Source organism: Nocardia sp., from assembly GCF_025465275.1.
Lineage (GTDB): Bacteria > Actinomycetota > Actinomycetes > Mycobacteriales > Mycobacteriaceae > Nocardia.
Map to the genome: position 1 here is coordinate 1 of NZ_JAODNK010000236.1, position 48,795 is coordinate 48,795.

Genomic DNA, 48,795 nt, shown 5'->3' on the forward strand with positions numbered 1-48,795 from the left:
GCTGAAAGTGACCTGGTGCGAGTAACTTGGGAACCGATGACCGCACTATTGGCCGAACGCGCCGCCGAAGTCGTGTACGCGGCACAACAGTTGCTCACAAAGCGAATGGGTGCTGCGGTAAAGCTGAGCGATCCAATTGAACTCAGCGGCAGTGGTAGAACGACGGTGCTACGCGTGCGTGTAGCGGAGAACGCTTTCTCACTTCCGCGCACTCTCATAGTGAAGCAGGTACGCGGCAGCGCGCAGGAACGACGCACCGGGGGTATGGCGCCCGGTGTGGCCAGCATCGACTCCGCATTCTTGCGTGAGGCGGTTTCCTACCAATTCACCACGGCGCTCGGGCGCGACCACAGACCCGGGGCCTACCTACTCGGCTACAGCCTGCCCGATCGGTTGCTCATCCTCAGCGACCTCGGGGAGAACACCTCGCTCACGGCCGTATTGCAGGCCGGGGCCGAGCCGGCCGGGCGTAATTCGCTCATGGCATTCGCGCAGGCACTGGGTCGCATGCACGCTGCCACCGTCGGTCGCGAGGCCGATTTTGTCGCCCTGCTACGCCGCGTCGACGTGGTGCATCGGGTGGACGGCATTGCCCAGCAGGCCGAATCCTCGGTCTCCGATGTCCCCGTCATGCTGCAGCACGAGCTCGGCATAGAGGTTCCCGGCGAGATCGCCGAACGCATCGTTCGTGGTAACCGCTTGTTCTCCGCCGGGCGTTATCGGGCCTTCAGCCCGTCCGATCTGTGCCCGGACAATGTCATCCTCAATGACGAGGGCGCTCGTTTCCTGGACTACGAGTGGGGTGGCTTCCGTGATGCCACTCTCGACATCGCCTACGCGCTGGTCTCTTTCCCCGGCTGTCTCTGCGACTTCGAGCTCTCCCGGGAACGTGCCCGGCAGATGGTCGAGGCGTGGCGCTCGGAAGTGGTCGCGGTCTGGCCCGCGCTCGCCGATGACAATGTGCTCAACGAGCGCATTCTCGAGGCGCGGCTGATCTGGGTCTGGCTCTCCACCTACTGGTTCCTGCCCGCGGACCACACCCGCATTGCGGCGGCTCGCGAGCACGGACTGTCGATTCCGCGGTCGGCGGCGCTGATCAACCGCTGGGCCGCTCTCGCCGAGGACGCCCGCTGCACGGGTGACGATTCGCTCGGCGACTTCGCCGAGCACGTCTCGGCGACTCTCGAAGAGCACTGGGAAGAATAGATTCGATTCGACGAGCAAGGCCGGGATCCGCGCGGATCCCGGCCTTGCTCGTTCCTGTCGTGGGCGGGCGGTACGGTCGCGTGGTGAGTGACGGGTTGTTCGAAGCGCCAGGGATGGAGGACGTGTCCGACGAGTTCGAGGCGCTGCCGCCGGCGGGCCGCGAGGGATTCGCGCCGCTGGCCGTGCGTATGCGCCCGAGAAATCTGGACGAGGTGGTGGGCCAAGAGCATCTGCTCGGTCCCGGCTCGCCACTGCGCCGGCTCATCGAGGGTTCCGGTGCGGCTTCCGTGCTGCTCTACGGGCCGCCGGGAACCGGTAAGACGACCCTCGCCTCGCTCATCTCGCAGTCCACCGGTCGCCGCTTCGAAGCGCTCTCGGCGTTGTCCGCCGGAGTGAAGGAGGTGCGCGGGGTCATCGATCTTGCCCGCCGCCGGCTCACCGTGGGTGAGCAGACCGTGCTCTTCATCGATGAGGTGCACCGCTTTTCGAAGACCCAGCAGGACGCACTGCTGGCCGCGGTCGAGAACCGCATTGTGCTGCTGGTCGGCGCGACCACCGAGAACCCGTCCTTCTCGGTGGTATCCCCGCTGCTGTCCCGCTCGCTCGTACTGCAGCTGACGTCCTTGTCCGAGGACGATATTCGCACCGTGCTCACCCGCGCCATCGAAGATCCGCGCGGTCTCGCGGGCGAATACGAGGTGACCGGTGCCGCGCTCGACCACATCGTGCGCATTGCGGGCGGCGATGCCCGGCGCGCGCTCACGGCCTTGGAGGCGTCCGCCGAATCCTCGCTCGACGGCACCGTGGGCGTGGAGCTCGTCGAGGCCAGTGTCGACAAGGCGGCGGTCCGCTACGACCGCGCCGGTGACCAGCACTACGACGTCATCAGCGCTTTCATCAAATCCCTGCGCGGTTCCGATGTGGACGCCGCCCTGCACTACCTCGCCCGCATGATCAGCGCGGGCGAGGATCCGCGATTCATCGCCCGCCGCTTGATGATTCAGGCCAGCGAAGAGGTCGGCATGGCCGACCCCACCGCCCTGCAAACCGCCGTGGCGGCAGCCCAGGTCGTGCAACTTGTGGGTATGCCCGAGGCCCAGCTGGCCCTCGCCCACGCCACCATCCACATCGCCACCGCCCCCAAATCCGGTGCGGTCGTGAAGGGGATCGGCGCAGCCATGGCCGATATCCGCGCAGGCAAAGCCGGTGCGGTGCCGCCGCATCTGCGTGACGGCCACTACCCGGGCGCCGCCGCCCTGGGCAGCGCCCAGGGCTACAAGTACCCGCATGATCACCCGGATGGTGTTCTCGCACAACAGTATCCACCCGACGAACTCGTCGGCACGGACTACTACAACCCCACCGACCACGGCTATGAACGTGAAATAGGCCCCCGCGTCACCAAACTCCGCCGCATAATCCGCAGTCAGTAGCAGAGTTCCTGCGTGTCGCGGTGCGAGTCGATCTGAAACGATGGCTACACGCCACACTGGGGAAATAGGGTAGTCCGTGTCGGTGAATCCACGGCCCCCAGTAGAACGGAGGGATTCGGTGACAGCTATGGCGGATCGACCACAGATGCTTGTCGAGGATTTCGAAGAACTCGCGCGTCTAGCGCGTCGCGCCGGCGAGGGGATCAAGCTCGAATTCATCTACGGCAAGTTGGGGGCGAAGCCGGTGCCGGACGGCGATCACGTCGAGATCATCCAGTGGTTGATCAGGCACTTCATTCTGAGCAGACCGGATCTGTCCATGTACCCGGGCACCGAGCTGAAGGTGGAGGCATATCGAGGTGGTCGTGCGATTCCCGACGGGATTCTCGCGCCCATCCGCTCCTTCACCGGTCAGCCGGTGTGGAAGAACCCCGACCCGGTACTGATGGTGGTCGAGGTGACATCCTTCGATTCCGATACGGATCGACGCGATCGGGTGGAGAAGCCTCGTGCGTACGCCGAAACCGGCATCCCTGTCTATCTTTTGATCGACAGGGATGCCTGCGAGGTCTTCGTCTACAGCCGCCCAGTGCACGGTGTGTACTCCTCGATCAGCCGGCTGCCGTTCGGTGAGCAGGTCGTTTTGCCGGCTCCCGTCGATTTCACGTTGGATACCGAGCCGTTGAAGGAGTGGGTTCGCTGACTGCGAGTGCTCAGCCGGCGAGGCGGATGATGGCGAAGCGGGCGCCTTGCGGATCGCTGAGGATGGCGAAGCGGCCGATGGTCATATCGGTCGGAGGTACGGCGACGGTGCCACCGAGTTCGGCGGTCTTCGCCGCGATGGCGTCGGCGTCGCTCACCGCGAAGTAGTTCATCCAGTGGGCGGGTACGTCGGCCGGCCAGTTGTCGTCCATCTGCATCATGCCCGCGATGGAGTTTCCGCCGACCTTGAACTCGGTGTAGGTGGTGCTGCCGAACTCGGCGGTCGAGCTCTCCCAGCCGAAGACCTCGGCGTAGAAAGCCTTGGCGGGGTCGATATTCCGGCAGTTGAGTTCACTCCAGCACCAGCTGTTCGGCTCATTGGCGACTCCCGCGCCCTTGAAGCCGTACGGTTGCCACCCGGCGATGACCGCGCCCTGCGTATCGGCGAAGACGACCATCCGGCCCTGCTCGGGCACATCCATGGGTTCCATGAACAGCGTGCCGCCCGCGGCTTGTACGGCCTTGGCGGTGGCATCGGCGTCGAGCACATTGACGTAGGTGGTCCAGGCGGGCGGCTGGCCCGGATTCATGATCGTCATGGCGGCGGCCACCTCGCCACCGGCATCACCGGGAAGGCTGAACATGGTGTACCCGCCGTACTGCGGATCGGGGGAGACGTCGGCGTGCCAGCCGAAGATATCGGTGTAAAAGTTCTTGGCGGCGTCGATATCGGGGGTGGCGAGGTCCACCCAATTGGGTACTCCCGGTTCGTACGAGCTCATGTGCGGCATGGCCGACTCCTCTCGGGGCGGAAGGTGCCGGCTCGCGGCCCACTGAGCCGACACCGCGAGCCTAGAACTCGCCACCGACCTTGTCCGGTTATCGACCGAACTCGTCGTGTGACCGGGCGGTCTCGATTCAGTCTGTGAGGAGGCCGTTTTCGCGGGCGATCTGTCCGATCTCCTTCGGGGTGCCCGCCATGATGACGCGGACGTGTTCGGTGACGAGTTCGATGGGCCAGTTCCACCAGGCCGCGCGCAACAGCAGGTCCACCTCGGTATCGCTGAAGCGCTGCTTGACCGGCTTGGCCGGATTGCCGCCGAAGATCGTGTACGGCGGGACATCGGCGGTGACAACCGAGCCGGTGGCGATGATCGCGCCGTCGCCGATGCGCACGCCGGGCATGATCAGCGAGTTGTAGCCGAACCACACGTCATTGCCGACCACGGTGTCGCCCTTGCTCGGGATCGACGTGATGATGTCCATGGTCTGCTCGGCCCAGGTGCCGCCGAAGATGGTGAAGGGGAAGGTGGAAACGCCCGCGGTGGCGTGATTGGCGCCGGCCATGATGAAGCGGGTGCCGGTGGCGAGGGCGCAGAACTTGCCGATGATCAGCTTTTCGGGGCCGAAGGCGTAGAGGACGTTATTGGCCTCGAATTCCGTCGCCGCGACGGGATCGTCGAAATAGCTGTAGTCGCCGACCTCGATGCCGGCCGAGGTGATGTGCGGTTTCAGATAGACGGTCCGGTCTGTGTGCGGCAGCGGGAACGGGGTCGATGGGTCCGGGATCACTATCACCATCGTGATGGTATCTATCGCCCGGTGGTCGGCGGAAACCCGCTGGACCGGGACCGGTAGGCTTGATATCTGTGCAGACCCACGAGATTCGCCGACGCTTCCTGGAGCATTTCGTCCGTGCCGGACACACCGAGGTTCCCAGTGCCTCGCTGATCCTGGCCGACCCCAACCTGCTGTTCGTCAACGCAGGCATGGTCCAGTTCGTCCCGTATTTCCTCGGTCAGCAGACTCCGCCCTGGGCGCGAGCTACCAGCGTGCAGAAGTGCGTGCGCACCGGCGATATCGAGAATGTCGGCGTCACCACTCGCCACAACACCTTCTTCCAGATGGCCGGCAATTTCAGCTTCGGCGACTACTTCAAGCGGGAGGCCATCGCCTTCGCCTGGTCGCTGCTGACCGATAGCGTCGAGGACGGCGGCTACGGCTTCGACCCCGAAAAGCTGTGGGCCACCGTCTACCTCGATGACGACGAGGCCGAGCAGATCTGGCTCGAGCTCGGTATGCCGTCCGAGCGCATCCAGCGGCGCGGCATGGCCGACAACTACTGGTCCATGGGCATCCCCGGCCCGTGTGGCCCGTGCTCGGAGATCTACTTCGACCGTGGCCCCGAGTTCGGTATCGAGGGCGGCCCGGAGGCCGACGAGGATCGCTACCTCGAAATCTGGAACCTCGTGTTCATGCAGAACGAGCGTGGCGAGGGCCGGAGCAAGGACGACTTCGAGATCCTGGGCCCGCTGCCCAAGCAGAACATCGACACCGGCATGGGCATTGAGCGTGTCGCGTTCCTGCTGCAGGGTGTCGACAATGTCTACGAGACCGATCTGCTGCGCCCGATCATCACCAAGGCCGAGGAACTGACCGGCCGCAACTACGGTGTCGAGCACGCCGACGATGTGCGCTTCCGGGTCATCGCCGATCACGCCCGCACCGGCGCCATGCTGATTGCCGACGGCGTGAACCCGGGCAATGACGGCCGCGGCTACGTGCTGCGCCGGCTGCTGCGGCGCATCGTCCGCTCGGCCCGCCTGCTCGGCGCGGACCAGCCGGTCATGGGCGAGTTCATGAAGGTCGTCAGCGAGCTCATGGCTCCGTCGTATCCGGAGCTGGCCACCGACTTCAAGCGCATCGAAACCGTGGCCGTCGGCGAGGAGAGCGCGTTCCTCCGCACGCTCACCACCGGCTCCAAGCTGTTCGACGATGCCGTCACCGAGGTACAGGCCCAGGGCGGCAAGACGATCAGCGGCACCGAGGCGTTCCTGCTGCACGACACCTTCGGCTTCCCGATCGACCTGACCCTGGAAATGGCTTCCGAGGCCGGGCTTTCGGTGGACGAAGAGGGTTTCCGCTCGCTCATGGCCGAGCAGCGCAAGCTCGCCAAGGAGGACGCGCAGTCCCGTAAGCACGCGCACGCGGATCTGACGATCTACAAGGAGTTCGTCGATCGCGGCGCCACCGAGTTCACCGGTTTCGATGAACTGTCCACCGAGGCAACGGTTCTCGCGATCATCTCCGGTGGTGTGCGGGTACCGGTCGCCGAGATCGGGCAGGACGTCGAGGTCATTCTGAACCGCTCGCCGCTCTACGCCGAATCCGGTGGCCAGATCGCTGATCGCGGCAGCCTCACCTCCTCGCATGCGATGAAGGCGCGTATCAACGATGTGCAGAAGATCGCCAAGAAGGTGTGGGTGCACAAGACCACGATCGAGGCCGGTCAGCTCGCCGAGGGCGATACCGTGCTCGCCGCCGTCGATCCGTCGTGGCGGCGCGGCGCGACCCAGGGGCACTCCGGCACGCATATGGTGCATGCCGCGTTGCGACAGGTGCTGGGCCCCAACGCCGTTCAGGCCGGTTCGCTCAACAAGCCGGGCTACCTGCGTTTCGATTTCAATTGGCAGGGCGCGCTTTCGGAGGGGCAGAAGGCCGATATCGAGGCCATCTCCAATGATGCTGTGGCGGACGACTTCACGGTGAACACCTTCGTCACCGATCTGCCGTCGGCGAAGAAGATGGGCGCCATGGCGCTGTTCGGTGAGAACTACGGCGACGAGGTGCGCGTGGTGGAGATCGGCGGACCGTTCTCCATGGAGCTCTGCGGTGGTACGCATGTGCAGCATTCCTCGCAGATCGGCCCGATCACCCTGCTGGGTGAATCGTCGGTCGGCTCGGGTGTGCGCCGCGTGGAAGCCTTTGTGGGCCTGGACTCCTACAAGTACCTGGCGAAGGAGCGCGCGCTGCTCGCCGGTGTGGCGTCCTCGCTGAAGGTGCCGTCGGAAGAGGTGCCGGGGCGGGTCGAGCAGCTGGTGGAGCGCCTCAAGGTTGCCGAGAAGGAACTCGAGCGCACCAAGGTCGCGGCCGTGCTGTCTCAGGCGGGCACGTTCGTGGACCAGGCGCAGCGCCTGGGCAAGGTGCTGCTGGTCGCGGCTGCCGCGCCGAAGGGCGTCGGTGCGGGCGATCTGCGCACCCTGGTCGTGGATATCAAGGGCCGCTTCGGTTCCGAGCCCGCCATTGTGGTGCTGCTCGGCAATGACGAGGGCAAGGTGCCGTTTGTGGTCGCGGTGACCAGGGCCGCGCAGGATCTCGGCGTCAAGGCCGGTGACCTGGTCGCCGCCTTCGGGCCCAGCATCAATGGCCGTGGTGGCGGTAAGGCGGAGATGGCGCAGGGCGCGGGCTCGGATCCGTCCGGTATCGAGGCCGGACTGGCGGCCGTGCGGGCGCAGGTGGCCGAGCTCGCCGGCTGATGTCCCATTCCGAACACTCGGACAGCCCGGGCGTCGGCGGCGACGCCCGGACCCCTGCCGAAAACGCGGGGTATCCCGTGGACCGGCCCACCCCCGCGGGCGATCCGGGTCGTGGCCGGCGGATCAGCCTCGATGTCGGCACCGTCCGCATCGGTGTCGCCTCCAGTGACCCGGACGGTATTCTCGCCACCCCGGTGGAGACGGTGCCCAAGGCGAAAAAGGTCGCGCCCGGCACCCTCTCACCCGATCTCGCGCGAATTGCCGAGATTGTGCGGGAGTACGAGGCCGTCGAGGTGATCGTCGGCCTGCCGCGCACCTTGCGCGGCGAGAGCGGCTCTTCGGCTAAGCTGGCGGCCACCTTCGCGGGGCGTTTGCGGACCCTGGTCGCTCCGATCCCGGTGCGACTTTCCGACGAACGTTTGACTACGGTGTCTGCTGCACGGGCGTTGCGGGACAGTGGAGTTCGCGCGCGCGGGCAGCGGCAGGTCATCGATCAGGCGGCCGCCGTGTCGATCCTGCAAGGTTGGTTGGACGAACGGAGTGCAGCATTGAAGCCGCGCGGTGATGGTGATCTTGCATGACCGACCGCTGGACGCGCGCCGAGGAACGCTATCGGCAGAGCGCTGAACACCGCTACCGTCGTGACGATCTGGAATGGTCGGAAGCCGACGATTACGAGGACGACACCACCGTCATCCCGCGCTACGAGGATGAGGACGAGGAGCCCCTGCTCGAGCCCGAGCCGCCGCGCCGCCCGGCGCCGCAGCGGGCCGATCGTGGCCGCCCCGCGAAACCACGCGGCTCCCGCGCATCGGGCGGGCGCGGCGGTGGCCAGCGCCAGCGCCCCAAGCGCTCTCGTGTCGCCTCCCGCAAGGCCGCCGAACGCAAGCGCCGCCGTCGCAATATGTGGGTCATCGGCGCGGTGCTCGCCGTATTGTTCGTCGGCGCAGCCGGTTTCGCGTCGTGGAAATTCATGAACCGCTTCAGCCCGGCCGAGGACTACGCCTCCGGCGCACCGGGGCCGCTGGCGGTGGTGCAGGTGAAGCCCGGCGATACCGCCACCCAGATCGCCGAAACCATGCACACCAAGGGTGTTGTCGCCAGTAGTGCGGCCTTCTACGAGGCCGCCGTGCGCAATGACAATATGAATGCGGTGCAGCCCGGCTACTACGCCATCCCCAGCCACAGCAAGGGCTCCGACGCCGTGGTCGCCCTGGTGACCAAGAGCTCGCGGGTCGGCAATGTGGTGATCTCCGAGGGTCGTCAGCTGCACGACTCCACCGATGTGACCACCAATGCGCGCAAGGACGGCATCTACCGCAAGATCGCCGATGCCAGCTGTGTCGGCGACGGCACCACCGCCAAATGCGTGACCTACGACCAGCTCGAGGCCGCGGGCACCAATACCGATCCGGCCGCGCTGGGTGTTCCGGCGTGGGCGCTGGACCGGGTGCGCGCGGTGCCCGACCGTGCGCGCCAGCTGGAGGGCTTGATCGCCGCGGGCACCTGGGATTTCGATCCGAGCGCCGCGCCCGACCAGATTCTCAAGCAGCTGGTGAGCGCGAGTGCCGCCAGCTATGAATCGACCGGTCTGCTGCAGTCCAATGCCTCCAACGGTCTCTCGCCCTACGACACGCTGATCGGCGCGTCGCTGGTGGAGCGGGAAGCCTTGCCGCAGGACATGTCCAAGGTCGCGCGTGTCATCGTGAACCGGCTCAAGGTGGATCAGCCGCTGCAGTTCGACTCCACCGTCAACTACACGCTGCCCAGCACCGAGGTCGCCACCACCGACGCCGACCGCAACCGCAAGACGCCGTGGAACACGTACGCCATGTCGGGCCTGCCGGTCAGCCCCATCTCCGCGCCGTCGCTGGATGCGCTGCGCGCCATGGAGAATCCGGCCCCGGGCACCTGGCTGTACTTCGTGACCGTCGACAAGCAGGGCACCACCCTGTTCACCGACAACTACAACGAGCATCTGCGCAATATCGAAAAGGCCAGGCAGAGTGGAATTCTCGACAGTGGACGGTAACCGCCGGGCCGCCGTGCTGGGCAGCCCGATCTCGCATTCGCGCTCGCCGCAGCTGCATCTGGCGGCCTATCGCGCGCTGGGCCTGGACTGGACCTATGAGCGGGTCGAGTGCACCGCCGAGCAGCTGCCCGGCTTCGTCGACGGCCTCGGCCCGGAATGGGTCGGGCTATCGGTGACCATGCCCGGCAAGGTCGCCGCCCTGGCCTACGCCGATGAGCGCACCGATCGGGCCGAACTGGTCGGGTCGGCGAATACGCTTGTGCGCACCGATACCGGCTGGCGTGCCGACTGCACCGATGTGGACGGGGTGCGCGGTGCGCTGGAAGGTGCCGGCGTCGAAGAGATTTCGAAGGCCGTGGTGCTCGGTGCGGGCGGCACCGCGCGTCCGGCGCTGCTGGCCCTGGCCGAACTCGGCGCGCACACCGTCACCATCGTCGCCCGTGCTGCGGGTCGCGCCGCCGATACCCTGGAACTCGCTGAGCGACTGGGCATGTCGGCCGAAGTGATCGGATTCGACCCTGACAGCCTGGGTTTCGTGTGCTCGGATGTCGATGTCGTGGTGAGCACCGTCCCGGCGTCCGCTGCCGCCGACGTCGCGGACGCGGTGGCCCAGGCCCCGGTTGTCCTCGACGCCATCTACAACCCGTGGCCCACCCCGCTGGCGGAGGCGGTCATCCGTGCGGGGCACACCGTGATCAGCGGCCTCGACATGCTGCTGAATCAGGCTTACAACCAGGTCGAACAGTTCACGGGCAAACCCGCCCCGCGCGCCGAAATGGCTGCGGCACTGCAGGACTGACCACCCCCGTCATCTCGGCATGTTTTGGCCGGGATCCACACCGAAAGCTAGCCGGCCGGCTGCGGCTCGAACGCATTGCGAAACGTGAAGGCGTGTGGCGTGGGCCCGTTCGCCTCGAGGTGCTCGAGGCGTGCCATGGACTCTTCGACGGTCGGGGTGTGGCCGATCGGAATCCACCACAGCACGGTGACGGTCTTGCGAAGCGGAACGAACCATTCGCGGCGGCGGCGCAGGAATTCCATGTGCGCACTGCGGTACACGTAGTTGAAGAGCGCCTCACGCGACTCCCACGTACTGATATTGATGAGCATGTCCGGGTCGGTCTCGTAGGGGCGCAGCGAGGTCGCATTGTTCGACTCGCCGTCCACCAGGCGCCAGACGAAGCCGGGGGAGGCGTCGGCGACGGCATTGATCCGGTCGAGTTCGGCGTAGAACTCCGCGACCTGCGGGTCGCCTTCGGGTGCGACGAGGCGCCCGGTATTGAGCTGTGCGAGATGCATATCTGGACTATAACTAATCAGTGTTTGTTTTAGAAAGGCTTACGCAACATCTGCCGGGCGCCGGATCCATACGGGCCGTCCATCCGGCCTCGGCGGCCGGGCCCTCGAGTAGCGCGAGGTTCATTCCGCAGACCAGTGGCGGGAAGTCGACGGCCAGTCGGTGAAAAGGGCAGTTGCGCAGGCGAATTACCGCACCGTCGAGGTACGGCTCGTAGCCGCGCTCGCGCAGCGCGTCCATCACATCGCGCCCCGCCACCGACGGACCGTGCTGGGCAGCAGCCGCCGCAACGGCATCCTCGAGCCCGGCATGTTCGGTCACCTCGGCGAGAACCGTTGCGAGGGTCCGGTAGTCGCGCGCCGGCAGGCTGATCGCGAACTCGGCCTCCGCGCGGCGGTAGAACTTCGCCGGACGTCCCGAACCTGGGCCGGTCTTGCCCTCGGGCCGCCGGAACACCGTGTCGAGCAAGCCGGCCTCGGCGAGCTTGTCGAGGTGGAAAGCGGCGAGTGGCCGCTTGATCTCGGCCGCCTCCGCGGCCTCGTCCCGGCTCACATCGTGGTCCGCGGCGGCGACATGCTCGTAGAGCCGCCTGCGGATGGGATCCTGCAGCAGGGCGACGGCCTCGATACTCGCGGAGCTTTCTTCAGTGCTCACAGTGCATTTGTAGCAGCGTGTCGGAAGGTGTCGCGGGGGGCGCGGGTGCCCGTCCGGGCCGTGTCGGTGCGAACGGGATACAGTTCTAGAACGAGTTTCAGTTCGGACGAGCCGGTTCGCAGGTTAAGGTGATCATCATGAATGCGTGGGTGTTGCGCGCCGTTGCATTGGGAGCGCTGACCGTTGTGCTGCGTACCCTGCTCGGCTTCGCGATGGTGTACTGGCCGACCAATGGTGCATGGATGCGAATGTTGTGCCTGGTGGTCATGGTAGTCGCGGTGGTCGCCTGGGGCGTTCTCGACGGTCGCGCCGACCGGCGGAAGAATGTCGAACCGGAGGACGGCGCGGATCTCACCATGCGCTGGCTGAAGGCGGGCCTGGCCGGTGGGCTCGGCGCCGGTCTTGTCGCCTGGATCCTGGGCTTCGTGCCCAAGTTCGATCTCGGCTCCAACGGTCTGCTCTTCGAGATGACCTCGGGTGCGTCCTTCATCATCCTGCTGATCTTCATCCCGGCCATGATCGGTGTGGCCGTCGGCCGCTACCTGGTCAGCCGTGGGCACCGGAAGAACTCGGGCACCCCGGCGGACGATTCCGTCTCCTTGAACAAGGAGCACGCGAGCGTCTGACACGCCCGGACCCGGACACAATGCGCGCTGCTGCGGAATTCCGCAGCAGCGCGTCGTCATTCGGGCCCCGTCATTCCGGCATGCTTTTGGCCGGAATCCACCGAAACCCGTTGGGGCGTCGTCAGTGTGGATCCCGGCCAAAGCATGCCGGGATGACGGTTGCGACTACAGCAGGATCGCGCCGCCGGTGTTGCCCTCGCGGGCGACCGCCGAGTAGGCCGCGGCCAGCAGCGACGGGTCCGGGCCTTCGAGACGGCCCGGCTTGGCCAGACCGTCCAGGACCACGAAGCGCAGCACGCCGGAGCGGGTCTTCTTATCGGTCTGCATGGTGTCGAGCAACTGGGGGAGCGCGTCGGCATCGTAGGTGGTGGGCAGGCCGACGCTGGCCAGCACGCTGCGGTGGCGTTCGGCGGTGGCATCGTCGAGACGACCTGCGAGGCGGCCGAGTTCGGCGGCGAAGACCAGGCCGACCGAGACGGCCGCACCGTGACGCCAGCGGTAGCGCTCGCGGCGCTCGATGGCATGGCCGAGGGTGTGGCCGTAGTTGAGGATCTCGCGCAGATCCGATTCCTTGAGGTCGGCGGCGACCACATCGGCCTTGACCTGCACGGCACGGCGGATGAGCTCGGGCAGTACCTCGCCGGTCGGGTCGATGGCGGCCTGCGGATCGCGCTCGATCAGCTCCAGAATGACCGGGTCGGCGATGAAACCGGCCTTGATGATCTCGGCCATGCCCGCCACGATCTCATTGCGCGGCACCGTTTCCAGCGTGGCGAGGTCGACCAGCACCGCGGCAGGCTCGTGGAAGGAGCCGACCAGGTTCTTGCCCGCCTCGGTATTGATGCCGGTCTTACCGCCGACCGCCGCATCCACCATGGCCAGCAGGGTGGTCGGCACGTGCACGATATTCACACCGCGCATCCAGGTGGCGGCGACAAAGCCGGACAGGTCGGTGGCCGCGCCACCGCCGAGGCTGATGATCACATCCTTGCGGGTGAGACCGATGCGGCCGAGCACCTCCCAGCAGTAGCCCGCGACGGCCAGATCCTTACCGTCCTCGGCATCCGGGATCTCGATGCGGTGCGCGTCGATCCCCTTGTCCGCCAGCGCCTTCCGCACCACCTCGGCGGTCTCGGCCAGCGGCGGCTGATGGAAGATCGCGACGGTGCGCACGGCGGAACTGCGGGTCACCTCGTTGACCAGATCGCCCAGCAGGCCACGTCCGATAATCACCGGGTACGGGTCGGCGGTGCGGACCTCGATGCGGGTCGGCTCGCTCATAGGGGCTGCTCCGATTCTTCTCGTGCGGATTGTTCTGGTCCGTGTTCGGCCCCGGTCCGAGCGCGCGCCCGGGCACGACGGGCCCGCGCCCGCCGCGACCGCCCGGCGCCCGGTGCGCTCTGTGTGGCCGAATCCTGTTGTTCAGCAGTGGGGTTCGCAGCAACGCCCCCGGCCTGTGTGGAATCCGCCGCTGCGGATCGCGTGGCTTCCACTGCCGTGCCACCGGCGGGTGGAGTTCCCGCTGCTGCCGTTGCGCTCCCAGCCGTGCCTTGCGTGCCTTCCGCTGTTGCGCTTCGGGCTGCGGATCGACGATTGGCGGCAGCCCTGCGACGCCCGCCACGCGTCGAGGCCCGTGGGGCGGCGTCGCCCTCGGTTCGCAGGGTCGCTGCTGTGGCGGGGTTGGCATCCGAGCCTGCGGAACCTGTTGTGGCGGAGCCGGAATCCGGCCGCGGTTCGCCCGCTACCGAGGCGCCCCCGGCTGCGCGCGCGGTGCCGCTCGACGCCGTGCGGCCTGCTCCTGTTGCGGTCGAGTTGACTGCATCGGTGCCGCTGCCGTCCGTGGCATCGATTGTTGTGGCGCCGGTGGCGGGTCCGGCGGGGCGGCGGCTGCGGCGACGGGAACGGCGGCCGCGGCGGGCGGGTTTGGTCGTGGCGTCGTCGGGACCGGTCTCTGAGTCCGGGTCGGCGGGGTTCGGCTGTGCGGAGGCGGCCGGAACTGCCTCGGGTGCTGCGGCATTCGGCTGGGTGGGGGCTGTGTTGTCGGCGCGGCTACGTCCGCGGCGCCGGCGGCGGCGGGAACGGGAGCGACTGGAGTCGTTCGGTTCCAGGGGCACGACCGGCAATTCGGGCGTCGTATCCTCTTGCGGCAGTGTCGACTCCAGGCCGAGCTTGCCCAGGATCATTTTGACCACGCGGCCCGGGCTGCGGCCGTCGGTGCGCACGCGCACGCTCGCCACCTCGCGGTAGAGCGGGCGGCGGATCTTCATCAGCTCGCGGTATTTGGCCGCCGGATCGGCGCCGTTGAGCAGCGGCCGGTTGGTGCTGGCCCCGGTGCGCCGAAGCCCTTCGCCCACACTGATTTCCAGGTACACCACGGTGCGCCCGCGTAGCAGTTCCCGGGTGGTCGCCGAGAGCACCGAGCCACCGCCGAGGGAGATGATGCCGTGTCCGGCGAGGACGGCGTCGCGCACCACCTGTTCCTCGATACGCCGGAACTCCGGTTCCCCGTCCTCGGCGAAGATTTCGGGAATGGTGCGCCCGGTCTGCTCCTCGATCCCGGCATCGGTGTCGTAGAGGTCCACGCCGAGTTCGCGTGCGAGTTTGCGGCCGATCGTCGACTTACCCGCACCGGGCGGACCGACCAGCACCACACTCGGCGGCTGCTGATCGGTTTCGCCGGTCACTGTGGCGCGTTGCCCGAGGGAACGTGCGGGCGCGCGTTGATTCGCTTCAGGTAGCCGTTGATATTGTCGACGGTCTCCGGCAGCGAGTCGCCCCCGAACTTCTCCAGCACCGCCTGCGCCACGACCAGGGCGACCATGGCCTCGGCGACCACACCGGCCGCCGGCACCGCGCACACATCGGAGCGCTGGTGAATGGCGACGGCCTCGTCACCGGTGGACATATCGACGGTCGACAGTGCGCGCGGCACGGTGGAGATCGGCTTCATGGCGGCGCGAACCCGCAGCGGCTCGCCATTGGTCATGCCGCCTTCGAGCCCGCCCGCGCGGTTGGTGGAGCGCAGCACCCCGTCGGGGCCGGGCTTCATCTCGTCGTGCGCCTGGCTGCCGCGCCGGCGCGCGGTCTCGAAACCGTCACCCACCTCGACACCCTTGATGGCCTGAATCCCCATGAGCGCGCCCGCGAGTCGCGAATCCAGCCGCGCCTCACCGCTGGTGAACGAACCCAGACCGACGGGCAGCCCCTCGATCACGACCTCGACCACACCTCCGAGGGTGTCGCCGTCTTTCTTGGCGGCCTCGATCTCGACGATCATGGCGGCTTCGGCGTCCTTGTTGAAGGCCCGCACCGGGCTCTCGTCAATGGCATCCAGATCCGCGGCGGTGGGCACGAAACCGGTGGTGTCGGCCGCAGTGCCGATGGACACCACGTGCGAGATCACCTCGACCCCGAGCGCCTGCCGCAGGAAGTTCTTGGCCACGGTCCCGGCCGCGACGCGCGCGGCGGTCTCGCGGGCGCTGGCGCGCTCGAGCACATTACGGGCGTCGTCGAAGCCGTACTTGAGCATGCCCGAGTAATCGGCATGCCCGGGCCGCGGCCGGGTGAGCGGCGCATTGCGGGCCAGTTCGGCGAGCTCGGCCTCGTCCACCGGATCGGCGGACATGACCTGGGTCCACTTGGGCCATTCGGAATTGGCGACCTCGATGGCGACCGGTCCGCCCATGGTGCGGCCGTGGCGTACGCCGCCGACCAGGGTGACCACATCGGCCTCGAACTTCATCCGGGCGCCGCGGCCGTAGCCCAGCCGCCGGCGCGCCAGCTGTGTGCCGACATCGGCAGAGCTCACCTCGACACCGGCCACCATCCCCTCGAGGATGGTGACGAGAGCAGGGCCATGGGATTCTCCGGCAGTTATCCAGCGCAACACGGGTTATATCTTTCCACGTGAATACGGTTACCCGGACACGCGGTCCGCCGTGACCCGGGTCATGGTGCGGCAAGCAGCACAGTCACGGCGTGGCAAGGAGCGCAAGCACACTGGCGGCGCACATGGCGGGACCGTGCGCGACGGTACCGATCGGCGGCTCCGGACCCGCCGAATCCTGGGGTCGTGCCGCATGTGCGAGCAGCGTGCCGACCCCGGCCAGCGCGGTAATCGCGGGTGCGGCCAGAGCCGCCCACACCCAGGCGTGCGCCCCGCCCAGTGCGGTCGCGGCCCCGAGCCCGAGTGCGAGTTTCACGTCACCGGCTCCGAGTGCGGCCGGGGCACACAGATGTACGAATAGATAGGGCACTGCGAGCAACAGGGCACCGAGGGCCGCGGCAGCCGGACGGCCGATAGCCGAGCCGTAGCAGAGCGCCACGACCGCGCCCGGCAGCGTCAGGGAATTGGGCAGTCGCCGCAGTCGCAGATCGAAACAACTGAGCGCCGTGCACCAGGCGGTGAGGACCAGCAGTGGCAGCAATCGCATACCTCGAGCCTGCCGCCCCGGCGGCCGCTGTGGGCGGCGCATCCACGAATTGTGGAGAACCGCTTGGCATGTGAACAACCGGGCTTTCGCCTAATTCGGGCAGATACGTGTTGGGTGTCGGTGTTGCGGCGTGTCGGCGGTAGCTTGGACGCATGTCTGCTGACCACGATCCGGGCGGGCGCCCCAATTACGCGGCGCGCCGGGCCAACCTGCGGAACCTGCTGGTCGAGAACCGCGTCGATGCCCTATTGGTCACGGACCTGATCAATATTCGCTATCTGACCGGTTTCACCGGATCGAATGCCGCACTGCTGGTGGATTCCTGGGACAGCTCCGAGGATCGCACTGTCATCTGCACCGACGGCCGCTACATCACGCAGGTCGGTGAGCAGGTCCCCGATCTGCGGGCCGAGATCAATCGGGCGAGCGCGCGCCGCGTGGTGGAGATCGCGGGGGAGTGGCAGACCGGCCGAGTCGGTTTCGAGAGCCACGTGCTCACCGTCGAACAGCACCGCGGCTTCGAGGGTTTGGTCACCGGACTCGACCTGGTAGGGGTATCGGGCCTGGTGGAGCAGCTGCGCATGGTGAAGGACGCGCACGAGGTCGCTTTGCTCACCGCCGCCTGCGCCGCCGCCGACGTGGCCCTCGCCACGCTGCTGGAGCGCGGTGGCCTGCGTCCCGGTCGCACCGAACGGCAGGTCGCCCGCGAGCTGGAGTGGCTGATGTTCGAGCACGGCGCGGACGCCATCGCCTTCGAGACGATTGTCGCCGCCGGCGCGAATTCGGCCGTCCCGCACCATCGTCCGACCGAGGCGATGCTGGCCACGGGTGATTTCGTGAAGCTCGACTTCGGCGCGATGCTCGGCGGCTACCACTCGGATATGACCCGCACCTTCGTCCTGGGCCAGCCCTCGGACTGGCAGCGCGAGATCTACGACTTGGTTTACGCGGCACAGCAGGCGGGACGTGAGGCGCTGGCTCCCGGTGTCTCGACCCGGGCGGTGGACGGCGCGGCCCGCTCGGTCATCGAGGCGGCGGGCTATGGCGAGCTCTTCGTGCACGGCCTCGGACACGGGGTCGGCCTGCAGATCCATGAAGCGCCCGGAATCGCCAAAACGGGCACGGGTACACTTCTCGATGGCGTGGCGGTGACCGTCGAGCCAGGTGTGTATTTCCCCGGCCGCGGCGGAGTCCGGATCGAGGATACGCTCGTGGTTCGCCAAGGGGGCCCGGAGCTGCTCACCCGCACCAGCAAAGACCTGACCGTCGTCGAATGACGCCGGTCTGCCAGCGCGGCCAGCCGCGAATGGAACTAGAACAGGAGATCCGAGGACAGTGGCGGATACCAGCGACTTCAAGAACGGCCTCGTGCTGAAGATCGACAACAATCTGCAGCAGATTGTCGAGTTCCAGCATGTCAAGCCGGGTAAGGGTCCTGCCTTCGTGCGTACCAAGCTGAAGAACGTGATCTCGGGCAAGGTGGTCGACAAGACCTTCAACGCCGGTGTCAAGGTGGAGACCGCGACCGTCGACCGTCGCGATATGACCTACCTGTACCACGACGGCTCGGACTTCATCTTCATGGATGGCGAGACGTACGACCAGATTCACCTGCAGGAGTCGACCATCGGCAAGAACGCGGGCTTCCTGCTGGAGAACATGCAGGTCCAGATCGCCATGCACGAGGGTGAGGCGCTCTTCGTCGAGCTTCCCGTCGCCATCGATGTTGTCGTCACCCACACCGAGCCGGGCCTGCAGGGCGACCGCTCCAGCGCGGGCACCAAGCCCGCCACCGTGGAGACCGGCGCGGAGATCCAGGTGCCGCTTTTCATCAATCAGGGTGACAAGCTGCGCGTCGATACCCGTGACGGCTCCTACATCAGCCGCGTCAACTCCTGACGCGCGGATAATGGTGACCGTGGCCAATCAGCCCCAGGACAAGAAGTCCGCGAGTTTCAAGAAGCTGGGTGCGCGACACAAGGCGCGCCGACGTGCGGTCGATCTGCTCTTCGAAGCAGAAGCCCGTGACATCGACCCTGCGGAACTGCTGTCCGAACGCGTCTCGCTCTCCGTGCGGGACGATTCGGTGGCCCCGGTGAACCCCTACACCCGCGTTCTGGTCGAAGGCGTTGCCGACGATCTGGACCGGGTGGACGGCACCATCGAGTCCTACCTGCAGGATTGGGCCCTGTCCCGGCTGCCCGCCGTGGACCGTGCCATTCTGCGGGTCGCGGTGTGGGAGTTGTTCCACGCCAATGATGTTCCGCCCGTGGTGGCGGTCGATGAAGCGGTGGAGCTGGCCAAGGAACTCTCCACCGACGATTCGCCCTCGTTCATCAATGGTGTGCTCGGTCAGGTGGTGCAGGTAGCACCGCAGGTTCGTGCCGCGGCGGCCGCTACTCGCGCCACGCCCCGCACCGACGACGAACAGAATTAAGTAGGGAGTAGCGCAGGGTGCGCAAGTACTTGGTGCTGGCAATGCGCACCCCGCGCTTCGATCCGGCTGTCGCACAGCCGCATCGGGAGTGGCTCGACGGCGTCCGCTCGCGCGGGCAATTGGTCGAGACCGGCAAGTTCACCGATAACAGCGGTGGCGCCTATGTCGTCCTCGCCGAAAACTTCGATGCCGCCCGGGATCTGGTGTTCACCGATCCCATTCACACCAGTGGCGCATCGGAACTCACCGTGTACGAGTGGGAAATCACCGGCTGAGTGCCGGAATTCGAGCTTTTCGGCTAGCGCGCCGACGCGGCATCCAACTCGACCAGCCGGTGGGCAATGCCCGCCCGGCTGGTCAGCCCCAGTTTGCGCAGGATGCGACTGAGATGGTCCTCGACGGTGCGGGGACTCAGATACAGCTGTGCGGCGATCTCCTTGTTGGTACGACCGCAGGCCGCGAGATCGGCGACTTCACGTTCCCGCTCGGTCAGTTCCCTTGCCCCGCTGACGGTCTGATGCCCGGCCAGCCGGCGTTGCACCGCGGTCGCTTCGACGAGCAATTCGAACGCGCCCGCTGCGGTGAAATCCGCACGCGCGGCAGCGATTGCGGCGGTGGCGCGGGTGAAGTCGCCGCGGCGACCGGCCAACTGCGCCGCGAGCAGCAGCGCCTGCCCGCGTTGTACCGGCATGGCCGCCCGGCCGAACTCGTCGATCGCGACCTGCACGACGGTCGCCGCCTCGTCCAGATCGCCACGTGCGGAGGCGTATTCGGAGCGGGCCTGCGCGGCAGCGGCCAACTGTCCGGGTAGTCCCAGTCTGCGAGCAGCCTCCTCGGCCTGCGCCACCAGCGTGCCTGCGATATCGAGGGCGCCCTGCGCGATTGCCGTCTGTGCCTGGGCGGCGAGTTCCGTCGGCCGGGTGGGATGCGCTCGATCGGGTTGCGGGACTGCGGTGTTCGCGGCACCCGTGCCCAGGCGTGCGGCGGTCTCACTCAGTGCGGCGTCGACGACGGCCCGCCACCAGCGCATGACCGGGCGCGGCATGGCGTCGACGATGCGCCACCAGCGCAGCACCTCCGCGCGCGGTGAGGTCGCCTCCAGGACACGCAGTTTGATAGTGCCTGCCAGCGGCGGGACATCGGAGTAGCCGAACAGTTCCGCTGATTCGGCGGCATCCTCGGCGGCGGCGAGCGATTCCTCGAACCGTCCGAGCTTGGCCAGCGAATAGGCCTGCACCGTATGCAGTTCGGGCAGGATGAAGCTCTGCCCGAAGCGGCGGCTGATGCGAATCGCCCGCTCGATGTGGGCGATTCCGGTGCGATGGTCGTCGAGGAAGTACGCCATCCAGCCTAGTGCGGATACCGCGTGCACACCGTCGAGTACCTGGCTGTCGGTCAGCTGGGCGAATTCTCGTTCGGCGGCACGGTAACTCGTGGTCGCCGCCGTCATGTCCAGGCCGGTGAGTTGCCCCATGCTGCGCAGGGTCAGCGCGGCTGCCCGGATGGCAGGCTCCCGCACCGCCTCGGATTCGAACAGCGCCCGTACTCGTGCCGCGCCCTCGGCATCCCGGTTGTCCTGGAGTTCGAGGATCGCCAATTCCAGTTGCACGGGCCCGTTTCCGGTGGCACCGGGCCGATCGGCGGCCGTCGCCAACAGGATTCGGGCCGTATCGACATTGCCGAGAATGCGTTCGCAGCGGGCGTACAGCAGCAGCGCGTCGGTCCGTTGCGGTCCCGGTTGCGCCGCAAGAGGTTCGAGAACGCCGCGCGCTGATTCCGCGGCTCCCGACAGCAGCAGTGCGCGGCCGAGCAACAGTCGCACGGGTAGTCCGGCGCTGTCGGGCTGGTTGGGTGCGGCTTGCAGGGCAGCCTCGATCCAGCGGGCGCTGGTGGCAGGCGCGGTGGCCAGGGCCTGTTCGGCGGCGCGCAGCAGGTCGGCGGCGGCCAGCTCGTCACCTCCGCACAGCGCGTGTTCGAGATGCCGTGCGCGCGTGAGCAAGGGCGCGTCGGCGGCACGCAGCGTGCGGGCCGCGCGCGCGTGTGCCTCGGCTCGCCAGCCGTGGCCCGCCAATCGGAAGGCGGCGGTGCGGATGAGCGGATGCCGGAAGGTCACGGTGCCGCCGGTGACCGTGAGCCAGCCGCGGCGCGCGAGTTCGTCGATTCCGGCGGTCAATTCGGAGCGGCTCAGTTCGGCTGTAGCGCGGAGCAGTTCGGCATCGGCGGTCGGACCGCATACCGCTGCGGCCTGCGCGACCAACTGTTCGCGCGGCGGCAGGTGTGCGAGTTCCGCGCGGATGGTCCGGTCCAGCGCGGAATGGTCGGCCGTCGGAGCGGCGGGATCGTCCTCGCGGACGGCAGCGTCGAATTCGGCGGGGGAGAGCCGGGCGAGCAGCAGCAGATACAGCGGGTTGCCGTGCGAGGCGGTCAGGAGCCGGTCGCGTCGCCCGGACGCAATGCCGGGCAGCAGGGCAGCGGCGTCGGCGGGGGACAGCGGTGGGATGGGCAGATGGAAGGTCGCGGTGCCGATGGCACGCAGGGTATGTCCGAGCAGCGCCGGAAACTGCCCCTCGCGATAGGCCAGCACCACACGGGTGGCCTCGGCCGGGCGGCTCCGAATCAGTAAGGCCAGCACCCGGAGTGAGGCGGCGTCGGCCCAGTGGGCGTCGTCGATAATCAGCATGGTCGGTGCGGCGCCGAGTCTTCGGCGCAGCATTCGAGCCAGCTCACGGGCGTCGGTGCCGGTCGGATCGCGGTCGAGCGCCGCGGTATCGGCGTCGGAGAATTGTTCGAGGATGTCGCGAATCAGTTGCAGTGGTGTCGATTCCTCGAATTCGGTGGCGGGCACCGACACCACGCGGACCTCGCGCGCGCCGACCTGCCGCGATAGTTCGCCGAGCAGCCGGGATTTTCCGATGCCCGCCGGTCCTTCGACCAGGAACACCCAGGGCCCGTCCGGTGCGCTGTAGACCGCGTCCAAGCTGGTGAGCTCGTGGACGCGTCCGACAAATGCCTTGATGGCGCGCTCCTCCCGCTCGGACGGTCCCTCGGCAGCCTAACTTGTGTGGAGTCGAGTCACGGGTCCGGGCTGATCCCGTGGTTTCCCGGATGCTCGCGCGGCGCCGGCAGGGTTGGGTGGGCGAGGCCAATCCGGACAAAAGTGTTGAAAGGGATGTGACATCGATGCAGGTGACTCCGACGAGAACGCGGCGGCTGTGGCGTCTCGTGCCGGTTGTGGTGGCGGTATTCGCGCTGGCGCTGGCCGGCTGCTCCGTGGTGGAGAAGGGCACTCAGGCGGTCAAGGATTCGAGCAAGTCCGATACCGCGCGCGCCAAGGTGGGTGACTGCATCAATGTGATCAAGGGTTCGATGATCGATTCGAAGACCGAACCGGTGGACTGCTCCTCGGTCAAGGCGGTCTACAAGGTGGCCAAGGTATTCGACGCCAAGGCCGACTGCGCCGCCGACTACACCTCGTACGAGGAGACGCTCAACGCCACCACCACCGCATTCCTCTGCCTGGCGCCGAACTTCAAGCAGGACAGCTGCTATCACGATGCCCCGATGACCGGCTATCAGTACGCCGATTGCGCGTCGACCGACGCCAGCTTCCGGGTGTTGCAGCGAATCGACGGGCAGGCGGACGAGAACCTGTGCACCGCGGATGCGGACAATGTGATCACCCTGTCCGATCCGCAGACCACCTTCTGCCTCGGTAAGCCCCAGGGCTGAACACCTTTCGCACCGGCCGGTCGCGAGCAGTTCGTGCTCGGACCGGCCCATGCGGCCGGTGCGGTCAGTGGACGGGCTGGGCTACCCAGCTCGCGGTGACCATCTGCACGGCGGAGCCATCCAGGTCGGCGAGCTTGGTGGAGCTGAATCCGCGGGCCCAGGACGAGGTCTGGACCCGGAAGGGCGGCTCTTCGGCAGTAAGGGCTGCGATGATCGAGTCCGCCGCGCCCTCGGAGGTCTGGGCATTGCGGAACGCGCCCTGGGTGCGTTCGATATAGGACTTCAAGGCCGGGGCGTAGGGGCCGGCAGCTTTGAGCAATCCGGGGATATCGATCTGCTGGCTGGCCACGAATTCGCTTGCCACCGCACCGGGTTCGACCACGGTGACCTGCACGCCGACGGTGGCGGCGACCGGTGCGAGCGACTCCATGAAGCCTTCGACCGCGAACTTGGCGGCGCAGTACGCCTCATTGAACGGCTGGCCGATCACGCCGCCGACGCTGGTGACGGTAATGAGCCGCCCGCCAGATGCGCGCAGGTGCGGCATGGCGGCATGCGTGACCGAGACAACGCCGAAGTAATTGACCTCCATGACATTTCGCACCGGATCCAGGCCGGTCTGCTCGATGGTGCCGACGAATCCTGCACCGGCATTGTTGATCACGGCATCGAGTCGCCCGTAGTCGGCGACGACCTGCTGCACGCAGTTCGCGACGGAGCCGGGATCGGTGACGTCCAAGGCCTCCACGCGCACGAGCCCCGCGACGCCCGCCTCGTTCGCGGCGTCGAGCAGTGCGCCCGCTCTGCCGACGTCCCGCATGGTGGCAATGGTCTGCCAGCCCGCCCGCGCCGACGCCACCGCGGTGGCCAGGCCGATGCCGGAGGAGGTGCCGGTGATCAGAACGGTGTTCGAGGAGCTCATGGAGCCTCGCTTCCGGGCTTGTCATTCACCACATCGCTGTCGATTACCGACTCTATCCGCCCGGCCGTTTCCTGCCTGGATTCTCCCGTTTTGCGCTGTCCAGGTCGGTTCGGAGAGCGGCGAGCGCGCGGTGGATGCCGCGGCTCGCCGCTCGGCGCTAGCGTCCGGGGCGCAAAACGATGGTGCCCTTGGCTGCCCGGTCGTCCAGGAGTTGGTGGGCGTACGCGGCCTGCTCGAGCGGGAGTATCCGATCGACCAGCGGGGTGAGTGAGCCGTCGGCTGCGCGGTCCAGTGCGGCGGCACGAGACCCCGCGACCCAGGCCAGCCAATCCGGTCCGGAGCAACCGACCAGGGTGAGTCCGCGCATGATCAAATCCATGGACGTCACCTGTGCGGGTGCGCCGGAGAGAAAGCCGTAGCTGAGCATCCGGCCGCGCAGTGGGGTCATGAGATCCAGTAGGGCGAGCGCGGATTCGCCACCGATGGAGTCGAAGACGACGTCGATCGTTGTGCCGCCGAGGGTTTCGCGCAGGCGCTGCGGCCACTCCGGATCGAGGTGATCGATCACCACGTCGGCGCCGAATTTCCTTGCCTGCTCAGCTTTCTCCGGGCCGCCCGCCGTGGCGATGACCCGGGCCGCACCGTATTCCTTGGCCAGCTGCGTGAGATATCCGCCGATTCCTGTTGCGGCCGCCTCGATCAGCACTGTCTCGGTGCCGGTCAGCTTGGCGGTCTCCAGGAGCGGAATGGCCACCGACCCGCTCATGGAGAGCGCGGCGGCATCGACGGACGATACGGCGTCCGGAATCCGGACCGCGGATTCCGCAGGTGCGCAGACGAATTCGGCGTATGTGCCGAAGGCGTTGCTGGACACCGTGACCCGCTGCCCGATCAGTCCCGCATCCGCCCCCGTGCCGACCTCGACGACCACACCGACCACCTGGGTGCCGAAAACGAACGGCTTCTCCAGTGGGATCGGGAACGCCCCCGAACGCAGCATGGTCTCCGGGTACAGCACCGGAATCGCCTCGCTGCGAATGAGCACCTCGCCCGCCTGCGGACGCGGCGCGGGCACCTCACTCGGCACCAGGACGTCGGGTCCACCGGTCGCGGTCAATAGGATTGCCTGCATTGAAATACCTCATAACTTGACTCACGGTCCACTTATGCTTGACGACAATATGGACCGCCGGTCAACTTGTCAATGAAAGTGTAGGAAATGCCTGCTGAGCAGCCCCGGGAACGCGCCGACGCCGCCCGCAATCGCCGTGCGATCCTGGCCGCCACCCGTACACTGCTGGCCGACCACGGCGCCGACGCCATCACCATGGACAAGGTCGCCGCCGCGGCCGGCGTCGGCAAAGGCACCATCTTCCACCGCTTCGGCAGCCGCTCCGGCCTCCTCTACGCCCTGGTAGCCGAGCCCGCCGAAGCCCTGATGGCCGACATCTCCGAAGGCCCGCCCCCGCTCGGTCCAGGAGCCCCTGCCGGCGACCGCCTCCTAGCCTTCTTCGACGCAATGACCGTCATGATGGCCGACAACGTAGAGCTGATGGCCGCCTACACCGGCGCCTCCATGCCCCCCCACCCCCGCACCGCCGAATTCCACGGCACCTGGGACCACCACATCACCACGCTCCTCCACGAGGCTCGCCCCGACCTCGACGCCGAAGCAGCCGGCCGCCTTCTCTTCAGCGCGGTAGGTTCCGACACCGCCCGCATGATGGCCCGAGCCCGTGAAACCCCCCGCCTCCGCGCCGCGATCCGATCCCTCGTGGAATCCGTTCTCCGCCAACCCGAATAGCCCCAGCGTTGTTTCACTTGCACGAGAGGGGAATCCGGTCATCGATCGGTCTGAGCCCCCGCGAGGCTGCTGGCTTTGCGCGCCGCGATCCGATCGCGCCGTTCCTCGAATGTGCGTGTGTCTTGCTCGTACGTGGCAAGGAACTTGCCGAGTCGTTCGCGAGTCTGTTCGCCACGAGCGGTGAAGTCGTTGCGCTCGAACACCTTCCAGAGACGCAACACCGGCAGCATTACCTCGTCGAGGTGTTGACGCATGTCGTAGATGCCGTGCTTGGCCATGAGCGCGCCATAGCGACGAAAATTGGGGTTGGCCACGCCCGGCATCTGGAAGTTCATCAGCATGGTGGTGATCGCTTCGAGGGCTTGGTCGGGTGCGAGGTCGAGCGCCGCGCCGAAGACGTTGCGGTAGAAGATCATGTGCAGGTTCTCGTCGGCGGCGATGCGTTGCAACATCCTGTCGGCGAGGGGGTCGTCGCATACCTTGCCGGTATTGCGGTGACTGATCCGGGTCGCGAGTTCCTGGAACGTCACGTACGCCATGCCGTACAGAAAACCGGTCTCGGAAATCTGACTCGGATCGAGGTTCGAGTAGTCGATGGTCGCCAATGGATCGAAGCCGGTGATCATCGCCGCCATGCGGGCCTGTTCGAGTTCGACCGGGTCCACGCCGCGGGTGACGACCAGGTAGTCCCGCATTACGATGCCGTGCCGGTTCTCCTCCGCGGTCCACCGGCCGACCCAGGTGCCCCACGCACCGTCGAGCGAGAAGTTCTCGGCGATCACCCGGTGATAGGACGGGAGGTTGTCCTCGGTGAGCAGATTGGTGATCATCGCGGCCTTGGCGAGGTCCGACAGCCGCGACTGCCCGGGATCCCAGTCGATGCCACCCATCGCGGCGAAGTTGCGGCCTTCGTCCCAGGGCACGTAGTCGTGCGGATGCCACGGCTTCGCCATCGACAGATGCCGGTGCACGTTCTCCTCGGCGACAGGCTCGAGCTCGATGAGCAGCTCGTGCTGAGTCAGATCTCTTCCCAACGACTTTCCTCTCAGAATTCAACGCGGCATCAGTACGCTAAGAGCTCCAGCGGGGTGGAGGTTCAACAGTCTGTGACGGACGGCACACAATGCGGCGCATTGGTGAGCATCGGAAAGTTGGCGCGTACCACCGGACTTCCGGTCCGCACGATCCGGTTCTATTGCGACGCGGGCATTCTGGAATCCCACCGCAGCGCGGGCGGGCACCGAATGTTCGACGCGGACAGCGCGACCCAGCGGTTGCTGCTGGTTCGGCAACTACGGTCCCTCGGTCTCGGCTTACGATCAATCGTCGAGGTGCTGCATGACCAACGATCGATCTCCGAGGTGATTGCCGCCGAAAGTGCACAGCTCGACATCGAATTCAGATCCTTGACGTGGCGTCGGGCCTCACTGCGAGCCGTCGAGGCAGCTGACCCGACCGAGCGCCCGCATCGACTGGCGCTGCTGGCGGCCGCACAAGACGGTCCCGCGGTGCACGACGCCATCGCGGGGTTCTGGCGGCGAATCTTCGCCGCGATGACACCACCCCAATTCGATGGGTATGTGGCTATGAGCATCCCGGAGCCACCCGTCGATCCGTCTGTCTCTCAGGTCGTGGCCTATGCAGAGCTGGCCGATCTCGTCACGCATCCGGAACTGTATACCGCTGTGTGGCAGCAGATCTGGCGCACACAGCCAGATCTGATCCGTGACCGCCGCGGATTGTTCACAGATCTGAAAGACGCATGTATTGATGTGATGGCCCTCGTATCGAAGGGGGTGCAACCGCACGCCGGCGCTGGCCTCGACCGGTTCGTCGACGCACATGCAGCCGCACGAGGAGAACAGGATTCGCCGCAGTTTCGCGAGCGACTGCTGGTCGACGCAACCGATACCGACCACCGCATCCACCGCTATTGGGCCCTGACAGCGCAGCTCTTCGGGGCGCCCGCCACCGTCGGGCACGCTCACAGCTGGTTGTACAACGCGCTGGCCGACTCGACCCGTCCGGCGAAGACGGGTTGACCTTGACCCTGCGTCAGGGTTGGAGGGTTGTCGCATGATGAAGAACAGGACTTCCTCGGAGCGGCTTGCGCCGCCGATCGGAGAGTTTCAGGAGATCGACGGGCGTCGGGTTTTTGTGTATCGGTCGGGTAGCGGGGGACCGGCTGTGGTGTTTCTGCCGGGTGCGAGTGCGGTGGGGCTCGATTATTTCGGTGTCCAGCAGCGGGTTTCGCGGTTTACCACCGCTGTGGTGTACGACCGCGGGGGGACGGGTTACAGCGATTCGCTACGGCTGCCGCGTACCGCTGCTGCGGTCGCCACGGAACTGCGCGAGGTGCTGCGTGCTCAGAACATCGCTGCCCCATACGTTCTCGCGGCGCACTCGCTCGGCGGCTTCTATGCGCATCGGTTTGCGCAGCTGTACCCGCAGGATGTGGCGGGGCTGGTTTGGCTGGACGCTCTCCATCGCGATTGGGACGACTTCATGCCGCCTGCGGCGAGTCTGGCTGCGACCGAGCGGATGGGACCGGATCTGGAGCAGCTCGAGCAGATGCGCCCGGCCCTGCGGGAGATGCACGCAGAGTTGTACGCGGACTATCCGGAGTATGTGCGGCAGTCACTGATCGATGCGCGTGTGAGTGACGAATCGATGCGAGCCGGCATCGCCGAGCGCCGCGGGTTGACCGCACTCGCGACCGAACTGCGGGCCGGGCCGAACATTCCCGACGTTCCGGTGATCGCGCTTTCCGTATTGGGCGCCGACCCCACCCAGCCGGAGCGGACGTTGAACGAACTGCACGACGGCAGGACGAGAATGGACGCGGCGCTGGTGAACGCTGTTTCGCACGGGGAGCAGCGCATCCTCTCCGATACCTTCCATCACCGGCTCTGCTTCGCCCGCCCCGATGTGGTGGTCCGGGCGATCCGCGACGTCGTCGACCTGGTGACTCGCACCTAGACTCGGCACCATCACGCATCACGAAGACCTGAGGAGGACGGTGCTCACGATCGGCCGGCTGGCGGCGACCGCCGGCGTGACCGTGCGCACCGTTCGCCACTACCACCACGTCGGCCTATTGCCCGAGCCCGAGCGTGATGTCTCCGGCTACCGCCGCTACGGCGCGCAGGCGGCGGTGGATCTCATCCGGATCAGGACCCTCGCCGATGCCGGTGTGCCGCTGGCCCGCATCGATGCGCTGCTGCATGCGCAGCCGGCCGAATTCGCCTCTGCCATCACCGATATCGACGCTGAATTGCAGCGAAAGATCGACCAGCTCAACGAATACCGCAACCGGATCACCGAATTGGCAAGTGGCGAAAGGCTAGTCCTGCCCTCCCAAGTGGTCGCCATCTTGGACCGGATGCGCGGTCTCGGGGTCAGCGAACAGCGGGTACGACTCGAGCGTGACTCGTGGATCCTGTTGCAGGCGTTGGACCCTGGCTCCATACCGCAGCGAATACGGGACAAGAACGCCGGCTTCGACGACCCCGAGACGCTGCGCCTGTACCTCGCCTGCGATGAATCAGTCGACTGGGATCCGCAGGATCCCCGCCTGGATCGGCTCATCGATGATCTGGACGCCTGGGAGATCAAATACCAACGAGACGGCGGCGGGCCGGGGACCCAGCTGATCTCTTCGCGGATCTCCGAGGCCTCACCGGCATGGCAACGCATCCTCGATGCGCTCGCCCACCGCGCCGAGCGGCGCCGCAGCTGAAGCCTGGTGTGTGGTGTCGCGTCTACCAGGGGACGGTTTCGCCGTGCCGGTCCAGGAATTGCAGGCCAGGGGCGCCTGCCTGCGCTTCGAGGACGTCGACGACGGCGGGGATGCTCTCGTTTGGGGTGAGGGGCGCGTCGGGGCCGCCGAGCTGGGTTTGGTTGTGGCCGGGGTCGATGAGCAGTTTGGTGTGTCCATCATTGGCGTGGCGGGTGGCGTAGCTGCGCATCAGCTGGTTGAGGGCGGCTTTGCTGGCCTTGTAGAGCTCATAGCCGTCCTCGGTGTTCTGCGAGATGCTGCCCTGCTCGGAGGACATGATCGCGACGGTTCCGCCGGGCGCGACGAGTCCGCGAAGGGCTTCGAGGGCGCGCAGCGGGCTCAGCGCGTTGGTGATCATCACCTCGGTGAAGATGTCGGTCGGGACCTCGCCGATCGGCAGATTGCCGCGGTCGATGGCGGCGTTGACGAAAAGCAGATCGAGTTGACGTTCTTCGAGGTGATTGCGCAGGGCGGCAAGCTGTTCGGTGCTTGTCATCTCCAACAGCTCGACCGTCAGCTGCCCGTTCGAGGCATCGGCATTCGCTTGCAGCTCGCCGCCGCCCTGGCGTGCCGTGGCGACGACTTGCCAGCCGCGTCGGGTGAGCTCGATGGCGAGTACGAGCCCCAGTCCTCGGGAGGCTCCGATGATGAGTGCTCGACGGTCGGACGTGGTGGACACGGACACTCCTAAGTGGCGATAATTTGTCTAGACGAGACGTTGCGTCTAGACAATATCACGGCACAGTGGACAGGTATTGTGCTCGCATGCCCGTCACGAGCTCTCCGCCCCACCGGCCGCACTCCGGCAGCCGACGCGACGAGGCCGCACGTATGGCTGTGCTGCATGCCGCGGACGATCTGCTTGTCGAGAACGGCTTCGGCGGTCTGACCATCGAGTCGATCGCACGTCGGGCAGGCGTCGCCAAGCAGACGATCTACCGCTGGTGGCCCTCGAAGGTCGAGATACTCCTCGACACGCTCATCGAAGACACCGACAAGCGCCTGCCTTTCCCGACGGCGCAGCCCACGGCCGAGAGCATCCGCGGCTACCTGCGCGGCTTCGCGCGATTCCTCACCCGCGACCCCGCAGGCAAGGTTCTCCTGACGCTCATCGCCGAGGCGCAGCACAATCCCGGCACGGCCGAGAGTTTTCACGAGCGCTATCTGGGTCCACGTCGTGAGCAGGAACGCGACATGCTCGCGCGCGCAATCGAAGCCGGCGAGATCTCGCCCAGGCTCGGTCCCGACGCCACAATGGATGCTCTGGTCGGCCCGATCGTCTATCGCGCCCTGACGGGGTCGAGCATCCCGCGCGATCTGGTGGATACCCTCGTCGAGGATCTGCTCAGGCCCCGCTCGAATTGAGCGGCTGCGCAATCGGTTGGCCGCTCGCTACTCCGGGGTGAATGCCCAGACGGCGGCGGGCCGGCCGGTTGCCTTCACTCGAACGCGTTCGCCGGTGCGAGTCAAGCCGGGGAGCGTAGCGAGGGTTCGGTTGAGATTGCCGGGGTCCGGGCGGGTGCCCTCGAGGGCGGCGGTGAGTTCGACCGCGCGGGTGGCGGGGAACTGTTCGCCGATGAGCGGACGCGTGAATTCGAGGTGCTTCCACAGCATTTCGGCGAAGATCCCGCGCGCGGTGTCGACAATCCGATTGTGATCGAAGGCCAGTGCCGGAATGTGTTCGAACGGAAGCCATTCGGCGCTGTCGGTGTCGTGATCGGCGATGACGGACCACATGGCGATCGACAGCGTCGGCCCGCGCGGATCGCGGTTGGGCTCGTCGAAGGTGGCGAGCTGGCCCACGGCCAGGATGGCCTGTTCGGGGACACCGAGTTTGGTGTGCACGGCGCGGCGGGCGGCGGCCTCGAGCCGTTCACCACGATGGAGCAGGACGCCGGGCAGGGCGAGCGCTCCGGCGAACGGCTCCCACTCCCGGGGTGCGATGCCCACGGTGACGGTCGCGTCGTCGCGGCCGTAGCGCAGGGCGATCACATCGATGGATACTGCGGATTGTTGCTCCACAAGTGGTCAATCATGCCGTAGTCGGTGGATGAATCGTGTGATCGGCCCGGCTCGGGCCGTGTGACCTGCCCGGATCGGGCGCGGCGGTCCGCGCGGCCGGGGCCGTGGCCGGTGAGCACCACGGGTACTCCGAGTTCGGCTTCGAGGTAGCCGGGCACATCGCCGGGGAGGTCCGCGAGCACCGGGGTGGCGGCGTCGAGCAGGTCGGTGAGCCGCTGCTGGTGGTCGAGGTCCTGCCACCGCCCGCAGTCGAGCCGGTCGACATAGCCCTCGGTGGTGAGATATCCGGTGGCGGTGCGGATTTCGCCGACCGCGTCCAGGTGGTTGACAACCAGCCCGTCGATACCCCCGCAGACATCGACGGCATAGCGCAGCAGGATCGGATCGAGGTGCCCGGTGCGGAATTCGCCCTGATAGGTGCCGGTTCCATTGTGCCGCTCGGGAATCCGCAACTCAGGATCCTCGGTCGGGAACGGTCCCGCCCCGTGCCGGGTGAAGTAACTGCGGGTGATGCCCAGGACATACCCCGGCGCATCGATACGGGCGAGCATGGCCTGCGCATTCCGAGGTTCCACCGTGGACCAGGTGGTGTACGGGTGCAGCCCCCGCCATTCGTCGAGCAGCGCCCCCTGCGCGCCCTCGAACACCAGTCGCCCGCTCTCGGCGAAGGTGGCCAGTTGATCACCCGGCAGAATCGCCACGGCCCGAGCGAATTCGGTGTACAGGTCGACGAGATCATCGATCGAGTCGTACCGGTGCCCACTACCCGCCAGGAGCGGCCGATAGTGCTCCTCCAGGGTGATCAGCTTGCGCCGCAGCGCATCCGGACGCCGGCAATCGCCCACTCGCGGCGCATCGTGCTCGAGCGCGTAGCTCGCCGTCTCCCCGATCCCGATACCGCACGAACCGTGCCGGGACGCACCCCGCGCATCCTCCCGGCAACGGTTGGCGGCCCCGTGGATCGGAGTGGTGAGCAGCGCCCGTTCGTCCACCGACACCAGCGACAGCGGATCGGCGATGCCGAGCAGTGCCAGCGCGCGGGCCTCGGCGGCCAGCGCGATGGGTTCCACCAGCATGTGCCGCGACAGCAGGGTCGGCACCCGGGAAAAGGTGCCGGACCCGAACTGCCGGAAGGTGTGGTGGCGTCCACCGGCGACCACATTGTGGGCCGCCTGCGCACCGCCGTTGAATCGCACCACCGCGGACACCTCCAGGCCCGTCTCCGGTGCGCAGAGCCAGTCCACGGTGGCCCCCTTGCCGGCGTCGCCGAACCCGAGGTCCACCACGATCAGGTGGCGATCGCCGAACATTGCCGTCTCCCTTCTAGTTTCCGAAATCGACGTCGTCGTCGCCGGTGGCGGCGGGCAGTGCGCCGACGCTGCGGGTGCGACGCGCCGCTCCGATGGGTGCGAGCGCCTTGCCGACCGCATCCGCCTCGTCGAGCGAGCCGATCTCCCGCAGATCCGCCAGTCCCGCACCGAGATCGATGCGGTCCTCGCCGATGCCGATGGTCAGCGCGATGAGCTCGCATACCGCAGCCGGATCGTCCAGGCGCAGGAATCGTTCGCCGAGCAATCCCCGCCAGTGCTCGGCAATCTCCGGATCCCCGTAGTAGCTGGACTGATTGGGCAGGATGTAGTGCACGTGCCAGCGATCGGCGAGCTCGCGATAGATCGACTCGACCGATACATCCGCGGACACCTTGTCCCCGATGACATTTCGAATGTGCCGGGACGCCAGCCGTGCCTTGTTCAGCTCATCGCCGACGATGAACAGGTAACCCTTCTGCCCGCGCTTGTCCCAGGCGTCGGTGGCGGTGTGCCGGGCCATGAAATAGGCGGCCAGTTCATAGCTTTCGGACTTCTGCCCGCCACCGCCGCCCTCCAGCAGGATGAGCCGCAACTGCTCGTCCATCCGATTGTCGGACTCGAACTGCCCGACCTGCAGCGGAACCCGATCGGTATCGGCATCGCCGATACCGCCGAACATGATCTGCGGATCGTCCGCATAGCCCTTGCGCTGCAACAGCCCGTGCAGTTTCCCGAGCTTCTCCTGCATGATCCGCGGCACCGCCCCCATGGACCCGGTCACATCGAACAGCACCGCGATGGGCAGCGAGTTCCCGTGATCATCGGAATCGCGGGACTCCCGCATCCCCGCATTCTTCGGATCGAGCGACTTGTGCGCCTTCCACTTGTCCCACGGCACCGACCGCATATCGGCGGTGTAGCCGAAATCGTCGAGGCCGCGGGCGGCGCGGAAGGTGCGGGCGGCGTCGTAGGCGCTGTCGTCCCAGTTTCCGTAACCCATTGCTATCACTGTCCTTTCGTGAGCTCGAAGGGCCGGAAGCGGCGCTGTCCGTAAAGCCGGTCGAGCAGGTCGTCGAATTCGCCGAGCAGATCGGCGGCGTCGGGGCGCAGCCGCGCATCGGGCTGCATGCAACCCGCCGCGAAGGTGCGCATGGCGGCGGGTGCGCGATTGCCGAGCATGGTGAGCATCAGCTGGTGCGCGAGGTACACATCGGTGGCGGGGGAGACCGCCTCGTGGATCTCCGGCGGATAGTCGAGCGAGCCGAGCGTCGCGGCGGCGGGCAAACCCGGCCTGGTGGCGAACGACCAGCCCACCAGCACAACGCCGTGCAGCCGTGGATGAATGAGCACATTCGCCGGGCTGAGGGCCGTATGCACCCACCCGGCCAGCGCCGCCCCGGACAGGCAGCGCAGCAGCCGCCGGTGCATCCAGGCGTAGTCGCGCGCATCGAGCCCGTTCGGGTACGCGGCGCGGACCTCCTCCAGCGTCACGAACCCCTCGGTGAGCGCATTCAGTACGTTCACGGTCCGGTGTTCGCCGGCGTCCAAATGATCGACGGTATCGACAAGCTCGGGAAAATACGGCTGCAGCCAGTCGTGCTCCTCGGCCGCAATCGCGATGTCGCGCAGCGCATTCTGCTCACCGGCGAGCAGCTTGTTGGCGGCGGAGCGCCGTGGAATCTTCACGACCCGATCCCTGCCGCTGCGATACAGGTCGGTAATCGATCCCCGCGCCAGCAGCTTGCCGACCGGATAGGTTCCGCGCGCCCCGGTCACGTGGAGGCTCGAGTCGTCGAGTTCCAGCCACTGCCTGTACAGCTCGCCCAGCCGCACGAATGCCGCCCTGGCCATATCCGATTCGTCGGCTGCCACCCGGTCGGGGTGAACCGCGGCGGCCAGGCGGTGATACCGCCGCTGCCGGTCCTTGCGGGCGGCGGAATCGGTTGTGGCGCTACCGAAGAGATCCTCGGGCCGTCTGGCCGCCTCGATGGCCTGCACCGTGTCTCGTACCGTCGTCATGCGTTTTAGGCTATGCGACTAAAACATGAGGCGCCAGTGATTTCGGAAACTTATTGTCGAGAAGACTAGAACGGTGCGGCGGGCGTGCCCGCCGCACCGTTTCAGTTGTCCCGCACCGGCTGCGCCACCCACCCCGCGACCACGGCCGCGCCGGTGGTCCGATGGACGGCGAGGAATCCGAACGGCCGATCGAAGGTCACCGTCGTCTGGGCGGTGGTGAAGAGGTCGCGCGGCGGCATGGAGCCGGCAATCAGGCCGAAGGCAGTAACCGCCGCCGCTTCGAATCCGGTCGCGGTGAACTTGGCGCGGACATTCTCGCCGGCCTGCCCAATGGCCAGCTCGGTATCGGAGATGCCGGGGAAATGGCCGTGCTCACTGTCCATCGCCGCAGTCAATCCGAACAGTGCGGGCTGCTCGCACAAGTCGTGCGAGGACTGGATATTGAACGGAGGCAAGGAAACCTGCAGCGAGTCGCCCCGCACTGTGCTCGTGATCGCCTGCACCGTCAGGCCTGGTCCCTCCGTGCCGGCGGGCAGCTCGGACCGCACCGTCACCCCGCCGTTCAGTGCGATCAGGCCTGCGCCGAGAACATCGGCGGCGCTGCCGTCGCCGAGCAGCAGGTGCACATCCAGGTCCGCGGTTCCGCGTACGACCACTCGCGTCACGGGCGAGGGGCCGTCCAGAATGCCCGCGTCCTCCCGGCCGCGCGTGTACCGGGCCAGCGCTGGTCCGGTATGACCGCGCCACGGTCCCGCCGATACCGACATCGAGCTTTCCCGGAAGGTGTCCTGCCACTGCGTCTTCGCCACCAGCGCCGTGGCCAGCACCAGCAGGGTGTCGGGCGAGATCTCCAGTGGGAACCGGTCGATGAGTCCGCCGGTGTGCCGGTCGGCCCAGGCGTCGAGCTCGGCTTGGTCGCCGAGCAGATCGGCCGTCCCGACGGGGAGGCTGCGCAACCACTCGCCGCGCAGCTTCACGTTCCGGTTCACCCACACGCCCAGTGCCGCCGAGACCGATTCCGCCGTACCGAGCGTGGCCAGCATGTGCAGTGCGTCGGCATGTGCGCTCTCGGGCGAGACGCCGGCCGCCGCCGCCAACTCCGACCGCGCCGGTTCGTCCGCCGTGGCCGCGAGCAGTGCCAGCAGCGGCCACACCCCGCACCCGGACAGCACGAAGTCGTCCTCACCTGCGACCGCGCACCATCGCGCGGTGAGTCGATTGGCTGCGGAGACGTGTGGCGACAGTTCGATCGGCATTGTCCGAGCCTATGCGCGCGAACCGATTTCCCGCGCTGAGATAATGTGAGACAGAATCTTTCATCCACTCGGGCGAGGAGGCTTGGATGGTCGTCGGTGAATCGGTATCGGACGCCGCGGCGCGATTGGCTGCGCTGCGGACCGATGGTTGCAGCTCAGAGCAGGCGTGGGCGCTGTTCGACGCGCTGCCGACAGTACGGGTGGAGGAGATCACCACCGGCCGCTGGGGTGGGGACGAACTCGACACCGGGCATCCGTGGCAGGGTGTGCTGGTCGAATCCGGTTGGTGTGGAAAGCAGTTCGACAACGCCGATTCCGTGCAACCGCTGCTGTTCGCCGGACCCGATGGTGACGTGTTCCCCGTCGACCCCCGCCGGGTGCCGCTCTTCCTGGCCGGGAAAGTGCCGATCGCAGCCCTGCGTCCGGTCCGGCGTTCGCTCGCCCTACTCCGGCCGGTGCTGAGCACCCGCAGCCCGCGCGCCCGGCTGCGCAATCTGGAATTCCGCGGAAAGTCCAGTGCCGCAATGATCTACGACCACCTGCCGATCATCGACGTCTTCCGCAAGGTCGACGACGACACCCTGCTGGGCGTCATGGATATGCGCGGTATGCGAGATCCGTACTTCTTTGTGCTCTTCCGGAACCGGTAGCCGTTCGAGGTAAGCGCGCGGCCGGCGAGCGCTTCCGGCCTACCATCGAGAGTGTCGATGGTTATCGCTCAGGAGGGGTACCCGCGATGGAACGCACGACCTGTCTTGTTGCCGGCGGTGGGCCGGCGGGCATGATTCTGGGATTGCTGCTGGCGCGCGCCGGAGTCGAGGTGATGGTGCTGGAGAAGCACGGTGATTTCCTGCGCGATTTCCGCGGCGACACCGTGCATCCCACCACTCTGGACCTGCTCGACGAGCTCGGGCTGGGCGAGGAATTCGCGAAATTGCCGCAGCGGCGGATGAATTCGGTGCAATTGCCGATCGGCGGCCACATGGTGACCGTGGCGAGCTTCGCGAACATTCCGGGTCGGCACAAATACATCGCCATGGTTCCGCAGTGGGATCTGCTGAATCTGCTGGCGCGTGCCGCCGACACCGAACCCACCTTCCGGCTGCGGATGAATACCGAGGTGACGGAGCTGGTGCGCGAAGCGGGCCGGGTCGTCGGCGTGCGCTATCGCACCAAAGACGGTGCCACCGGCACGATTCGCGCCGATCTCACGGTCGCGTGCGATGGCCGCACCTCGATCCTGTGCGCCGCGGCGGGTCTCGGCTCGCACCGGTGGGCCACCCCGTTCGATGTGTGGTGGTTCCGCATCCCCCGCAAGGACACCGACCCGGCCGGTGCGGTTCCCGTGCTGACGCAGAATCGTGTCGCCATCATGCTCGATCGCGGCGACTACTGGCAGTGCGCGACTCTCATTGCGAAGGGCAGCGATCCGGGGCTGCGGCAGCAGCAGCCGGTCGAGGTGATCATGCGGAGCCTGGCGGCCACCGTCCCGTGGCTCGCGGACCGTGTCCACGTCCTGCGCGGCTGGGATCAGGTGCAGCTGCTCGATGTACAGCTCGACCGTCTCGACCGCTGGTACGCCGAAGGCCTGCTGTGCCTCGGCGACGCGGCCCACGCCATGTCACCGGTCGGCGGCGTCGGCATCAATCTGGCGGTGCAGGATGCGGTCGCGGCCGCGAGAATCCTTGCGCCCAAACTGCTCTCGCGCACGGTGGAGGCAGCGGATCTGGCCCGCGTCCAGCGCCGTCGCACCCTCCCCACGGTAGTCACACAAACAATGCAGCGCATCGTGCACGCACTCGTCGTCGGACCGGCGGTCGCCGGCAAGCGGAATCTGTCGAATTTCCGAACCGCACCCCTCCCATTGCGGCTGTTCCGGCGCATCCCGCTGCTGCGCGATCTGCCCCCAATTTTTGTCAGCCGTGGCGTATTGCCCGAGCATGCACCAGATTTCGCGCGTCGCCCGCCGCATCAGTGACACAGTTCATCTCTGCGCACCGCCCGCCGCCGGTCGACCGCTAGCGCACGCCGCGGGTCCGGAACTGAATGCTGATGCGCGGACCCACCGGTCGCCGCGTCTTCGGAATCGCATGTTCCCAGGTGCGCTGGCACGAACCACCCATGACGATGAGATCGCCGTGGCCGAGCGGATAGCGGAGACTCTCGCCGCCCCCTCGGGGCCGCAGCATGAGTGCCCGTGCGGCGCCGACCGACACAATGGCGACCATGGTGTCGTGCGTGGCTCCCCGGCCGGACGTGTCCCCGTGCCAGGCAACGCTGTCCATGCCGTCCCGGTAGTAGCACAGGCCCGCCGAGGCGAACGGCTCGCCGAGTTCCCGGTGGTAGTACCTGCTCAGGGCATCGCGCGCATCGTTCAGTACCGGATCCGGTAGCGCTTGCCCCTCGTCGTAGAAGCATTGCAGGCGAGGCACATCGACCACCCGGTCGTACATGGGCCGCCGATCCGCTCGCCATGGCACCTCCGCCGCGAGTCGTTCGAACAGCAGGTCCGCCCCGCTCAACCAGCCGGGCAGAACATCCACCCATGCGCCATTGCTCAAGACCCTGCGCTGGATTCCGTCCAGCGCACCGACCTCGAGCTCCCCGAATCCATCGAGCAGCGATCCCTGCAATGGCGTCGACATGAGATCGAACATACGTTCTATCCGGTGGATGATCAAGCCGGCGCGGCGTGGTGCGCCTCAATGGCAAGAAACCATATCGCGTTATTGTTTCCTGTGTCACACTCGAATTCGTGACCAGCATGCGCGCCCGGCGGACCCAGGCAGATCGGACCGCACAGACACGCCGCGCGATACTCGACGCCACCTTCGACGCGCTGGTCGACGTCGGTTTCAGCGCGGTCACCACACCCGGCATCGCGCACCGCGCCGGTGTCTCACTCGGCGCTGTGCAGCACCACTTTCCGACGAAGTCCGATCTGCTCTCCGCCGCGGTGGCACACGCATTCGACCGGAGCGTCGAGGAGTACCGCGAGGCGATAGGCCGGCTCGATCCCGCGGCAGACCTGAGCGACGCGGCAATCGACCTGCTCTGGTCGATGTATTCGCGCCCCACGTACATCGCCTGGCATGAGCTGTGGACCGCGGCCCGCACCGATCCGGAGTTGGCCACCGCCGTCATCGATATCGACCGCCGACTCATGGCGACGATCGAACGGGTCTATGCCGAGTTGTTCCCCGCAAACCGTGACACCGGCGAACCGCGCACCGTCGGCATCCGGCTGCACCTGGTGTTCGCTCTGTTCGACGGCCTGGCGCTGTCGCGGTCGATCCCCGGCTATGAGCCTTACCCCACGGACGCCATTCTGGCGGCCGCCAAAGCCCTGATCCGCTCCCAGCCCGAGGACAACGGCGTCCCTCATCCCACAAAATAGATCGAGTAAGTCATGACGCAGTCCTCCGCAATCACCAAGAAGTCCATTCGGGTCCGCCGCATTCGATTCAGCTATCCCATCGGGTCGCTTCGGCAGCACTATGTCGACGGCGACCTGATCATGAGCCACGTCATCTCCTATTTGTCCTCGACATTTCCCGAGGGGGAAAGTTCGTTCGTCCGCTCGGTGCAACGGTTTTCCGACCAGGTGACCGACCCGGAACTGCTGTCGCGCATCCGCGGATTCGTCGGCCAGGAGGTCACGCACGGCCGCGAGCATCAGGTACTGAACGAACGTCTGCAGCAGATGGGTTATCCCACACGGCTCGGCAACTGGACGACACGTCGAAACTTCGAGCTCGACGAGCTGCTACTGTCGCCGCTCACCTGCCTGGCGACAACGGCCGCGCTCGAGCACTTCACGGCGGTGTTCGCCGAGACCCTCCTCAGCGACGAGCGCGCGCAGGACTTGCTCGGGCACAGCGAGGTCCGCTCGTTGCTGCTGTGGCACGCATTCGAGGAATCCGAGCACAGGTCGGTCGCCTTCGACGTCTATCGAGCGGTCGGCGGGACCGAACGCCGCCGCATTGCCGTGATGCTCCTCGTCATGCTCACCCTGGGCGGGGGCATTATCACGCACACCGCCGTGTCGTTGGCTCTCGACTCCGCCGCTCGCCCCAGGGCACTGGTGCGGAGCCTGGCGGCATTGCGGCACTCCCCGTTCCTGGCCCGCCCCGCCCTTGACCGCCTCCGCGCGTACCTCCGTCCGGGCTTTCATCCCGACGACGTCGACAACACCGCCCTGCTCGAACGCTGGAGCGTCGAATTGTTCGGTGAACAGGGGAGATTGGTCGACCATCTGCGGTGACCCGGGGCGGTTCACTCAGCCCATGAGCGCGTCGCCGCGATGGCCTGCGGTCGCACCCGCTTGGCTGCGGCGATATCGCTCGAATGGTGGTTGACCCGGTCGAGGATCACTCGATCGGGTGATGTTGCCCTAGAAAGGTCATTCGGTGGGCACGTGTGCGCGCACGAAATCGACTACCGCATCGGTGAATTCGTCATTCGCGTCACTGGCGGCGGTGTGCGCGGCGGCGCCGATCTCGGCGTAATCGGCGTGCGGAACCAGCTCACGGAAGGCACGCACGCCCTCCTCGCTCACCACATCGGAGAGCGCGCCGCGCACCAGCAGCACCGGCATGGTCAGCTGACGTGCCGCGTCCTCCAGTGGGTCGGTGTGGAAATCGATCTCCTCACCGCGGCCGGACAGCATGGCCGGATCCCAGTGCCAATACCAGCGGCCGTCGGCGCGCTGCCGCAGATTGCGCTGCAGCCCTTCGGGATTGCGCGGCTTGGGGCGGTGCGGGAGGTAGGCGGCCACCACATCGGCGGCTTCCTCGAGGCTCGCGAAGCCTTCCCGATTGCTGTCCAGGAAACTGATGACGCGCTCCACGCCGGCGCGTTCGGGCCGCGGCACCACATCTACCAGGACGAGCCCGGTCATGCGATCGTGCTGCGGGTGCGCGCTGGCAATGAGGCCGGTGAGTCCGCCCATGCTGGCGCCGACCACGATCCCGGGCTTGCCGAGTTGTTCGAGGACGCCGATGAGGTCTTCGACCATGGCGTTGCGCGTGTAGTTGCCGTCCGGCGCCCAGTCGCTGTCGCCGTGCCCGCGTGCGTCCAGAAGCACCGCGTGCATGCCCGCCTTGGCCAGCGCCAGCCCGGAATCCTTCCAGGAGTGGCGGGTCTGGCCGCCCCCGTGCAGGAACACCACGAGCGGTCCGTCCTGGGGTCCCCAGCTGTCCGCGGCGAGTGCGATACCGCCCTGGCCGCGGAAGGTGACGCGGGCAGGTTCGGTGAAGTCGGCTTCATTGCTCACACACCGAGCATCGCACACGGCGGTTTACGGTGTATGAAGACCTGCCGACGAGTCGAGAGATCCGCACCGTTCACGCGGTCGGGCCATTCGGGTTCCGGAAGTGAGGTGCGCAGATCGGCATCGGCAAGGGCGCAGTGCCGCTATGGTTTTCGAGTATGGCTCGATTGGCCGGATCACGATCGCGTGCGGTGTTCGCAATATTGTCGATCGTCTTGATCCTGTGTGCGACCGCCTGTTCGACGGGCGGTAAATCCGCCGCGCAACGCGATCTGTGTTCCCCGCCCGGAGTGAACTTCGCATCTGCCGCACCGCCGAACCTCGCGGCAGGTCCGACGGCGGGTGTCGACCTTTTCACGACCGCGACCACGGTTCCGCTCGATCAGATCGATGTGAGCAAGCTCGGGCTGATCACCCCCGGCACCCTGAGCGTCGGCACGATCTCCGATGCGCCACCCAGTGTCTGCGTGAATTCCCACGGCACCTTCACCGGTATCGACAACGAGCTGCTGAAGGCGATCGCGGCGAAACTCGGGCTGCGAGTGCAATTTTCGGGGACCGAGTTCGCGGGCTTGCTGGCGCAGGTGGCCAACCGGCGCTTCGACGTCGGCGCCGCGAGCATCACCGCCACGAACGCGCGCAGACAACTCGTCGACTTCACCAACGGCTACGACTTCGGCTATTTCTCGCTCGTCGTTCCCACCGGCAGTGCCCTCAAAGGGTTCCCGGATCTCCGGAAAGGGCTTCGAATCGGTGTCGTGCAGGGCACCGTGCAGAACGAGTACGTGGTCAATACGCTGCACCTGGACCCGGTGACATTCCCCGACTTCACCACCGCTTACGCGAATCTGAAGTCCGGACAGCTCGATGCCTGGGTGGCGCCGTCCGGCCAGGCCGCCGGTGCGATCAAGCCCGGCGACCCGGCGTCGGTGGTGCAGAACACCTTCAGCCTGCAGAACTATGTCGGCTTCGCGGTGCGCAAAGGCGACCAGCCCTTGACCGACGCACTCGATGCCGGACTGGACGCGATCATCGCCGACGGCACCTACGCCCGCATCTACTCCGAATGGGAGCCGCGGCAGTTCCCGCCGGGCTGGAAGCCGGGTTCGAAGGCCGCACCCATGCCGGCGCTGCCGGACTTCGCCAAGATCGCTGCCGAACATCAGAGCGCCAAATCCCAGCAGGCTGCGCCGAAATCGACGCTGGCACAGTTGAAGGACACCTTCCTCGACTGGTCGCTCTATCGTCAGGCGTTTCCGACGCTGTTCAAGACCGGTCTGCCGAACACCCTCATCCTGGCGCTCGTCTCGGGCGTACTCGGCACCATCCTCGGGATGCTGCTCGCGGTGGCGGGAATCTCCCGGACGCGCTGGTTACGCTGGCCCGCAAGGGTTTACACTGACATTTTCCGCGGTCTGCCTGCCGTGGTGACGATTTTGATCATCGGTCTCGGTTTCGGTCCCGTATTCAAGAGCATCACCGGGAACAACCCCTACTGGCTGGGCGCGGTCGCGCTCGCGCTGCTGGCCTCGGCATATATCGGTGAGATCTTCCGGTCGGGTATCCAGTCGGTGGAATCGGGTCAGCTGGAAGCCGCGCGGGCGATCGGCTTCGGCTATCGGCAGGCGATGACGCTGGTGGTGATTCCGCAGGGTGTGCGCAGGGTGCTGCCCGCATTGATGAATCAGTTCATCGCGCTCATCAAGGACTCTTCCCTGATCTACTTCCTCGGCCTGCTCTCGACGCAGCGCGAATTGTTCGCAGTCGGCCGAGATCTCAACGCGGAGACCGGAAACCTGTCTCCACTGGTCGCCGCCGGTCTGGTCTATCTCCTCTTGACCGTGCCGCTCACACATCTGGTGAACTACATCGACCAGCGGCTTCGGACCGGGCGCGCCGAAGCCCCCGCCGAACCGGTCGAACAGGCCGCCATCACGGAAGGTCGCGGCGCATGAGCGAGCCGACCAAGGACACGGGGGACACCCCGGACCGGCCGCACAGCGCGTCCCTCACCGGGACCGCACTGAACCTGACGCTCGGTCACAACCACGTACTGCGAGGTATCGACATTCACGTCGACGCCGGCAAGACCACCACCGTGATCGGCCCTTCCGGTTCGGGTAAATCGACCTTGTTGCGTGTGCTGAATCGGTTGTACGAGCCGGACTCCGGTGATGTGCTGATCGACGGGCAGTCGGTGCTGCGCGAGGATCCGGATCGATTGCGGCAGCGCATCGGCATGGTGTTCCAGCAGTTCAACCTGTTCCCGCACATGACCATCGCCGACAATGTGGCCCTGGGGCCGCGGAAACTGCGGGGACTGTCGAAGGACGCGGCCCGCGCGGTGGCCGCGGAGCAGTTGGAGATCGTGGGCCTGGCGGGCCGGGCCGACGCGCGTCCGGCCAATCTGTCCGGCGGTCAGCAGCAACGCGTCGCGATAGCGCGTGCGCTGGCAATGAAGCCGACGCTGATGCTGTTCGACGAAGTCACCTCCGCGCTGGATCCGGAGCTGGTCAAGGGTGTGCTGTCGTTGATGGCCGAGCTGGCTTCCGGTGGGATGACGATGATCGTGGTGACTCACGAGATGGGCTTCGCCCGTTCGGTTTCCGACCGCCTGGTATTCATGGATCGGGGGCAGGTCGTGGAATCGGGTGCGCCGGATCAGCTTTTCGACCATGCGGAAACCCCGCGATTACGGCAGTTCCTGTCCCAGGTTTTGTGACCGCCGCAGATGCATGTGAGATTCCTCCCAGCATCCCGCGATGTTGGCCGCCGCGATGCAGACCAATCGGCATGAATCTTAGCTACGTGATTGCTATCGGTGTGTTCCGGCTGCAAGGATTCAGGCAGGAAAACCCGCTGGTGTGAGGCATATGCGGGGTCATCGCACCGAACCGGCCAGTCTGTGAACGGTGAGTCGCGGACCCAGCGCGAACCGGCCGCGAACACTCGGTTGCCACAGGGGTGCGGTGACAGCCCGACCCCGCGCCGCTGCTAGGCTCCGTACCCGAAAAGACATCCTTTAACGGACCGTCCGGTGAGGCGGGGAAGGAGGTCGGCATGGCTGTGCCCGAAGATCGGGCTGCCAAGTCGAGCGCTGGCGAATACTCGCAGCGGCACGATCCCGCGCAGGTGGAAGCCGGACGCGAATTGCTCTCGGATTCGGACGTCGGCCGGACCATCGCACGCATGGCGCACCAGATCATCGAGAAGACCGCTCTCGACTCCGGCGACCCGACCGCACCCCGCGTGGTGCTCATTGGAATCCCCACGCGCGGAACGACTCTCGCCACTCGACTGGCAAGCCGCATCGAAGAGTTCTCCGGCGTGCGTCCTGCCGTCGGCTCCCTCGACATCACCCTCTACCGCGACGACCTGCGCAGCAAGCCGCATCGCCCGCTCGAGCGCACCTCGGTGCCCGAGGGTGGGATCGAAGACGTGCTGGTGGTCCTCGTCGACGATGTGCTCTTCTCCGGCCGCACCGTGCGCTCCGCCCTCGACGGCCTGCGCGACCTGGGCCGCCCCCGCGCGGTGCAGCTGGCCGTGCTCATCGACCGCGGCCACCGGGAACTGCCCATTCGCGCCGACTATGTCGGCAAGAACGTGCCCACCTCCCGCACCGAGGACATCTCGGTGCTGCTGCGTGAGCACGACGGTCGCGACGGTGTGCACCTGCGTCAGGAGAGGGAGAAGTGAAGCATCTGCTTTCGGTCACCGATCTGGATCGCGCCAATGCCACCGCACTGCTCGACGATGCCGAGCGGTTCGAACAGGCGCTGCTCGGCCGTGAGGTGAAGAAGCTGCCGACGCTGCGCGGCCGCACCGTGATGACGGTGTTCTTCGAGAATTCCACGCGCACCAGGGTTTCCTTCGAGGTCGCGGGCAAGTGGATGAGCGCCGACGTCATCAATGTCAGCTCCTCCAGCTCCTCCGCCTCCAAGGGCGAATCGCTGCGCGATACCGCGCTGACCCTGCACGCGGCGGGCGCGGACGCGCTCATCGTGCGGCATCCGGCCTCGGGTGCGGCGCATCAGATCGCGCGCTGGTTCTCGCAGATGCAGGAATCCAGCGGCGGTTTCGTCGGTCCGGGTCCGGCCATCATCAATGCCGGTGACGGCACGCACGAGCACCCCACCCAGGCACTGCTGGATGCGCTGACGCTGCGTCAGCGCCTCGGCGATCTGGAAGGTAAGCGGATTGTGCTCGTCGGCGACATCCTGCACAGCCGGGTCGCCCGCTCGAATGCCTTCCTGCTCAGCATTCTCGGCGCGGAAGTGGTGCTGGTCGCCCCGCAGACGCTGCTGCCGGTCGGTGTCGAAGCCTGGCCGGTCCGGGTGGCCAACTCGCTCGATGCGGAGCTGCCCGGCGCGGACGCGGTCATGATGCTGCGCGTGCAGGCCGAGCGCATGAACGGCGGCTTCTTCCCGTCGGCGCGCGAGTACTCGATCAACTACGGCTTGAACGAGCGCCGCCTGGGCATGCTCGCCGAGCATGCGGTGGTACTGCACCCCGGGCCCATGCTGCGTGGCATGGAAATCGCGTCGGCCGTCGCCGATTCCCCCAAAGCGGCTGTGCTGCAACAGGTCAACAACGGAGTCCATATGCGCATGGCGGTGCTCTTCCGCCTGCTGGTCGGAACCGACGAGGTGGTGGCGTGAACGGTCAGGGCCCGGAGGAGCCGCTCCATCGTCCAGCGCTTGCCTGCGTAACCACGCAGGGCCCCCGTTCACGCCGAGAGGAGACAGCATGAGCATCCTGATCAAGAACGTTCTTCTTTACGGCGAAGGCGACCCGGTCGACGTCCTGCTGGGCGACGGCGAGATTCGCGAAATCGGTGCGAGCCTGGACGGCGGCGATGCCGAAATCATCGACGGCGCCGGTCAATTCCTGCTGCCGGGCTTCATCGACCTGCACACGCATCTGCGTGAACCGGGTCGCGAGGACACCGAGACCATCGAAACCGGTTCCGCCGCTGCGGCTCTCGGTGGCTACACGGCGGTCTTCGCCATGGCGAACACCAGCCCGGTCGCCGACACCTCGGTCATCACCGACCATGTGTGGCGGCGCGGCCAGGAGGTCGGCCTGGTGGATGTGCACCCGGTGGGTGCGGTCACCGTCGGGCTCGAAGGTAAGCAGCTCGCCGAAATGGGCACCATGGCAGCCGGTCTCGCCTCGGTGCGCATGTTCTCCGATGACGGCCACTGCGTCTACGACCCGCTGATCATGCGCCGCGCGCTCGAATACTCGAACTCCCTGGGCGTGCTCATCGCCCAGCACGCGGAGGAGCCGCGCCTGACCAAGGGTGCGGTCGCACACGAGGGCCCGAATGCCGCCCGCCTGGGCCTGGCCGGTTGGCCGCGCGCCGCCGAGGAGTCCATCGTGGCTCGCGATGCGCTGCTGGCCCGCGATGCCGGTGCGCGCGTGCACATCTGCCACGCCTCCACCGCCGGCACCGTCGAACTGCTGAAATGGGCGAAGAGCCAGGGCATTTCGATCACCGCCGAGGTCACCCCGCATCATCTGCTGCTGGACGATTCGCGGCTGGAGACCTACGACGCGGTGAACCGGGTGAACCCGCCGCTGCGCGAATCCTCCGATGTGGCCGCGCTGCGGCAGGCGCTCGCGGACGGTGTCATCGACTGTGTCGCCACCGATCACGCCCCGCACGCCGAGCAGGACAAGTGCTGCGAATTCGCCGCCGCGCGTCCCGGCATGCTGGGCCTGGAAACCGCGCTGTCGATCATCGTGCAGACCATGGTCCGCCCGGGTCTGCTGGATTGGCGCGGCGTCGCGCGGGTGATGAGCGAAAACCCCGCGCGCATTGTGGGTCTGGACGATCAGGGCCGCCCGCTCGCGGTCGGCGAACCGGCCAACCTGGCGCTGATCGATCCGGATACCGAATGGACGGTGCGGGCGAAGGAACTCGCCAGCATCGCCAAGAACACTCCGTTCGAGGAGATGACCCTGCCCGCGAAGGTGACCGCCACCTTCCTGCGCGGCCGGATCACCTCCCGCGACGGGGTGGCGAGCGCCGCACGTGGCGCCGATGAGGTCTTCGCCGGCGGAGACCGGCGGGTGGGGAACCGAGGAGGACCGTAATGGAGCGAACGCTGACGATTGTCGTGCTGCTCGCACTTTTCGCGCTGTGCGTCTGGGGCATGTACCGCGCCTGGACCGGGCGAGCCGAGAAGCAGGCGACGTCGATCGGTGACCTGCCGGCCGTGCCCGCCGACTGTGGCGCACAACTGCTGGAGCCGACCACGGGTATGTATCTCGGCAGCACGCTGTCACCCAGCTGGATTCAGCGAATCACGGTGGGCGACCTGGGCTTCCGGGCCACGGCGGAGCTGACTCGGTTCGAACGCGGCATCCTGCTCGAGCGGGACGGCGCGGGCACGATCTGGATTCCGGAGGAGTCCGTGACCGCGGTGCGCACCGAGCGCGGGCATGCGGGCAAGGTCATGACGGAAGGCGGTGTGCTGGTGATTCGCTGGAAGTTGCCGACCGGAACCGAGGTGGATACCGGATTCCGGGGAGACGACAAGACGGTGTACCCGGCGTGGACCGGGACGGCACTGACGAAGACAGAGACGACGAAGACGGGAGACGAGGCATGAGCAGCGGCGATACCGCAGTGATGGTGCTCGAGGACGGCCGCGTATTCCGCGGGACAACCTTCGGCGCCGTCGGACAGACTTTGGGTGAGGCGGTGTTCTGCACCGCGATGACCGGGTACCAGGAGACCCTCACCGACCCCAGCTACGACCGTCAGATCGTGGTGGCCACGGCCCCGCAGATCGGCAATACCGGCTGGAACGACGAGGACGACGAGTCCGGCAGGATCTGGGTCGCCGGTTACGCCGTGCGGGACCCTTCCCGCCTCGCCTCCAACTGGCGTTCCAAGCGCACCCTGCAGCAGGAGCTGGAGAACCAGAACGTCGTCGGCATCGCGGGCATCGACACCCGAGCCCTGGTGCGGCACTTGCGCACTCGCGGTTCCATGAAGGCCGGCGTCTTCTCCGGCGCGGCGCTCGCCGACTACGAGGAGCTCGTCGCGCGGGTCAATGGCCAGCCCTCCATGCTGGGCGCCGACCTCGCCGGTGAGGTCTCGACCGACGAGATGTACACCATCGAGCCCGACGGCGACCACCGATTCACCGTGGTGGCAGTCGATCTCGGCATCAAGTCCAACACCCCGCGCATGTTCGCCCAGCGCGGCATGCGGGTGCACGTGGTGCCCTCCAACGTGACGCTGGACCAGATCAAGGAACTGAACCCGGACGGGGTGTTCCTGTCGAACGGTCCCGGCGACCCGGCCACCGCCGACGGCGCGGTCGCGCTGACTCAGGCTGTGCTGCAGGAGAATCTGCCACTGTTCGGCATCTGCTTCGGCAACCAGATCCTGGGCCGCGCGCTCGGGCGCAATACCTACAAGATGAAGTTCGGCCACCGCGGCATCAATGTCCCGGTCATCGAACACCACACGGGCCGCATCTCGATCACCGCCCAGAACCACGGCTTCGCCCTCGAAGGCGAGCGCGGCGAGG

The 48,795-nt window shown here is 66.8% G+C and carries 48 protein-coding genes and 1 pseudogene; 29 read left to right on the forward strand and 20 right to left on the reverse strand.

Annotated features, from left to right (window positions below):
- Positions 1–36 precede the first annotated feature (36 nt).
- From JWN03_RS44685 to JWN03_RS44695, 3 genes are all read left to right on the forward strand, one after another.
- A complete protein-coding gene (locus JWN03_RS44685) occupies positions 37–1,206 on the forward strand; it encodes a phosphotransferase family protein (protein WP_297628935.1) in 1,170 nt (389 codons plus the stop codon).
- Positions 1,207–1,319: 113 nt separating this feature from the next.
- The gene (locus tag JWN03_RS44690; RefSeq protein WP_297628936.1) at positions 1,320–2,639 is read left to right on the forward strand and encodes a replication-associated recombination protein A; all 1,320 of its coding nucleotides are present in this window, start codon (positions 1,320–1,322) and stop codon (positions 2,637–2,639) included.
- A gap of 127 nt (positions 2,640–2,766) precedes the next feature.
- Positions 2,767–3,342: a Uma2 family endonuclease gene (locus JWN03_RS44695; RefSeq protein WP_297628937.1), complete on the forward strand. Its 576-nt coding sequence runs from the start codon at positions 2,767–2,769 to the stop codon at positions 3,340–3,342.
- Positions 3,343–3,352: 10 nt separating this feature from the next.
- Here JWN03_RS44695 and JWN03_RS44700 read toward each other — a convergent pair whose 3' ends face one another.
- Both JWN03_RS44700 and JWN03_RS44705 read right to left on the reverse strand, forming a co-directional pair.
- A complete protein-coding gene (locus JWN03_RS44700; RefSeq protein ID WP_297628892.1) occupies positions 3,353–4,132 on the reverse strand; it encodes a VOC family protein in 780 nt (259 codons plus the stop codon).
- A gap of 127 nt (positions 4,133–4,259) precedes the next feature.
- Positions 4,260–4,916: a CatB-related O-acetyltransferase gene (locus JWN03_RS44705; protein ID WP_441343182.1), complete on the reverse strand. Its 657-nt coding sequence runs from the start codon at positions 4,914–4,916 to the stop codon at positions 4,260–4,262.
- Positions 4,917–4,990: 74 nt separating this feature from the next.
- On the opposite strand from JWN03_RS44705, the gene alaS reads away from it, so the two are divergent.
- From alaS to JWN03_RS44725, 4 genes are read left to right on the forward strand one after another with little or no spacing between them, the layout of a single operon-like run.
- The gene (gene alaS, locus JWN03_RS44710) at positions 4,991–7,657 is read left to right on the forward strand and encodes an alanine--tRNA ligase (protein WP_297628894.1); all 2,667 of its coding nucleotides are present in this window, start codon (positions 4,991–4,993) and stop codon (positions 7,655–7,657) included.
- Entirely contained in the window at positions 7,657–8,238 is a 582-nt protein-coding gene (gene ruvX / locus JWN03_RS44715) for a Holliday junction resolvase RuvX (RefSeq protein ID WP_297628895.1), read from the forward strand. Before alaS ends, ruvX begins: the two co-directional genes overlap by 1 nt.
- On the forward strand, positions 8,235–9,689 hold the full coding sequence (locus JWN03_RS44720) for an endolytic transglycosylase MltG (protein ID WP_297628896.1): 1,455 nt from the start codon (positions 8,235–8,237) through the stop codon (positions 9,687–9,689). The genes ruvX and JWN03_RS44720 overlap by 4 nt, the downstream gene beginning before the upstream one ends.
- The gene (locus JWN03_RS44725; RefSeq protein ID WP_297628897.1) at positions 9,664–10,488 is read left to right on the forward strand and encodes a shikimate dehydrogenase; all 825 of its coding nucleotides are present in this window, start codon (positions 9,664–9,666) and stop codon (positions 10,486–10,488) included. Before JWN03_RS44720 ends, JWN03_RS44725 begins: the two co-directional genes overlap by 26 nt.
- Positions 10,489–10,535: 47 nt before the next feature.
- On the opposite strand, the gene JWN03_RS44730 is transcribed toward JWN03_RS44725, so the two are convergent.
- Positions 10,536–10,988: a DUF3291 domain-containing protein gene (locus JWN03_RS44730; protein WP_297628898.1), complete on the reverse strand. Its 453-nt coding sequence runs from the start codon at positions 10,986–10,988 to the stop codon at positions 10,536–10,538.
- 13 nt (positions 10,989–11,001) lie between these two features.
- On the reverse strand, positions 11,002–11,640 hold the full coding sequence (locus tag JWN03_RS44735; RefSeq protein WP_297628899.1) for a helix-turn-helix transcriptional regulator: 639 nt from the start codon (positions 11,638–11,640) through the stop codon (positions 11,002–11,004).
- 137 nt (positions 11,641–11,777) lie between these two features.
- On the opposite strand from JWN03_RS44735, the gene JWN03_RS44740 reads away from it, so the two are divergent.
- On the forward strand, positions 11,778–12,266 hold the full coding sequence (locus JWN03_RS44740; RefSeq protein WP_297628900.1) for a B-4DMT family transporter: 489 nt from the start codon (positions 11,778–11,780) through the stop codon (positions 12,264–12,266).
- 165 nt (positions 12,267–12,431) lie between these two features.
- Here JWN03_RS44740 and aroB read toward each other — a convergent pair whose 3' ends face one another.
- From aroB to JWN03_RS44760, 4 genes and pseudogenes are all read right to left on the reverse strand, one after another.
- Complete coding sequence (gene aroB, locus JWN03_RS44745) at positions 12,432–13,547, reverse strand: 3-dehydroquinate synthase (RefSeq protein WP_297628901.1); 1,116 nt, start codon at positions 13,545–13,547, stop codon at positions 12,432–12,434.
- 884 nt (positions 13,548–14,431) lie between these two features.
- Positions 14,432–14,950 (reverse strand): annotated as a pseudogene (locus JWN03_RS44750) (shikimate kinase); the annotation flags it as partial.
- Complete coding sequence (gene aroC, locus JWN03_RS44755) at positions 14,947–16,155, reverse strand: chorismate synthase (protein WP_297628902.1); 1,209 nt, start codon at positions 16,153–16,155, stop codon at positions 14,947–14,949. The pseudogene JWN03_RS44750 and the gene aroC, both read right to left, overlap by 4 nt.
- An 82-nt stretch (positions 16,156–16,237) precedes the next feature.
- Entirely contained in the window at positions 16,238–16,699 is a 462-nt protein-coding gene (locus JWN03_RS44760; RefSeq protein WP_297628903.1) for a prepilin peptidase, read from the reverse strand.
- 152 nt (positions 16,700–16,851) lie between these two features.
- On the opposite strand from JWN03_RS44760, the gene JWN03_RS44765 reads away from it, so the two are divergent.
- From JWN03_RS44765 to JWN03_RS44780, 4 genes are read left to right on the forward strand one after another with little or no spacing between them, the layout of a single operon-like run.
- A complete protein-coding gene (locus tag JWN03_RS44765; protein ID WP_297628904.1) occupies positions 16,852–17,976 on the forward strand; it encodes a M24 family metallopeptidase in 1,125 nt (374 codons plus the stop codon).
- Positions 17,977–18,034: 58 nt separating this feature from the next.
- Positions 18,035–18,598, forward strand: coding sequence for an elongation factor P (gene efp / locus JWN03_RS44770; RefSeq protein WP_297628905.1), 564 nt, complete (start codon positions 18,035–18,037; stop codon positions 18,596–18,598).
- A gap of 19 nt (positions 18,599–18,617) precedes the next feature.
- Positions 18,618–19,136, forward strand: coding sequence for a transcription antitermination factor NusB (gene nusB / locus JWN03_RS44775; protein ID WP_297628906.1), 519 nt, complete (start codon positions 18,618–18,620; stop codon positions 19,134–19,136).
- 17 nt (positions 19,137–19,153) lie between these two features.
- The gene (locus tag JWN03_RS44780) at positions 19,154–19,411 is read left to right on the forward strand and encodes a YciI family protein (protein WP_297628907.1); all 258 of its coding nucleotides are present in this window, start codon (positions 19,154–19,156) and stop codon (positions 19,409–19,411) included.
- Positions 19,412–19,434: 23 nt separating this feature from the next.
- On the opposite strand, the gene JWN03_RS44785 is transcribed toward JWN03_RS44780, so the two are convergent.
- Positions 19,435–22,152: an AAA family ATPase gene (locus JWN03_RS44785; protein WP_297628938.1), complete on the reverse strand. Its 2,718-nt coding sequence runs from the start codon at positions 22,150–22,152 to the stop codon at positions 19,435–19,437.
- Positions 22,153–22,316: 164 nt separating this feature from the next.
- Between JWN03_RS44785 and JWN03_RS44790 the strand changes: the two genes are divergently transcribed.
- Complete coding sequence (locus JWN03_RS44790) at positions 22,317–22,865, forward strand: LppU/SCO3897 family protein (protein WP_297628908.1); 549 nt, start codon at positions 22,317–22,319, stop codon at positions 22,863–22,865.
- Between the two features lie 64 nt (positions 22,866–22,929).
- Here JWN03_RS44790 and JWN03_RS44795 read toward each other — a convergent pair whose 3' ends face one another.
- Both JWN03_RS44795 and JWN03_RS44800 read right to left on the reverse strand, forming a co-directional pair.
- Positions 22,930–23,787, reverse strand: coding sequence for an SDR family oxidoreductase (locus tag JWN03_RS44795; protein WP_297628909.1), 858 nt, complete (start codon positions 23,785–23,787; stop codon positions 22,930–22,932).
- Between the two features lie 157 nt (positions 23,788–23,944).
- Positions 23,945–24,919 (reverse strand): quinone oxidoreductase family protein, encoded by a 975-nt coding sequence (locus tag JWN03_RS44800; protein ID WP_297628910.1) that lies wholly within the window; start codon positions 24,917–24,919, stop codon positions 23,945–23,947.
- 87 nt (positions 24,920–25,006) lie between these two features.
- Between JWN03_RS44800 and JWN03_RS44805 the strand changes: the two genes are divergently transcribed.
- Complete coding sequence (locus JWN03_RS44805) at positions 25,007–25,591, forward strand: TetR/AcrR family transcriptional regulator (RefSeq protein WP_297628911.1); 585 nt, start codon at positions 25,007–25,009, stop codon at positions 25,589–25,591.
- A gap of 38 nt (positions 25,592–25,629) precedes the next feature.
- Here the strand turns inward: JWN03_RS44805 and JWN03_RS44810 are convergent, their stop codons facing one another.
- The gene (locus JWN03_RS44810) at positions 25,630–26,625 is read right to left on the reverse strand and encodes an acyl-ACP desaturase (RefSeq protein WP_297628912.1); all 996 of its coding nucleotides are present in this window, start codon (positions 26,623–26,625) and stop codon (positions 25,630–25,632) included.
- Between the two features lie 102 nt (positions 26,626–26,727).
- Between JWN03_RS44810 and JWN03_RS44815 the strand changes: the two genes are divergently transcribed.
- Genes JWN03_RS44815 through JWN03_RS44825 form a run of 3 tightly spaced genes read left to right on the forward strand, consistent with a single transcriptional unit; the run spans position 26,728 to position 29,330 of the window.
- Positions 26,728–27,633, forward strand: a complete 906-nt coding sequence (locus JWN03_RS44815; protein WP_297628913.1) for a MerR family transcriptional regulator — start codon at positions 26,728–26,730, stop codon at positions 27,631–27,633.
- 34 nt (positions 27,634–27,667) lie between these two features.
- Positions 27,668–28,570 (forward strand): alpha/beta fold hydrolase, encoded by a 903-nt coding sequence (locus JWN03_RS44820; protein WP_297628914.1) that lies wholly within the window; start codon positions 27,668–27,670, stop codon positions 28,568–28,570.
- Positions 28,571–28,610: 40 nt separating this feature from the next.
- Positions 28,611–29,330, forward strand: a complete 720-nt coding sequence (locus JWN03_RS44825; protein ID WP_297628915.1) for a MerR family transcriptional regulator — start codon at positions 28,611–28,613, stop codon at positions 29,328–29,330.
- A gap of 22 nt (positions 29,331–29,352) precedes the next feature.
- Here JWN03_RS44825 and JWN03_RS44830 read toward each other — a convergent pair whose 3' ends face one another.
- The gene (locus JWN03_RS44830) at positions 29,353–30,048 is read right to left on the reverse strand and encodes an SDR family NAD(P)-dependent oxidoreductase (protein ID WP_297628916.1); all 696 of its coding nucleotides are present in this window, start codon (positions 30,046–30,048) and stop codon (positions 29,353–29,355) included.
- Between the two features lie 86 nt (positions 30,049–30,134).
- Here JWN03_RS44830 and JWN03_RS44835 point away from each other — a divergent pair, with 86 nt between their 5' ends.
- Positions 30,135–30,734, forward strand: coding sequence for a TetR/AcrR family transcriptional regulator (locus JWN03_RS44835; protein WP_297628917.1), 600 nt, complete (start codon positions 30,135–30,137; stop codon positions 30,732–30,734).
- A 27-nt stretch (positions 30,735–30,761) separates the two neighbouring features.
- On the opposite strand, the gene JWN03_RS44840 is transcribed toward JWN03_RS44835, so the two are convergent.
- The 5 genes from JWN03_RS44840 to JWN03_RS44860 all read right to left on the reverse strand — a co-directional run bounded on the left by JWN03_RS44840 (position 30,762) and on the right by JWN03_RS44860 (position 35,976).
- On the reverse strand, positions 30,762–31,391 hold the full coding sequence (locus JWN03_RS44840) for an NUDIX domain-containing protein (protein ID WP_297628918.1): 630 nt from the start codon (positions 31,389–31,391) through the stop codon (positions 30,762–30,764).
- Positions 31,358–32,701 carry an adenylosuccinate synthetase gene (locus tag JWN03_RS44845; protein WP_297628919.1) on the reverse strand — a complete coding sequence of 448 codons (1,344 nt, stop codon included), beginning with the start codon at positions 32,699–32,701 and terminating at the stop codon, positions 31,358–31,360. The genes JWN03_RS44840 and JWN03_RS44845 overlap by 34 nt, the downstream gene beginning before the upstream one ends.
- 13 nt (positions 32,702–32,714) lie before the next feature.
- Positions 32,715–33,701 (reverse strand): hypothetical protein, encoded by a 987-nt coding sequence (locus JWN03_RS44850; RefSeq protein WP_297628920.1) that lies wholly within the window; start codon positions 33,699–33,701, stop codon positions 32,715–32,717.
- 5 nt (positions 33,702–33,706) lie between these two features.
- A complete protein-coding gene (locus JWN03_RS44855) occupies positions 33,707–34,720 on the reverse strand; it encodes a hypothetical protein (protein WP_297628921.1) in 1,014 nt (337 codons plus the stop codon).
- A gap of 101 nt (positions 34,721–34,821) precedes the next feature.
- Positions 34,822–35,976 carry a serpin family protein gene (locus JWN03_RS44860; protein ID WP_297628922.1) on the reverse strand — a complete coding sequence of 385 codons (1,155 nt, stop codon included), beginning with the start codon at positions 35,974–35,976 and terminating at the stop codon, positions 34,822–34,824.
- Positions 35,977–36,062: 86 nt separating this feature from the next.
- Between JWN03_RS44860 and JWN03_RS44865 the strand changes: the two genes are divergently transcribed.
- Complete coding sequence (locus JWN03_RS44865) at positions 36,063–36,626, forward strand: DUF4334 domain-containing protein (RefSeq protein ID WP_297628923.1); 564 nt, start codon at positions 36,063–36,065, stop codon at positions 36,624–36,626.
- Positions 36,627–36,712: 86 nt separating this feature from the next.
- Positions 36,713–37,954, forward strand: a complete 1,242-nt coding sequence (locus tag JWN03_RS44870; RefSeq protein WP_297628924.1) for an FAD-dependent oxidoreductase — start codon at positions 36,713–36,715, stop codon at positions 37,952–37,954.
- A 40-nt stretch (positions 37,955–37,994) separates the two neighbouring features.
- Here JWN03_RS44870 and JWN03_RS44875 read toward each other — a convergent pair whose 3' ends face one another.
- Entirely contained in the window at positions 37,995–38,621 is a 627-nt protein-coding gene (locus JWN03_RS44875) for an alpha-ketoglutarate-dependent dioxygenase AlkB (protein ID WP_297628925.1), read from the reverse strand.
- Between the two features lie 119 nt (positions 38,622–38,740).
- On the opposite strand from JWN03_RS44875, the gene JWN03_RS44880 reads away from it, so the two are divergent.
- Positions 38,741–39,373 carry a TetR/AcrR family transcriptional regulator gene (locus JWN03_RS44880; protein ID WP_297628939.1) on the forward strand — a complete coding sequence of 211 codons (633 nt, stop codon included), beginning with the start codon at positions 38,741–38,743 and terminating at the stop codon, positions 39,371–39,373.
- Between the two features lie 12 nt (positions 39,374–39,385).
- Positions 39,386–40,240, forward strand: coding sequence for a metal-dependent hydrolase (locus tag JWN03_RS44885; RefSeq protein ID WP_297628926.1), 855 nt, complete (start codon positions 39,386–39,388; stop codon positions 40,238–40,240).
- Positions 40,241–40,378: 138 nt separating this feature from the next.
- Here JWN03_RS44885 and JWN03_RS44890 read toward each other — a convergent pair whose 3' ends face one another.
- On the reverse strand, positions 40,379–41,251 hold the full coding sequence (locus JWN03_RS44890) for an alpha/beta fold hydrolase (RefSeq protein ID WP_297628927.1): 873 nt from the start codon (positions 41,249–41,251) through the stop codon (positions 40,379–40,381).
- Between the two features lie 155 nt (positions 41,252–41,406).
- Between JWN03_RS44890 and JWN03_RS44895 the strand changes: the two genes are divergently transcribed.
- The 7 genes from JWN03_RS44895 to carA form a co-directional block, all read left to right on the forward strand.
- On the forward strand, positions 41,407–43,203 hold the full coding sequence (locus tag JWN03_RS44895; RefSeq protein ID WP_297628928.1) for an ABC transporter substrate-binding protein/permease: 1,797 nt from the start codon (positions 41,407–41,409) through the stop codon (positions 43,201–43,203).
- Complete coding sequence (locus JWN03_RS44900) at positions 43,200–43,970, forward strand: amino acid ABC transporter ATP-binding protein (protein ID WP_297628929.1); 771 nt, start codon at positions 43,200–43,202, stop codon at positions 43,968–43,970. The genes JWN03_RS44895 and JWN03_RS44900 overlap by 4 nt, the downstream gene beginning before the upstream one ends.
- 338 nt (positions 43,971–44,308) lie before the next feature.
- Entirely contained in the window at positions 44,309–44,944 is a 636-nt protein-coding gene (gene pyrR / locus JWN03_RS44905) for a bifunctional pyr operon transcriptional regulator/uracil phosphoribosyltransferase PyrR (protein ID WP_297628930.1), read from the forward strand.
- Positions 44,941–45,906, forward strand: a complete 966-nt coding sequence (locus JWN03_RS44910; protein WP_297628931.1) for an aspartate carbamoyltransferase catalytic subunit — start codon at positions 44,941–44,943, stop codon at positions 45,904–45,906. Before pyrR ends, JWN03_RS44910 begins: the two co-directional genes overlap by 4 nt.
- A gap of 88 nt (positions 45,907–45,994) precedes the next feature.
- On the forward strand, positions 45,995–47,347 hold the full coding sequence (locus tag JWN03_RS44915; RefSeq protein ID WP_297628932.1) for a dihydroorotase: 1,353 nt from the start codon (positions 45,995–45,997) through the stop codon (positions 47,345–47,347).
- A complete protein-coding gene (locus tag JWN03_RS44920; protein ID WP_297628933.1) occupies positions 47,347–47,865 on the forward strand; it encodes a PH-like domain-containing protein in 519 nt (172 codons plus the stop codon). The genes JWN03_RS44915 and JWN03_RS44920 overlap by 1 nt, the downstream gene beginning before the upstream one ends.
- A partial coding sequence (carA, locus tag JWN03_RS44925) for a glutamine-hydrolyzing carbamoyl-phosphate synthase small subunit (protein WP_297628934.1) occupies positions 47,862–48,795 on the forward strand: 934 nt, incomplete at its 3' end. The genes JWN03_RS44920 and carA, both read left to right, overlap by 4 nt.

Excerpts from the sequence above, each read along its gene's own strand:
- JWN03_RS44685 (WP_297628935.1), top strand. The coding sequence starts at position 37 with ATGACCGCACTATTGGCCGAACGCGCCGCCGAAGTCGTGTACGCGGCA.
- JWN03_RS44690 (WP_297628936.1), top strand. The coding sequence starts at position 1,320 with ATGGAGGACGTGTCCGACGAGTTCGAGGCGCTGCCGCCGGCGGGCCGC.
- JWN03_RS44695 (WP_297628937.1), top strand. The coding sequence starts at position 2,767 with ATGGCGGATCGACCACAGATGCTTGTCGAGGATTTCGAAGAACTCGCG.
- JWN03_RS44700 (WP_297628892.1), bottom strand. The coding sequence starts at position 4,132 with ATGCCGCACATGAGCTCGTACGAACCGGGAGTACCCAATTGGGTGGAC.
- ruvX (WP_297628895.1), top strand. The coding sequence starts at position 7,657 with ATGTCCCATTCCGAACACTCGGACAGCCCGGGCGTCGGCGGCGACGCC.
- JWN03_RS44720 (WP_297628896.1), top strand. The coding sequence starts at position 8,235 with ATGACCGACCGCTGGACGCGCGCCGAGGAACGCTATCGGCAGAGCGCT.
- JWN03_RS44730 (WP_297628898.1), bottom strand. The coding sequence starts at position 10,988 with ATGCATCTCGCACAGCTCAATACCGGGCGCCTCGTCGCACCCGAAGGC.
- JWN03_RS44740 (WP_297628900.1), top strand. The coding sequence starts at position 11,778 with ATGAATGCGTGGGTGTTGCGCGCCGTTGCATTGGGAGCGCTGACCGTT.
- aroB (WP_297628901.1), bottom strand. The coding sequence starts at position 13,547 with ATGAGCGAGCCGACCCGCATCGAGGTCCGCACCGCCGACCCGTACCCG.
- JWN03_RS44760 (WP_297628903.1), bottom strand. The coding sequence starts at position 16,699 with ATGCGATTGCTGCCACTGCTGGTCCTCACCGCCTGGTGCACGGCGCTC.
- JWN03_RS44765 (WP_297628904.1), top strand. The coding sequence starts at position 16,852 with ATGTCTGCTGACCACGATCCGGGCGGGCGCCCCAATTACGCGGCGCGC.
- JWN03_RS44790 (WP_297628908.1), top strand. The coding sequence starts at position 22,317 with ATGCAGGTGACTCCGACGAGAACGCGGCGGCTGTGGCGTCTCGTGCCG.
- JWN03_RS44795 (WP_297628909.1), bottom strand. The coding sequence starts at position 23,787 with ATGAGCTCCTCGAACACCGTTCTGATCACCGGCACCTCCTCCGGCATC.
- JWN03_RS44800 (WP_297628910.1), bottom strand. The coding sequence starts at position 24,919 with ATGCAGGCAATCCTATTGACCGCGACCGGTGGACCCGACGTCCTGGTG.
- JWN03_RS44805 (WP_297628911.1), top strand. The coding sequence starts at position 25,007 with ATGCCTGCTGAGCAGCCCCGGGAACGCGCCGACGCCGCCCGCAATCGC.
- JWN03_RS44820 (WP_297628914.1), top strand. The coding sequence starts at position 27,668 with ATGATGAAGAACAGGACTTCCTCGGAGCGGCTTGCGCCGCCGATCGGA.
- JWN03_RS44835 (WP_297628917.1), top strand. The coding sequence starts at position 30,135 with ATGCCCGTCACGAGCTCTCCGCCCCACCGGCCGCACTCCGGCAGCCGA.
- JWN03_RS44845 (WP_297628919.1), bottom strand. The coding sequence starts at position 32,701 with ATGTTCGGCGATCGCCACCTGATCGTGGTGGACCTCGGGTTCGGCGAC.
- JWN03_RS44850 (WP_297628920.1), bottom strand. The coding sequence starts at position 33,701 with ATGGGTTACGGAAACTGGGACGACAGCGCCTACGACGCCGCCCGCACC.
- JWN03_RS44855 (WP_297628921.1), bottom strand. The coding sequence starts at position 34,720 with ATGACGACGGTACGAGACACGGTGCAGGCCATCGAGGCGGCCAGACGG.
- JWN03_RS44860 (WP_297628922.1), bottom strand. The coding sequence starts at position 35,976 with ATGCCGATCGAACTGTCGCCACACGTCTCCGCAGCCAATCGACTCACC.
- JWN03_RS44865 (WP_297628923.1), top strand. The coding sequence starts at position 36,063 with ATGGTCGTCGGTGAATCGGTATCGGACGCCGCGGCGCGATTGGCTGCG.
- JWN03_RS44870 (WP_297628924.1), top strand. The coding sequence starts at position 36,713 with ATGGAACGCACGACCTGTCTTGTTGCCGGCGGTGGGCCGGCGGGCATG.
- JWN03_RS44875 (WP_297628925.1), bottom strand. The coding sequence starts at position 38,621 with ATGTCGACGCCATTGCAGGGATCGCTGCTCGATGGATTCGGGGAGCTC.
- JWN03_RS44880 (WP_297628939.1), top strand. The coding sequence starts at position 38,741 with ATGCGCGCCCGGCGGACCCAGGCAGATCGGACCGCACAGACACGCCGC.
- JWN03_RS44885 (WP_297628926.1), top strand. The coding sequence starts at position 39,386 with ATGACGCAGTCCTCCGCAATCACCAAGAAGTCCATTCGGGTCCGCCGC.
- JWN03_RS44895 (WP_297628928.1), top strand. The coding sequence starts at position 41,407 with ATGGCTCGATTGGCCGGATCACGATCGCGTGCGGTGTTCGCAATATTG.
- JWN03_RS44900 (WP_297628929.1), top strand. The coding sequence starts at position 43,200 with ATGAGCGAGCCGACCAAGGACACGGGGGACACCCCGGACCGGCCGCAC.
- pyrR (WP_297628930.1), top strand. The coding sequence starts at position 44,309 with ATGGCTGTGCCCGAAGATCGGGCTGCCAAGTCGAGCGCTGGCGAATAC.
- JWN03_RS44915 (WP_297628932.1), top strand. The coding sequence starts at position 45,995 with ATGAGCATCCTGATCAAGAACGTTCTTCTTTACGGCGAAGGCGACCCG.
- JWN03_RS44920 (WP_297628933.1), top strand. The coding sequence starts at position 47,347 with ATGGAGCGAACGCTGACGATTGTCGTGCTGCTCGCACTTTTCGCGCTG.